Genomic DNA, 56,561 nt, shown 5'->3' with positions numbered 1-56,561 from the left:
GCCGAACTGCTGCCCGAACTCATCAGCCTCGACGAATGGGACTACCCCGTCCTCCACGACACCGCCGTCCCACCCGGCCTCCACGCCCACGCCCGGCGCGCCGTCCGCGCCTGCCCCCGACTCGCACTCCACATCGACCGGGCCCAGACCTGACCGCCGTGCCGCGTGCCGCCTCGGTCACCGCCCGAGGCTGGACAGCCGGATGCGCCCACCGGCCGGCACGCCGAGAATGACCTTGACGATCCGACGGGAGCGCCCGACTCATGACCTTCTTCGACATGCTCAACCCGCACCAGGAGAGCCACAGCGCGGGCCGGGCCGGTTGGCTGCGGGCCGCCGTGCTCGGCGCCAACGACGGGCTGGTGTCCATCGCGAGCCTGATGGTGGGCATCGCGGCGAGCGGGGCGAGCACCTCGACGGTGGTCACCGGCGGCCTCGCGGGACTGTCGGCGGGCGCGTTGTCGATGGCCGCCGGTGAGTACGTGTCCGTCAGCTCGCAGGTCGACGTCGAGACCGCCGACCGGGCCAGGGAACAGCGCGAACTCGCCGAGAACCCTGAGGCCGAGCTCGCCGAACTCACCGCCATCTACCAGGCCCGCGGCGTTCCCGGCGACCTCGCGCGACAGGTCGCGGTCGCCCTCCACGAGGCCGATCCGCTCCAGGCCCACCTGCGTGACGAACTCGGCCAGAGCGAGCACACCGCCGCCAGGCCGCTGCAGGCCGCCCTGGCCTCCGCCACGAGCTTCCTGATCGGGGGACTCCTCCCCTTCCTCGGCCTCCTCGCCGGCACCACCACCGCCCGGCTGTGGCTGATCGTCGCCGTCACTCTCCTCGGCCTCGCCATTGCAGGCATCCTGGCTGCCCGCGCCGCCGGGACCGGCGTCCTGCGTCCGACCCTGCGCGTCGTCCTCGGCGGCGGGCTGGCCATGGCCATAACCGCCGCGGTCGGGCAGATCGCCAACGTCTCCGGCGTCTGACCGGAGCGGTGGACGAGGTCTCACCGGCCGAGCGTCCGGGCGACGCGACCCAGTCGAGCCGCCGCGCCGCCTGCTCGGCACCGCCTCTGGCGCTCCTATGCGCCCGCGAGGTCGCGCCGCTCGAAGGCGGCGACGCCGACCGTCATCAGGGCGACGCCGATCCCGGTCATGACCACGGTGGAGACCGGGGCGAAGGACTCGGCCGGGACGGTGGCGAGGTGGTGGAACGGGGACGCGTCCAGGACCCAACGGGGCCAGTGCAGAGCGGGCCCGATCAGCTGGACGAGGTACGCGGTGACCGCGACCGCTACCGAGGCCGCGACGGTCAGGCGCGGCCGCGCGCCGTACAGGAGGAGCGCCACGCCGGTGAGGAGGACGGCGACGGGCAGGGTGTTCAGCACCGACCCGAGCGTGTCGGTGATACCGACGTCCGCTCCGCCGATCGCGGTGCCGGTCCACAGCGCCAGAGAGGCGGCCACAGCGATCAGCATTGTCGCGGCCATGGTCAGCAGGAGGTGGCCGACGAGCCAGCGGCGGCGGGAGACCGGTCGGGCAAGGGTGATGTCGAGGCGTCCGGCGGCCTCCTCCGTACGGGCGGCGCCGATCCGCCAGCACGCGTACAGGGCCAGGAGCAGGCCGATCAGTACGGCCATGATGCTGAGGTAGCCCTTCGTGGCCTGTGCCGCGTCCCAGCCGAGGGCCTGGAGCACCTTGCGGTAGGCCGGGTCGTCGGCGATGAGATCGGTGACGGTCCTGAGCGTCGAGCCGATCACGAACGCGTAGGCCGCGACACCGATCAGCCAGCCGACCAGCACACCCCGGGTGCTGCGCCAGGCGAACGCGGCTGGTCCGCCCAGCAGCCGGACCCGGGCCGGCCGGCGGTCCGGCTCGGCCAGCAGGGCCCCGCCGGTGTCGCGGGCCCGGCGCAGCCGGACGGCCACCGCACCCAGCAGGACGGGCACCGCCAGCAGTGCCGCCAGGGCCGGCCACCTCGGGTCCCGGTAGGGGTGCAGTTCGTCCATCCAGCCGAATGGGGTGAGCCAGCGCGCCCAGCCGCGTGAGTCGCTGCTGTTGGCGAGCATCCGCACGAGGAACATCAGCCCGAACACCGCCGCGGCGGCGCCGGTCGCCCGCCGTCGGACCTCGAACGCCTGGGCGGTGATCGCGGCGACGCCCGCGAAGGTCGCCGCGAAGCCCGCGACGGCGAGCCCGAACAGGACCGAGCCGCCCGCGCCCGTCCCTGCTGTCGCCAGGACCACGGCGACCGCAGTGCCGACCACGGCGATGGCGCAGGCGAGGACCGCAAGGTCCACGAGGACGGCTCGGCCCGCCCGCAAGGGGCTCGCAAGGACGAGTTCGGCTCGTCCGGATTCCTCCTCGCCGCGCAGCAGCCGCCCGGTGGTGAGCAGCGCCCAGATCCCCACGACGGACACCAGGACCCAGCCGCCGTCCCAGGCCACGAAGCCGCCCGGGGTGTCGATGGCGTGCGGGATGCCCTGCAGCATCCGCAACGCGGGATTGTCCTGGAGCGTGGCCAGTCTGGCCCGGGAGGCGGCGTCGGGGTAGGTGCCCAGGTAGGAGAAGACCTCGACCGCCGTGTAGGTCGCGACCGCCAGTGCCAGCAGGCCCGTGCCCCGCCGGACCAGCCGGGTCGAGAGCCGCGCGAGCGCCACCTCCGCATGCCGTCCGTGCCCGGACGGAACGCCGGCCCCGGACGCGGGGGACACGGCTGCGGTTCCGGTCATTGCTCCGCGCCTTTTCCGTCCTCGTGCACCTTTGCGGGCCTGGAGCCGTGAGCGGCGGCGACGGCTTCGCGCTGGGCGGGGGTTGCCTCGTAGTAGGTCAGGAAGATCTCCTCCAAGGTCGGCTCGCGGCTGCGCAGACGCACCAGCCCCGCGCCGGCGAGCCGCGCGAGCACGGCAGCCGGCGGACCGGTCACCGACACCCGCACGCCGCCGTCGATCGGCTCCACGGCGGTCACGCCCGCCAGAGGGGCGAGTTTGGGAACCGGGCCGTCCAGGACGGCTTCGAAGACCGTGCTGCCGAGGCGGCGCAGGTCCGCCAGGGCCGCGATCTCGACCAGCCTGCCCTCACGCAGGATCGCCACGCGATGGCAGAGGTCCTCGACCTCGTCCAGGATGTGCGACGACAGGAAGACGGTCTGTCCCCGCGCGGCGGCCTCGCGGGCCAGAGCCTGGAACTCGGCCTCCATCAACGGGTCCAGGCCGGCCGTCGGCTCGTCCAGCAGCAGGACGTCCGGCCGGGTCATGAACGCCGCGACCAGCGCGATCTTCTGCCGGTTGCCCTTGGAATACGAGCGCGCCCGCAGGCCCGGATCGAGCCGCAGCCGCTCGACGAGCTCGTCCCGGAAAGCGATGTCGACGGCACCGGACAGGTTGCCCAGGTACGTGAGGATCTCCAGACCGGTCAGCTGCGGCCACAGCGAGACATCGCCCGGGACGTAGGAGAGGTGACCGTGGGCCCGCTCCACGTCGGCCACCGGGACACCCATGATCCACGCGGAGCCGGTGGTCGGCCGGATGAGATGGAGGAGTAGGCGGATCGTGGTCGACTTCCCTGCCCCGTTGGGCCCCAGGAAACCGAAGATCTCCCCCTGCTCGACCGACAGGTCCAGGCCGTCCAGGGCGACCACCCGGCCGAAGCGCTTGCTCAGCCCCTCGGTGCGTATCGCGGCGTTCCCCATCCCGCACCTCCGTGGCTCGGCGGGTCCGTTTCCACGCTACGGCCCGACGCGGGCGCCGGGCAGCGGGCGAAGGACCCCTCGAGTGCGGCGTTCGGCTACGGCGGCCGTCGGCCATGGCTTTCGGCCACAGAGCCGGCCACCTGGTGGCCGCGTCCTGCGTCGGAGTGGACCATTGAGGGAGGCGATGTGGGCCGGTGGGCGATGAGGTGAAGGTCCGGGCCGCCGTTGCGGCTGCTGTCGGCGCTACCTGGGGAGACCGGAGGATGTCGTGCCGGATACGAAGGGCCTGACGACCGGCCGTGACCAGGCTCAGCCAGTGGCGGCGCGTGCGCGCCGATGGCTGGAGCCGGGTCTGCTCGTGGCAACCGCCGCGGCGCTTGCCGCTGGCGGGATCGCCTGGCTGGCCGGCAGTCAGACCGCCGCCGACCTGTGCTGGGCCGCCGGCACCGTGCTGGCCATCGTTCCGGCGGTGGCCTGGGTCGTGGTCGCGCTGCGCAAGGGACGGGCCGGCGTCGACCTGATCGCGGTCCTGGCCCTGGTCGGCACTCTGGCGGTGGGCGAGTTCCTGGCGGGTGCCCTGATCGCACTGATGCTCGCCACCGGACGCGCTCTGGACGCCGCCGCCGAACGCCGTGCCTCCCACGACCTGCGCGCACTCCTGGAACACGCGCCGCGCTCCGCCCGCCGCCGCAGGGGCCAGGAGGTGGCCGTCGTCCCGCCGGCCGACGTCGCGGTCGGCGACGTGGTCGTCGTCGGCCCTGGCGACGTGGTCCCGGTCGACGGCAGGGTCAGCGACGGCACGGCCGTGCTCGACGAGTCCGTGCTCACCGGCGAGTCCGAACAGGTGGAGCGCGCAGTCGAGGACCCTGTGCGCAGCGGTGTCGTCAACGCCGGCGGAGTCTTCGAGATCACGGCGACCGCCACCGCCGAGGACAGCACGTACGCGGAGATCGTTCGCCTCGCCGAGCAGGCCGGCGCGCAGCGGGCACCCACCGTGCGCCTCGCCGAGCGCTACGCCGCCTGGTTCCTGCCGCTCTCCCTCGCGCTCGCCGGCGTGGCCTGGCTGCTGAGCGGCTCCGCCACGCGGGCCGTGGCGGTCCTGGTGGTGGCGACCCCCTGCCCCCTGCTGCTGGCCGCGCCGGTCGCGATCGTCTCGGGACTGTCGCGCGCCGCACGGCGGGGCGTCATCGTCCGCGACGGCGTGGCGCTGGAGAACCTGGGCCGGGCCCGCACCCTGGTGATCGACAAGACCGGCACCCTCACCGCCGGCCGCCCCCGTGTCCTGGAAGTCGCCGCTGCCCCTGGCCGCGCCCCGACCGAGGTGCTGCGCCTGGCGGCCTCACTCGACCAGGTGTCCACCCACGTCCTGGCCCAGGCCATCGTCCACGAGGCCCGCACCCGCGACCCTCGCCCTCTCGCTCCCGCAGGACAGTACCGAGAAGCCCGGACGGGGCCCCGCCGGTACCGTTGACGGCCACCGGCTCACCGTCGGAAAGAGCGACCTAGCATCGGCCGCCCTGCCCGCGTGGGCGCGGGCCGTCGACAACCGTGCGATCCTCGACGGTGCCGCCATCGCCTGGCTCACCGTTGATGACACCCTCACCGGCGCCGTCCTGCTGCGCGACCCGCTGCGCCGCGACGCCCCGCACACCGTGCAACGGCTGCGCGAAGCCGGACTGACCCGGCTGGTCATGCTCACCGGCGACCGACCCGAGCCCGCCCGCGAGGTCGGGGCCGTCCTGGGCCTGGACGAGGTCAGATCGGGGCAGTCACCCGCCGACAAGGTCGCCGCGGTCCGCGCCGAATCCGCCAAGGCAGTCACCCTCATGGTCGGCGACGGCGTCAACGACGCGCCCGCCCTGGCCGCCGCCGACATCGGCGCGGCGATGGGCGCACGCGGCTCCAGCGCCTCCTCCGAAGCCGCCGACATCGTCCTCACCACCGACCGAGTGGACCGCCTGTCCGACGCCATGGAAATCGCCGTCCGCGCCCGCCGCATCGCCGTCCAGAGCGCCGCCGGCGGCATGGCCCTGTCGCTGCTCGCCATGGTCGCCGCCCTGTTCGGCCTGCTGCCCCCGGCCGCCGGCGCGCTCCTTCAGGAGGCCATCGACGTCCTGGTCATCCTCAATGCCCTGCGTGCCCTGCTGCCCGCGCGCGGCGCCCGCCCGCCGCTCGAACCCGATACCGAAGACCTCCTCCACCGCTTCGCCGACGAACACGACGACCTGCGCGACACCCTCGACGTCATCCGCGAGGCGGCCGGCCTGCTCACCACCGAACACGGCCCACGCGCCCTGGCCGCCGTCCGGGAGATCGACCGCCTCCTCACCGACCGCCTCCTCCCGCACGAACACGCCGAGGAACTCCAGCTCTACCCCGCCCTGACCCACCGCCTCGGCGGCCCCGAAGCCACCGAGACCATGAGCCGCGCCCACACCGAGATCGACCGCCTTGCCCGCCGCATCACCACCCACCTCCACCTCGCCGACGAGGAAGGCTACCTGAGGCCCGAGCAGATCGACGACCTCACCGCCTGCCTCTACGGACTCCACGCCGTCCTGCGCCTGCACTTCCAGCAGGAGGAGGAGAGCTATTTCTCCCTCGTCCCCTGAACAACCGGCCGCCACCGGTGGGCACCGATCGTGGCACCGCTGGCGTTCATCGGTCGCACGGCGGCGCCGCTGCGCGGACACGTGTTGGGCGCACTCTCGTTGTGTCGGCCGGTGTCGGTCCGTGAGAAGAATCGTGATGAAGAGCAGAACTGCTACGGCGCTCGGCCTGAGCGCGGTGCTCGGCGGGCTGGTGGGGTAGGAGCCCCGAGACTGCCTCGGCCGGCTGGTCGGCATCGTCAGCCGCAGCGACCTGCTGAAGGTCCATCTGCGCACCGACGAGGACATCGCCGACCAGGTGAGGTTCGAACTCAGGGGAGGCCCCGGCCGCGCCCGCCGGCCCCGGGGTCGAGGAGGGCATGGCGTCCCGGGTGTCCACGCCGGTTCACCTCACTCCGGTAGGGTCGCGCGCCGTGGACCAGGAAACAGGCAGCGTGGGCGAAGCGGCGGCCGAGGACGCAGCCGTGGCCGGTGGGCGGGTCGGGCTGGGCACGATTGCCAAGGAGTGGGGGCGGATCGGCTCCATCGGGTTCGGCGGGCCGCCCACGCACATCGCCCTGCTGCGGAAGCTGTGCGTCGAGCACCGGGGCTGGATCGGCGCGGCCGAGTTCGAGGACGGCATCGCCGCCACCAACCTGCTGCCCGGCCCGGCCTCGACCCAGCTGGCAATCTTCACCGGGCTGCCCGGCTCGATACAAGTCAGCAGCACCGACTGCCACCACTGCCACAGCCGGCGGCGCACGCTGGTTCCTGCGCAGGGACGCGGGTCGGCAGCCAGAACTCCAAAGGTGTCCGCGGTGGTCGACAGGGCGGGGTGCCGCACGGGCGCGACGGGGGGCTGCTCATGGCGTGGCGGACGTCGTAGGGGAGGTGCCGTCGGTGAGGAGTTTCAGGACGAGGGTGGGCGTGTGGTGGGGTGGGCCTCGATGTTGTCGGCCTCCGCGACCACCTCGGTGAGTGCGTACCCGGACACCTCGGACGGGCCGGCATCGAGTCGTGCGGCTGGGTGGTCAACGCCGCCCTGACCGCCAGCGGCACCCGCGACCCGCTCCTGCGCGCCCGAGCTGCCCTCGAACGCCCCCATCTGCACCGCGTGCGTGGCGAGTTGTTCACCCGCGCGTGGCTGGTGCCCTGCCATGACGAGAGCCTGCCCGGGCGCATCAACCGGTCCGGCAGGACGGCTGACGTCGCGTCCTGCGCTCCCAGGGGAATCCAGGTCCCCGCCTTGGCCGATGCGAGCGACTCGGTCCGCACGGGACGTCCAGGGGCCCGCACCGGTGCGAGTGTAGCCCGGTGCGCCAGGTCGATCGGTCAGTGGGTTTGGGCCGGTAGCAGGACGGTGATGGTCAGTCCGCCGTCGGGGCGGGCGGTGGCGGTCAGGTGTCCGTGGTGGGCGTGGGTGACGGCGCGGACGATGGACAGGCCCAGGCCCGCGCCCTCCGCGGCGGTGAGGCGGGTGTGGTCGCCGCGGTGGAAGGGTTCGAGGAGCTGGTCGACGGTGGCGGGGTCGAGGTGGGGGCCGTCGTTGGTGACGGTCAGTTCGGCCCAGGGGCCGGGGTGCGGGGCATCATCGGGGTTGCGGACGGTGCGGGTGGCCACCTGGAGCAGTCCGGCGTCGTGGTTGTACTTGACTGCGTTCTCCAGCAGGTTGGTGACCGCGATGTCGAGCAGGGCGAGGTTGCCGTGCAGGGGCGCGGGCGTCAGGTCGGTGACCATGCGCAGGTCGCGGGCCCGAGCGCGGGCGGCGGTGTGGTCGAGGGCCTCGGCGGTGATGTCGGCGAGGTCGTCGTCCTCGATGTCGGTGAGGCGCTGTTCGGAGCGGGCCAGGATGAGCAGGGCCTCGATCAGCCGCTGGGCACGGTCGGTGGCCTGGGTTACGTCGTGGGCCATGGCGCGCCACTGGGCCTGGGTGGGTTCGGGTTTGGCGAGGGTGACCTCGGTAGCGGTGCGGGTGACGGCGAGGGGGGTGCGCAGTTCGTGGCTGGCGTTGGCGACGAAGCGGCGCTGGGCGGCGAAGGCGGTGTCGAGGCGCTCAAGCATCGCGTCGAAGGTGTCGCCGAGCTCCTTGAGCTCGTCGGCCGGTCCGGTGAGGTTCAGCCGTTCGTGGAGGGTGGCCTGGCCGGCGCGGCGGGCGGCGGCGGTGATGGCGGCGATCGGCCGCAGCAGGCGGCCGGCGAACCACCAGCCGAGCAGGGCCGAGACGGCGACCACGACCAGGAGCAGCAGGAAGGCGTCGCGCAGCAGGTGTTCCGCGGCGGAGGAGCGGATCTCGTCGCTCAGGCCGACGAAGTGGTCGTGATCGGGGTCGAACCGGCTGGGGATCTGGTTGGCGGGCAGGGGGCGGAAGATCGCGCGGTAGAAGGCGAAGGTGAGGGCGAAGAGCAGGAGGGTGCCGCCGGTGGTGAACAGGGCGGCGTAGGTGAGGGTCAGTCGGGTGCGGATGGTCATGGCCGGCCAACGGAGCCAACTGGGGGGCTTGGGCAGGTGGCGGGTCATGGGGCGATCCGGTAGCCGGCGCCGACGACGGTCTCCACCAGTTCGGGCTGGCCGAGTTTGCGGCGCAGCCGGTTGACCGTGACGCGGACGGTGTTGGTGAAGGGGTCGGCGTGTTCGTCCCAGGCGCGTTCCAGGAGTTGCTCCTGGCTGAGGACGGCACCGTTGGCGGTGAGCAGGACCTGGAGGAGGGTGAACTCCTTGGCGGTCAGGGCGATCGGGTGGCCGGCGCGGTGGACGGTGCGGCGCAGGGTGTCCATGGTGAGGTCGCCGTGGGTGAGCAGGGCGGTGTGGGAGCGGCCGCGGCGGGCCAGTGCCCTGATGCGCAGGGTGAGTTCGGGGAAGGAGAAGGGCTTGCCGAGGTAGTCGTCGGCGCCCAGGCTGAGGCCGTCGATGCGGTCGCCGGGGTCGGACAGTGCGGTGAGCATGAGAATCATGGGGGCGTCGTTGCGGCCGGACAGGCGTCGGCAGATCTCGTCGCCCGAGGTGCCGGGCAGGTCGCGGTCCAGGACGAGGACGTCGTAGGAGGCGTTGACGTCGATCTTGTATAGGGCGCCGTCGCCGTCGTGGCTGACGTCCACGGCCATGCCCTGGTCGCGCAGCCCTTCGGCGATGCGCGCGGCCAGGCGTTGTTCGTCCTCGGCGATCAGGATCCGCATGGGGTCATCCTCTCGCGGACGAGGGCATGGCGGTGGCAGGTGCGGTGAGCAGGTCGGGCAGGCCGGTGGTGTGCCAGGTGGCGCCGAACGGGTCGATGGTCAGCGCCTGGTAGCCGGCGCGGGCGGCCAGGGCGGCCAGCCAGGCGTGGGTGGCGGCCCGGCCGCGAGGGTCGGTGGCCATGGCAAGGGCTGCGGTGGCGTAGCCGTCGGCGAGCGTGAGATCGGGGCCGGTGACGGTGACCTGGGCCAGCGCGGTGGCGGGGCGTGCGGTGCGCGGGTCGAAGACGTGGGCGCCGCGCTCTGCGGTGCCGGAGGTGGCCACGGCGCCGTCCCGCAGGTGCAGCACGGTCAGCACGCTGCCGGGGTGGTGCGGGTCGGTGATCCCGACCCGCCACGGGGCTGGGTCGTTGCCGCTGTGAAGGCGGATGTCGCCGCCTGCGTTGAGGATGTGTCGGGGTAGGCCGTGCGCGGCGGCCAGGGCGGAGGCGTGTTCTGTGGCCCAGCCCTTCACCGCGCCGCACGGGTCGAATCGGGGCGGGTCGCCGACTGCCCAGGCGTCGAACGCGCCGCCGCTGCCCTGCTTCAACCGCTCGCACAGGTCGAGGACTTCGCGGATCTGCGGGCCGTCGGGGTGGTGGACGAGGCCGGCCAGGGACAGGCGTCCGTCGCGGATGCGGCTGATCGGGCTGTCGGGCAGATACGGTGAGAAGACCTGGTCGACGTGGTGGAGGTGGGTGAACGCCGCGGTGGCGGCGTCCTGGAAGTGGGCGGGGTCGGTGGTGTCGGGGGCGGCGAGGGAGACGACGGTGCCCATGACGTGGTCGGTGGCGGTGCGCACGGCGGTCACCGGTGGGCCGCGTCGAGCGCGGCCTGGAGCGACTGCGCGTAGCCGTCGGACGTGTAGGTCGCGCCCGAGACGGCGTCGATGTTGGCGCTCTGCGCCTTCAGCGCCTCGGACTTGAGCTGGGGCAGGGCGTAGGAGTCGATCTGTGAGCTGTGGCCGCCCCTGGTCTGCTGCAGCACGGTGACGTCCGTGAGCCTGCCAGCGCTCAGCACGGCCTGGACCTGCACGGGACCGTAGGGGGTGTCGACCACGCTGCCGGTGAAGCGCCCGCCGGCCGTAGCCGTCGTGGGGCCGGGCGAGGGGGTGGTGGCCGGTGGGGGTGACTCGCCGGTGGCGGGAGCGGCGGAGTTCGTGGGGTTGTCACCCGCCGGTGAGGGTGCGCCCGGGAGATGGGAGGTCACGGCCAGCGCGGGCTTAGGGGCGCCGGCGGACTCGGCCTTGGCCCCGATGAGCAAGGCGAGGCCGGCGCTGGTGGAGAGCAGGGCCATCGTGGTCTTGCGCATGGTGCGTGCCCTCCTAGAACTCGAACGCTTCGCGGTGGATCCGCCGCCGGGGGACGCCCAGCCGCCGCAGCTGCTGCTCGGTGGCCTCGGCCATCCCGCCCGGCCCGCACAGGTACACGTCCCGCTGGGCGATGTCGGGAACTTCCGCGCGCAGCCGGTCGGCGGACAGCGGGTCGCCCTGGGGGCCGGTGCGCGGGCCGACCAGGGGGTAGAGGCCGAAGCCACGCCGGCGGGCGATGTCCTGCAGCTCGCGGTAGAGGACGAGGTCCTCGGGCCGGGAGGCGCGGTAGAGCAGGAGCACGTCGGAGCCGGTGCCCGGCAGGCTCTCGTAGAGCGCGCGGATCGGGGTGATACCGGCGCCGCCCGCGATCAGCAGCACCTTGCGGGCCGGGTGGCGGCGCTGCTCGGTGAAGGCGCCGTAAGGGCCCTCGAACCAGACCCGGGTGCCGGGACGCAGCCGGGTGAGGGCAGCACTCGAGTCGCCGAGGTTCTTCACGGTGATCCGCCACTGCCCCCGCTCGGGGGCGGCGGACAGTGAGTAGGGATGGGACTGCCACCACAGGCCGCGGGCCAGGAAGCGCCAGCGCAGGAACTGGCCGGCTTGGGCGCCCAACTCGTCCAGACCGCGTCCGGTGAGGTGGATCGACACAACGCCGGGCCCCTCGGCGACCACGCGGGCCACCCGCACCTGGTGGTGCAAGGAGCGGCGCGCCGGCACCACGACTCGGAAGACGAGGACTGCGGCGGCCACCGCGATGTGGGCGCCGGACCAGAGCAGGCGGTTGCGCGGCGAGGTGGAGAAGTCCGCGCCGACGGAGAACTCGTGCGCGAAGGCGAGTGCGATCGCGACGTAGACGAGCAGGTGGACGTGGTACCAGGTCTCGTACGGCAGCCTGCGGCGCACCGCGCGGGCCGATACGACGCCGACCAGCACCAGCAGGGCCAGGGCGGCGGCGGCCAGGAGCATGTCCGGGTAGTGGAACAGGACAGTGCCCGTCTCGGCGATCGGGTTCGTGCCGGACTGCCACGCGTAGCCGAGGGTGATCAGCACCGCATGGGCGACCGCCAGGGCGACCGTGTACTCGCCCAGCGTCCGGTGGTAGCGCGCCACTACGTCGGAGCCCACCCGGCTCTCCAGCCAGGGGATGCGCGCCATCAGCGCGACCAGCACCAGCAGCAGGTAGGCGGCGAGCAGGCCGGACAGGCGTCCGGCCGCCGTCACGTAGTCGCCGCCGCCGCGCAGCGAGCCCGGGATGGTGTCCTGCCACCAGAGCGCCAGGACAGCCGGTACACCGGCCCAGATGACCAGCAGCAGCGCTCGCGACCAGAGGTGGCCGGCGCCCGGCAGGCCGGACAGATGCCGCGGGGACGGACCTGCCCGGTGGCGGGCCTGCCGTGCGGAGGGTGTGCTCACGGTGGACACCGGCGGCTCCCATCACTCTGCGGGGATCTGACCGCACCACTGTCACCCCCGCCGCATAACACCCCGGTAACAGCCCCGCGCCGGTGCCGGCCAGAAGCACGGCCCGGCGCTGCTGCGCTTGTCACGGCGACCTGGTCGGTCGGGGCTTTGCGGGGGTGCTGCGGCCACGACTGCGGACGGATGAGTTCATCAAAAGCTCGCGCATGCGACTGCCATGTGAGCGCAGGGTGCACTGGGAGTCACACGTCCGGAGATCGCAGTGCGAGCGGGAAGGCCCAGCCGGGCCCGGCCTTCGATCCCGGCGACGTCGGCACGGTGGCGCCATTCAGAGGAATCTCAGAGGAAACGAACGTAGCACCACCACTGACATGTCGTCAGAATTGATGGCGCCACATCAATTCCGTGTTCCGCGGTAGCCCTCCGACGTGCACTTCCGGGGACTTCTCAGGGCTCATCAGTGTCCCCGGCGACCTGGTTGCTGCACCGCTCGGCCCCGATTTCCCGATCCCCGGAGGCACTGATGCCCACGCTTGCCCTTGCCCCTGCCCGTTTACTGCCCAGAGTGGTGGCCGCGCTGCTGTGCCTGGCGGTGTCCTGGATCCACATCCAGGACCAGGGAGGCTTCCCGGGGGACAAGACGCCGCACTATGTCGGCATTGGCTACTACCTGCTGGAGGTGGTCGGCGTGGCATGCGCACTGCTGCTCCTGGCCGGCGGCCGACTGCGCGTCGGACCGGTCGAGTGGCTTCTCGCCGCAGGGGTCGCCCTCGGCCCCCTGCTCGGCTTCGTCCTCTCCAGGGGACCCGGGCTGCCCGACTACAGCGACGACAAGGGCAACTGGACCGAACCGCTCGGCCTGGTCAGCCTCGCCGTGGAGGGCGCCCTGCTGGTCATGGCCGCCCTGGTCCTCCTCGACGCCTTCAAGAGCGCCCGGACCACTGCCGGGCAGCCCCTGCCCAGCAGTTCAAACGCCCGCTGATCCCGCGACCCGGGCCGACAGCCACCCCGGCGCGGGATGCGGCAGGTGCGGTGCCGCCGACTGGCGACGCAAGGTCTGCCACCCGGCCCACTTCGCAGTGAACAGCGCCTGCGCTTGGTGGCAGGCCTGAGGCAAACGTGGGGGCGGACCGTGGGGCTGCGCGCATGGGCTCGGCGGAGTAGAAGTGGAGAGAGGGGAGATCGACGGGACAGGCGGCAGCCGGTCCTTTCGGCCGCAGTCGAGTGCCGGTTCTCGGGAACGGGTCCGAGTCTGGCCGGGAAGGCGCCAGCGGGACATGCGTGATGCAGCCGCCAGCGGCAGACTCACGGGCCTGCCCGAGGACACAAGTCCGGCCACCGCGGTGATCGACGCGCGGGGCGTGGTCATCGGCTGGAGTGCACAGGCCGAGCGGCTGCTCGGGTACCCGTACCCCGAGGCTGTCGGCCGCCGGGCGGTGGCCTTGCTCGGTTCCGACTCCGTAGCCCTGACGCCGCAGCCGCACAGCACTGCAGTCGGCCCAAGCGCTCGGGCATGGCTACGACACCGGGACGGACACCGCTTGGAAGCTTGGCTGCTGGTGCACCCGTCACTGGATGTTGACGGCAGGCCCCAGGGGCTCGTCGTGGCCACACCGGTTGACCGCACGGACTGGCCGGCGCATGACGACGACGGCATAACGGACGCGTTCGTGCAGTGCGTCCTCCCCGTGGCGATCTGCGACAGCAACCTGCGAGCGCTGCGCGTCAGCGACGGCATGGTGGGCGAGAGCGGCCTGTCCGAGCAGCAGATCCGCGGGCGACGCCCGACGGACCTGCTGCCGGGTCCAGTCGGCGACCAGTTGGAGCAGGGCATGCTCCGGGCGCTGGAGACCGGCCAGCCGGAGCATCTGCGGGTGCACACGGCCCTGCGGGCCGGGCTCCGCGACCAGGTGTGGTCGGTCACGCTGTCCCCCCTCGAGGACCCGGCCGGCCAGGTCCGCCGTGTCCAGCTCACCGCCGTCGATGTCACCCAGCAGTACCGGGCCCATGAGCGCCTGGCCCTGATGAACAAGATCAGCGCCCAGGTCGGCACCACCCTGGACGTCACCCGGACCGCCCAGGAGATGGCCGACGCGGCAGTGGCCGCCCTCGCAGACTTCGTCTCCGTCGACCTGCTGGACTCGCTGTTGGGCGGCGTCGAGCCACAGCTGTCCGGCGGCAGCGTGGCGCTTCGCCGCGTGGCCCACCAGTCGGTCCTGCCCGGGGTACCCGAGTCCGTGATCAATATCGGCGACGTGGATGACTACCCGTCGTCATCGCCGCCCGCCCGCTGCCTGGCCACCGGCCGCTCCTCCCTGCACCGCACCCTGGACCAGGCCATCGGCGCGTGGAAGGCCGGTGACCCCGAGCGGGCCGCGGCGGTGAGCACGCACGGGATGCACTCGATCATCGTCATCCCGCTGAACGCCCGCGGCATCACCATCGGCGTGGCCGTGCTCGTCCGCCACCGGCGACCGGATCCCTTCGACGAGGACGACCTGCTGCTCGCCGAGGAGATCGGGGCACGCGCCGCCGTCGCCGTGGACAACGCCCGCCGGTACACCCGCGAGCGCACCACCGCCCTCGCACTTCAGCGCAGTCTGCTCCCGCAGCGCCTTTCCGGCCGGCAGGCCGTGCAGACCGCCTGCCGCTACCTCCCCGCCGACACCCGGGCGGGCGTCGGCGGCGACTGGTTCGACGTGATCCCGCTCTCCGGCGCCCGGGTCGCGCTGGTCGTCGGCGACGTGGTCGGCCACGGCCTACGCGCGTCGGCCACCATGGGACGCCTGCGCACCGCCGTGCGCACCCTCGCGGACGTCGACCTGCCTCCCGACGAACTACTCACCCACCTCGACGACCTGGTCACCCACCTCGCATCAGACCAGGGCGACACCACAGGTCAGGCCCTCGACATGGTCACCGACCTCGTCGCCACCTGCCTCTACCTGGTCTACGACCCCATCTCGCAGCGTTGCGCCGCTGCCTGCGCCGGCCATCCCCCACCCGCCGTCGTCACTCCCGACGGGCACGTCAGCTTCCTCGACGTACCCGTCGGCCCACCCCTTGGACTCGGCGGACTCCCCTTCGAAGCCACCGACCGGCAACTCGAACCCGGCAGCCTCCTCGCTCTCTACACCAACGGCCTCCTTCGGACCCCGGAGCGCGACCTCGGCCAGGGCCTTGCCGGGCTGCGCCGCGCACTGACCCACCCCGCCGCATCCTTGGAGGCCCTCTGCGACACCCTGCTCCAAGACCTGCTCCCCGAACTTTCCCAACGGCCGGACGATGACGTCGCCCTGCTCGTGGCCCGTACCCAGGCGCTGGACGCCGGCCAGGTCGCGACCTGGGAGCTGCCTTCCGACCCCGCCGCCGTGGCCGAGACCCGCGCCGCCGCGTCCCGCCAGGCGGTGGCCTGGGGGATGACCGATGACGTATTCACCGTCGAACTCGTCGTCAGCGAACTGGTCACCAACGCCATCCGCTACGGGGCCCCGCCCGTCCAACTGCGCCTGATCCACGACGGCGCCCTGATCTGCGAGGTCTCCGACAGCAGCAGCACCGCCCCGCACCTGCGCCGCGCTCGCACCTTCGACGAAGGCGGACGCGGGCTGCTGCTCGTCGCCCAGTTCACCCGGCGCTGGGGCACCCGGCACAGCCGCGTGGGCAAGACGATCTGGGCCGAGATCGCTCTCGAAAGCGTGTAAGACCCCCTCGACCGCCGTTGGCTGCGCGCAGCATCCCACGCGGCACGACGCCGACACCGGCGACCCGCGCCTTCAGCAGAGGGCGAAGCGGGCAGTGGCTTCGGGGGCGGTACGGGCCGGGCTCGCCTCCTACGTGAGCGATGACCCCGTCGGCGTTGTACGGGGGGACGGCGAGGAAGGCCGTCTGGTCGCTCACCTCGGCCTGTCGAAGCCCGCGACCTCTGACGCTTCCGGCAGACCGGAGAACCTCGGGCGCGTCGGTCGGCGTATGCGCCGCGCAGCGGGCAGAGCGCTTGCTGGCTCCCTGGCCGCCTTGCGGGGCCGGGGCCGTCCGGCCCTTCTCCCCGCTCAGTGACGGGCGGATCGTGGAAGCCTGCGGGACGTTCCGCGCTGGGCGGCCACCTGCGAGTGTCCGGGCCGACGGGTGGATCCGGCCGCCCCCGCGCACTCGGCCACCGAGGAGATGATCACCATGGTTGCCCCCGGAGCCTCTCCGGTCAGCGTGGAAGGCGACCTGGACCTGCCACTCTCACGCTGGCTGTGGCTGGTCAAATGGCTGCTCGCCATTCCGCACTGGATCATCCTGTTCGTCCTCTGGATCGCCTTCGTCCTGCTGACCGTGGTCGCGTTCTTCGCGATCCTGTTCACCGGCCGGTACCCACGCGGGATCTTCGACTTCAACCTGGGGGTGCTGCGCTGGTCGTGGCGGGTGTCGTACTACGCCTACGGCGGCCTGGGGACCGACCGGTATCCGCCGTTCAGCCTCGGTGAGGAGCCGGACTTTCCGGCGCGCCTGGACATCGTCTACCCCGGGCAGCTCTCGCGGGGGCTCGTCCTGGTGAAGTGGTGGCTGCTGGCCCTGCCGCACTACGTCGTGCTCGGGTTCTTCGTGGGTTCCGGCTGCCGGGACGGGGGAGTTTCGCTGATCGGCCTGCTGGCGCTGTTCGCCGGTGTGGCGCTCGCCTTCACCGCGCGCTATCCGGCCGGCATCTTCGACCTGCTTGTCGGGTTGAACCGCTGGGTGCTGCGCGTCGTCGCGTACGCGACCCTGATGACCGACTCGTACCCGCCGTTCCGACTGGACCAGGGCGGGACCGAACCGGCGGGCACGCCATGACATCACTCTTGAGGGGCCTCACGATCCAGTGTGGGACCCGTCAGAGGACGAATCCCGGGGCATTGGGGAGTGGCTCACTCCAGTGGGTGGAGCTGAGGCCCGTGGCCACTTTTTGACGTGACGATTCCATGATGGTGTCATGGCCTTATGCTCTACTCGCTGCCCGAACTCGAAGACTCCGACCTGACTGTCCTCGCGGAGATCGAGGAGGCGCGTGATCGGCTGCGCCTGCACCTGCGCACACCCCAGCGGTGGGAGGGGCAGCTGCGGCGCAACCTGACCGCGCGGGCGATCGCCGGGTCGAATACGATCGAGGGCTATGCGGCGAGCGTGTCGGATGTCGAGGACATCATGGTCGGCGAGAGCCCGATCGAGGCGAGCGACACCGTCACGGTCGAGATCGAGGGCTATCGGCAGGCCATGACCTACATCCAGCGCCTCGCGGAGGCCGGTGAGGACTTCGCCTACAGCAAGGAACTGCTCAACGCGCTGCACTTCATGATGCAGGGCCACCACCTGCTCAAGCGCCCCGGCTGGTGGCGCACCGGCGCGGTGTACGTCACCTCGGCCGAGGACCCGACCATCGCCGCCTACACCGCGCCGGCCGCCGAGCAGGTCCCGGCCCTCACCGGTGAGCTGATGGAGTGGCTCAACAGGGGCGACCTCGACGCGCCCGGACTGGTGCGGGCGTCGATGGCGCACCTGGACCTGGTGGCGATCCACCCGTGGTCGGACGGGAACGGGCGGATGTCCCGTGCGCTGCACACCCTGGTCCTGGCGCGTGAGGGGATCATGGCGCCGGAGTTCTCCAGCATCGAGGAATGGCTCGGCCGGGCCCGCAACACCTACCGCTACTACGACGTTCTCGGTGAGGTCGGCGGCCCGGTCTGGACTCCGGAGCGGGACACGCTGCCGTGGGTCCGGTTCTGTCTGCGCGCCCATCACCAGCAGGCCCAGACGGTCGAGCGCCAGGTGAACACCACCCGCGAGGTCTGGAGCGCCCTCGACGAGGCGATCGGGCAGCGGGGCTGGCCCGACCGCATGCTCTACGCCCTCTATCCGGCTGCCATGGGCAACCGCGTGCGCCGTGCCACCTATCAGGCGGATGCCGAGCTGAGCGAGCAGCAGGCCCAGCGCGACATCCGAGAGCTCGTCCGGGCCGGCTGGCTGATCGCCAAGGGTGAGGCCCAGGGACGCTACTACACCGGTGGCCCGGACCTGCCGGAGGAGATCACGCGCGGGGCGCGCGAGCCCCGGCCGCTGCGCGACCCGTACGCGTGACTCGACAGGTGTCGACGTGAGTGTGTGCTCTCACCGGCGTCTGCCGCGCGTCCTCCCGTTGCTGGGCCGGTACGCGTCTTTCACGATCTGAGCCAGATCGTCCTCGCTGAACATGCGGTGGCGGCCGATCTCCCGGTACGGCACGCGGCCGGTGGCCGACTCCGAACGAAGCCAGGCCACGCCCACGCGCAGGCGCTTCGCGGCCTCCGTGATCGAGTACAGCAGGGGTTCATCCCTCTTGGCCTTGTCGTTGGCCGAGGGAGCCACGGGCCTGCGTTTGCCCTGACGCCGTCCGCGACGGGCACACGGGCGCGGTGGCCTGCGACGACTACCACCGGTACCCCGAGGACATCGCCCTGATGAAGGGCCTCGGGCTGGACGGCTACCGCTTCTCGCTCTCGTGGTCCCGCGTCCTGCCCGCCGGTGCCGGCGCCGTCAACCCGGCCGGACTTGCCTTCTACGATCTCCTGGTAAACGCCCTGCTGGAGGCGGGCATCGTGCCCCTCCCCACCCTCTTCCACTGGGACCTCCCACAGGGTCTGGAGGACAACGGCGGCTGGCTCGACCGCGACACCGCGTACCGCTTCGCCGAGTACGCGACCGTGGTGGCCGACCGCCTCGGCGACCGGATGCCCACCTCGACGGCCTCGTCGCCGAAGGCATCGACGTCCTACACCTGGTCCCTCCTCGACAACTTCGAATGGGCTGAGGGGCTGTTCTGTCAGAGGTTCGGCCTCGTTCCCGTCGATTTCGCGACGCGGCGGCGCATCCCGAAGGCCTCGTACGCCTGGTATCGAGACCTCATCGCTGCTCACCGGGCGCGGCCTCGGGGCCAGCGGCAGGTGTGGGGGTGCGGCGGAGGAGGGTCGCACCGTCGGGGGCAGCCGGTTCGAGTTCGATGGCGCGGCGTAGTTGTTCCATGCGTTGGGGCAGGGGGTGCCAGCCGGGTTCTGCGGCCATCTCGGTGTTGAGGTCGCGGATTGCGCGGGCATAGGCGCGGGCCAGGCCGCGGAAGTGCAGGGGCAGGCCGGGGCGGGGGTGGCCGCTGGGGGCGATGCTCACCCACAGGGCGTCGGTGGTCTCGTTACCCGGGCCGACGGGTTGGGTGGTGTCGCGTACGACGAGGTGGCCGCGGATGGTGAGCCAGTGGCGCATCGCGGCCTGGGTGGGCCTGGATAGGGCGACGGTCTCGGTGGCGGGCGTGGTGTGCGGGTTGCGGTGCTGGGGGAGTCGGGTGAGGCGGATCGTGCCGTGGTGCAGGTCGACGTCGTCCGTGTGCAGGGCGCAGAGTTCGCCGGCGCGGCAGCCGGTGTCCAGCACAGTGCCGATGATCGCGAGGATCCGGCTGCGGGATTCGGACCGGCCGGGGCGGGCCAAGTGTTCCAGGTGGCCGAGGAGGATGCTGCGCGGGCGGGCGGCGACCACCGGCCGGAGCTCGGCCCGCGGCCGGTTGCGGTCCGGGGTCGTGACGGTGATGCCGGCCTGGTCGCCGAGGATGCGGAGGCAGTCCTCCCGGACGCGCATGGACGCGGGTGAGGCTTGGTCGGGTCGTGCGGCGGGCTTGCGCCGCAGTCCGCCCCGCTCGGCGGCTGTGAGGTAGGCGGCGAGGGTGTCCGGCGCGAAGAGCAGGGCGAGTGAGCCGGCGGCCGTCGGCGCGATCGCGCCCCTCTCCAGGGCGGTGCGCAGTTCGCCGGTGACCCAGCGCAGTTGCTTCGCCCGGGAGGTGCCCGTGGGCGGTTCGCAGGCGCGCCCGACGAGGGCATCCAGGGCCTCGACCAAGGGTGCCGCTGCCATTGGGACGTCCGCCATGGGGGTCACCCTAGCGCCGAGGCGGGGCGGGTCGGCAGGTGCTTGCCGGCAGAGGGGGCTCGGAAGGCCCCGCAGGGCGCGAACGTAATAACTGGCTTGAAGCAAGATCGTCGGTGGGGGACAGGCGGCATGGTGGCTGTCCTCTCCGACCCGCGCCGCTCCGGTAGTGACCGTCCTTCGGCAGCCGGCGAGGGGGCCGTGCCAGGGCATCCGCCGGTTCTCACGGCGCCACCCGACGATGACTTCCCGGGCTCCGTGAGTGCTCCGATCGATTCTGATGGACCGTCAGCAAACTCGGCATTGAGTCAGCATCGGTCCTGTCAGACGCTGTCGCGGATGGTCGAACGATGTCACGCGTCAAGTGCGGAGCCGAGTGTCGGCGGGGGCGCTTCGAGGGTGGGCGCAGGGGACTCCGGCTCGGGGGTGCGGCGGACCCGGCTGCCGCACCCCCGATCGGCGAACACCCAGGTCAGCGCACGTTTCCCCGGGGCTTGAGGGGGATCCCGGGGAGCTCCGGGGCGGGCAGCCGGTCGCCCGGGTAGCCCTGGACCTCGCCGAAGCGGTCGGGGTTCGCGGAGCTCATCCATTCTTCGCGGGCTCGGGTAATGTCTTCGTGAGACCGCCCGATGAAGTTCCACCACATGACGATCTGCTCCTCGAAGGGCGTGCCGCCGAGCAGGATCGTCCGGGCATCGGTGTCGCCGGTGTTGGTGAGGGTGATGGCAGTGGAGCCGGGGGCGAGGTAGCCGAGGTCGGCGGCGTGCAGCGGGGTGTCGGCGAGGCGGACCTCGCCGCAGTCGACCAGGAGGCCGTGCTCGAAGGCGGGGTCGACGGCGAGGGTGACGGTGGCGTGCGGGCGGAGGGTGAGTTCGGCGCCGAGCAGGGGGGTGAAGGTGGGCACGGGGGAGGTGTCGCCGGCGAGGGTGCCGAGGAAGACCCGGGCCTCGCCGCCGGCCAGGGCGACCGGGGTCGGGGCGTGGTGGTGGAAGTTGCGGCCGGTGTGCCGGTGTTCCTCCGGCAGGGCGACCCACAGCTGGACGCCGTGCAGGGTGGTGGTGGCGGGGGTGGAGACCTCGGAGTGGGCGATGCCGTGGCCGGAGGACATCAGGTTGACCTCGCCGGGTCGGACGAACGCGTGGACGCCGAGGCTGTCCCGGTGCTCGATCTCGCCGGTGAACAGCCAGCTGACGGTCTGCAGGCCGGTGTGCGGGTGCGGGGCGACGTCCATGCCGCCGGTGTGGGCGACGTCGTCGGGGCCGTAGTGGTCCACGAAGCACCAGGCGCCGATCAGGGAGCGGGAACGCTGCGGCAGCGTCCGGCGCACGGTCATCGCGCGCGGGCCGCCGAGCGGGACGTCGCGCGGGGGCAGGACCTCCACGCGGGGGGCGGCGGGCGGCTCGATGAGGTCGGTCTCGGTGGTGCTCACGGTCGGGGTCCCTCCCAGGTGCATGGTAGTTCTATATTCAACTATCATGCCATGGCAGAGTGGCGCGCGACAGTGATCAGCCTAAACAGTGATCGGCCCGAGGAGTTCAGGTGAGTGATGTGACGGTGGTCCCGACGGACCGGCGGGTGTTCATCGACAAGCAGAGCCCCCAGGCGTACAAGGCGCTCGTCGCGGCCGCCGAGGCGGCGCGCGAGGTGGCGGCCGAGGCCGGGCTGGACCGTCGACTGGTGGAGCTCGTCAACCTCCGGGTGTCGCAGATCAACGGCTGCGCCTACTGCCTGAACGTGCACACCAAGGCCGCGCTGCGCGAGGGCGAGACCACGCAGCGGCTGGGCGTGCTCCCGGCATGGCGCGACACCGAGCTGTTCGACCCGCGGGAGCGCGCCGCGCTCGCACTGGCCGAGGCGACCACCGACCCGGCCGACGCGGCCGCGCAGGAGGCCGCGTACGGGGCCGCGCGCGAGGCGATGAACGAGGCCGAGATCTCGGCGGTGGTGTGGGTGGCGATCGCCATCAACTCCTTCAACCGGGTCTCCATCATGAGCAAGCACCCGGTCCGCCCGGCCCCGGCGCGGTAGCCGCTCCGCCGGAGGGCCTCCGCCTGAAGGCGTGGGCCCTCCTTCGGCGGGTGCGCGACCGGTTCCTCCCACGAGGGGAGGGGGCGAGAGTAGAGTGCAGCCGTGACGGACGTGACCCTGAACCTCTGGCGGCAGCCGCTCGACGAGGTGCCGGCCGAGGTGTGGGACCGCACCGACCTGACGGTGCTCATCCTCGCCGACACCGGGATCTCCGAACTCCCCCCGGCCATCGGACGGTTGGCCGCTCTGCGCACCCTCGACCTCGGGCACAACAAGCTCGCCGAGGTCCCCGCCGGGCTGGGCGACCTCACCGGGCTGGGCGACTTCCTCTACCTGCACGACAACGCGCTGACCGCCCTGCCGGACGCCCTCGGGCGGCTCACCGCACTGCGCTACCTCAACGTCGGCGAGAACCGGCTCACCGAACTCCCCGCGGCCATCGGCGAGATGACCGCCCTGGTCGAGCTCCGCGCGCAGCACAACCGCCTCGGCGCGCTGCCCGAGGAGATCGGCCGGCTCCGTGCGCTACGCGAACTCTGGCTCCGTGGCAACGAGTTGACCGCACTGCCGGACTCCATGGCCGGCCTCACCGAGCTGCGCGAGCTGGAGCTCAGGGAGAACGCCCTCACCGAGGTGCCGGCCGTGCTCGCCGGGCTGCCGGTGCTGCGCCGCCTCGACCTGCGCGGCAACCGGATCACCGAACTGCCGCACTGGCTGGACGAACCGGGTGCGCTGCCCGCGCTCGAGAAGCTGGACCTGCGGTGGAACGAGGTGCGGCCGTCCGCCCGGGTGCTGGACGCGCTCGGTGCGCGCGGCTGCGTCGTCCTGTACTGAAGCCGCCCGCCTGTCGAGGCAGTTCGTCGGACCCCCTCGGAAAGATCTTTCGCGCGTCTTCCGACCTGCTACGGTTGATCGCATGAAGCGCGCTGCACTCGTCACGACGACGCCGGAGAGAGTCCCGGCGCGCTGACTGCTGACCTAGTCCGAAGCCCCGGGGCGAGTGCCCCGGGGCTTCGTCGTCTCCGGCTCCACTCGCCCGCAGCCCCAGAGTGGAGACCACTGCCATGAACGCCCACCCGTCGCACGGCCGGCCCCTGCCCGACCAGCCCCGGAGCTGCCGCCCCCAGCACGACCACCGCAAGCTCGGCCGCGAACTCGACCTCTTCGACACCGACCCGCTGATGGGCTCCGGCCTCCCGTACTGGCTGCCCGGTGGCGCCGCGATCCGGCACACCCTGGAGGAGTTCATCCGAGGCCGCGAGCGCCGGGCCGGCTACCGCCACGTCTACTCCCCGGTGCTCGGCAAACGAGAGCTGTACGAGATCTCCGGCCACTGGGCGCACTACCGTGAGGACATGTTCCCGCCCATGGAGCTGGGCTCGGAGGAAGTGGTGCTGCGGCCCAGCCTCTGTCCGCACCATGCCCTGATCTTCCGCTCCCGCCCCCACAGCTACCGGGAACTCCCGCTGCGCATGGCCGAGTTGGGCGGAATGTACCGCTCCGAGCTGTCCGGGGTGCTGGGCGGACTGACCAGGGTCCGGGCGATCCAGCTGAACGACGCGCACGTGTTCTGCACCCCCGGGCAGGCCGCCGACGAAGCCGTCGCCGCGCTGGAGTTGATCCGCGAGGCACACCGGGCGCTCGGCATCGTGCCGGTCCGCTACCGCCTCTCGCTGCCCGGCGACGGCGGCAAGTACGTGGCGGATCCCGCGCTGTGGGAGCGCGCCACCGCGCTGCTCACCGATGTGCTGAAGCGCTCCGGGGTGCCGTTCGAGGCGGCGGAGGGCGAGGCCGCGTTCTACGGGCCCAAGATCGACGTGCAGATCGCCGACGGCGCCGGGCGCGAGTTCACCCTCTCCACCGTCCAGATCGACTTTCACCAGCCCGAACGGTTCAACCTGCACTACATCGGCCCGGACGGCGCCAAGCACCGCCCGGTGATGGTCCACCGCAGCGTGATCGGCAGCGTCGAGCGGGTGGTCGCCCACCTGATCGAGCTGTACGGCGGCGCGTTCCCGGCCTGGCTCGCGCCCGCCCAGGTCGTGCTGCTGCCGATCTCCGACGCCGAACTGCCGCAGGCCGAACGGCTCCGGCAGCGCTGCCTGGACCTCGGCCTGCGCGCCGAGGTCGCCGGTCCCGAGCACGGCAGCCTCGGCGCCCGGATCCGGGAGGCCCGGCTGGTGCCGTACCAGGCGGTGATCGGCGCCAAGGAGGCCGTGGACGACCGGGTCGCGCTGCGCCTGCGGGACGGCCGCCGACTGGAGCCGCTGCCGGCCGAGGAGGTCTGGGCGCGGATCGGTGCCCTGGTGGCCGCGTGCAGCGCCGAGCTGTGGGAGGTCGGCGCGGAGGGGTGACCGGGCCGTCGCGCGGGCGAGGGGCACGGGGGTCGGACCCCGGGGCCGGTGGCATACGTACGACTAGTGCGGTGCGCGGTGTGTCGGTGACGCCGTGGGTGGCGGCCGCCCGTCGAATGGGCGCGGCGGCCGGGTCCAGGGCCGCCGCTGTCCCCCTCTGCCACCTGTACCGGAGGTATCCCGTGCGCATCCCGCGCAGACTCGTCGCCCCCGCCCTCGCCGGCTGTCTCTCCCTCGCCGGGGCGGTCGTCGCCGCTCCGGCTGGCTCGGCCCAGCTCCGCCCGCTGCCCGTGCCCGATGTCCAGTACTGCGCGGCCGTGCTCGGGCACGTCCCCGGCGCGGACGCGGCCTCGCCGGTCCTCGGCCGGGCCTGCTCGCCGGACTCCCGGGCCGACGCACTCGCCCGGGCCGACGGCCGCACCCGCACGGCGGAGCAACCGGCCGACCGCACGCTGCTGCTGGAGGAGTACAAGGACATCAACTTCGGTGGCGGCGTCATCTACACGTTCTACGGGGACGCGGGCGGCTGCGACTCCACCGGCTACCACCTGGTGAACTACATCGACGTGGCGCTCAGCGTGTCCTCGATGCAGGGCTACAACAACTGCAACACCGTGCACCTCTGGTCGCCGCTCAACGACGAGGAGGTCCTGGGCCTGCCCGCCGGCTACCTCGGGCCGAAGTTCAACGACGCCGTACGCGAGCTGCAGGTCTACCACCGCTGACGGCTCGGCCCGCCGGGTGCTCCGGCCGCCGGCCGCCGGCCGTCGGGCGCGTGCCGGGTCGCCGGCCGCGGACGTCGGAGAATCGGCTCCTGTGGTCACGCCTTGGCTCGGGGTGGGGCGGGGTGGGGCGGGCCCGGGCCGAGCGGGACGGTTCTCTCAGTACGACTGGAGCTCGATCAGGTGGCCGTCCGGGTCGCGCAGATGGGCGGTCCGGAGGTTCGGGCCCCACTCCGGGCGGTCGGTGGCCTCGACGGCCAGGGTGCCGCCGTGGCGCAGGCAGAGGTCGAGGGCGGCGTCCACGTCGTCCACTCGGAAGGCCAGCATCGCGGCGTCCTGCGCGGGTGCGGCGGGGCGGGCCGGCTGCTCGGCGGTGCCGAGCGTGGCGGCCATCGCGGCGCGGTCGTAGAGCACCAGGACGGCCTGGTCGGCGAGGTCCCAGTTGGCGTACGGGCCCCCGGGTGCGCCCTTGACCAGGGTGGCGCCGGTGAGCGGCGGGAGGATCGCGCCGTAGAAGGCGAAGCAGTCGGCGAAGCGGGTGACGAGCAGGCGGGGGTACAGGGCGTCCACGGTCGAACTCCTGGGGGCGATGGGTTGGGGCCGAAATTAGTGGGTTGCAACCCACTATAGGGAGAGACCCTAGACTTCCGCCATGGCCTCCGAGAACCCGCCCCCCGCTTCCGAGCTCCCTGCTTCCGAGCCCGAGCGCGCGCCCGAGCTCCCCCCGACGCTGCTGGACCTGAGCACCTACCTGCTCTCCCGGGTCGGGAAGACGGCCCGCGGCCGGCTCGCCGAGCGGCTGGCCGAACGCGGCCTGCGGCTCTGGGACATGGCGGTGCTCGCCTCGCTCGCCGACTTCGGTCCCCAGGCCCAGCGGGACCTGGTGCGGCGGTTGGGCCTCGACCCGAGCGACCTGGCCAAGGTGGCCGACCAACTCGCCGCCGCCGGGTACGTCGAGCGCGCCAGGGACCGGGCCGACCGGCGCCGGGTCTCGGTCTCGATCACCGACGCCGGACGGGCGCTGCTTGCCGAACTCGACGCTCAGGCGCGGGCGGTGCAGGACGAGGTGCTCGCTCCGCTGGACGCGGGGGAGCGAGAGGTGCTGCAGTCGCTGCTGCTGCGGGTCCACCGGGGGTCGGGGGAGCCGCGCAGGGGACTGTGAGCGGGGAAGCGGGCGCTCAGCCGACGGGCTGCCCGGGGCGGCGCGCGCCGGCGAACTCGCCCGCCCAGCGCGGGAGGTCGAGCACCTGCTCGACGCGGGCGATCAGCGTCCCGGTGCGCTCGGCGTGGATCATCGCGCCGTCGCCGACGTAGACCCCGACGTGGTGCAGGGGCGCGTCGGGACGGGAGAAGAACAGCAGGTCGCCGGGGGCGAGCGCGTCGCGCTCCACCGGGGCGCTGCGGTTGAACTGCGCGACGGTGTAGTGCCCGAGCTCGACGGTGCCGTGGCTGGCCCGGTACCAGCAGTAGAGCGACAGGCCGCTGCAGTCGAAGCCGACCGTCTTCTCGCCCAGGCACACGCCGTTGAGGTAGCCGTTCTCGTCGTCGCAGAAGCCGAGGCTCGCGCCGAGCCGGTCTCCGCCGCCCCAGGCGTACGGCACACCGATCTGGGCCGCGGCCACGGCGGCGACCCGCAGGCCCAGTGCGTCGCTCGGCGACGTGCTCCTCTCGGGCGGCGCGGTGGGGATCGCGTGCGCCGCCGCGGCGAGTGCCGGGACCAGGCCGGCCCCGAGCGCGAGGCCGAGCATGCGGCGCCGGCCGACGCCGGTGCCCTGGTCGCGGTCGGACGGTTGGGGTTCCATGGGCGGCTCCCGGACGGTGGTTGCGGGTGGAAGTGCGCGTAGCGGCACCAGGATTCCGTTCCGGCGGGGCCGTCCGCCATCACCCGCAACGGTGAATCGTGGGCGCACCGGCCTTGGAACGGCGGGAAGTTCCTCGCTAAATGGTTTGACGGTCGTTCAGGTAGAGCCAACGATGGGCGCGAACGTTCGGTCGGGACCGTAGGAGGACCTCATGAGCAGCGCCGTCAAGCTGATCCGCACCACGCGTCTGACGCCGGCCGTCGACTACGCCTACGGCGCGGTGGTCGAAGCCCCGGCGCGCTCGCTGTGGCTGGCCGGGGCCTGCCCGCTCGACGAGGAGGGCCGGACGGTCTCCGTCGGCGTCTACGAGGGACAGGCCCACCAGGTGATGCGCAATCTGATAACCGTGCTGGAGGACGCGGGCGCCGGGCTCACCGACATCGCCCGGACCACCGTGTACGTGGCCTCCGGGGACCGGGCGGACCTGGTGAGGGTGTGGAACGTCTACCGCGCGTACATGGGGGAGCACGACGTGCCCAGCACGCTGCTCGGCGTCTCGGTGCTCGGGTACACCGACCAGTTGGTGGAGGTCGAGGCGGTGGCCGTGCTGCCCTGAGGGATGGCCGCGCCGCCCTGACCGCGCGGAAGCCCGGCGTGCCGAGGCGGGTCAGCTCGGGGCGAGCAGGGCGTCCAGCTTCCGGTAGCCCTCGACCACTCCGTGTTCCATGCCGCTGGCCAGGATGGCGTCCCGGGCCACCAGGCTGTCGACCACCGACAGCACGGTCACGCGGGTGCGGCCCTCCCCGGCGGGTTCGAAGGTCGCGGTGTCCAGCGAGACGCCGTCCGGCACGCCCTCGTACGTGAAGGTCTGGACGAGCCGGGTGGTCGGCCGGACCTCGTGGAAGGAGCCGTAGAAGGCGGCGATCTCCTGGCCCTCGCGGTGCATCGAGTAGCGGTAGTGGCCGCCGGTCCGCACCTCCCAGGTGTCGATCTTCATCTCGAGGTCCTTCGGGCCGAGCCACTGGGCGACGAGCTCGGGCTCGGTCCAGGCCTGGAAGACCCGCTCCTGCGGGGCGTCGAACTCGCGGACGATCCGGATGGTGGGCAGCTGCGGGTCCGCCTCGATCCGGGTCTCGGGGCCGGTGGTGGAGGTCATGACGGGACTCCTTCGCTCTGCTGGGGCTTCGGTCGGTCGTTGTCTTCGGTGTCGTTGTTGCCTTCGTGGTCTTCGTTGTCTTCGTCGTTGTCGGTGCGGGGGTGGGCGGTGTGGTCGGCCATGTCCGCGAGGAGGGCGTCCAGGCGGCCGAACCGCTCCTCGGCCTGGCGCCGGTACCGTTCGATCCAGCTCGTCATCACGTCGAACACCTGCGGCTCCAGGTGGCAGGGACGGCGCTGCCCGTCCCGGCTGCGACTCACCAGCCCGGCCTCCTCCAGCACCTTCAGATGCTTGGAGACGGCCTGCATGGTGATCGCGTAGGACTCGGCCAACTCACCCACGGTCGCGTCCCGGATCGACAGCCGGGCCACGATGTCCCGCCGCGTCGGATCCGCCAGGGCCACGAACGCCCGGGACAGCTGGTCGACAGCCACCGCACACCCCTGTTCATCCTCAACCGATTGGTTGAGAACAACGCTACGCCGCTCCGCCCGCTTGTTCAACCGTTTGGTTGTGGAAGCCGCTGGTCGGCAACGGGTGTGGCGCCGTCGGCCGGGCACGGGTCCTTCTCGACCGGGGGAGGTGCCGGTCGAGGAGGGGTTGAACGGACCGAACCGGGGCTGAACGAGTACGGGCTGAACGAGGAGGCGCCGACCGAGAGGTCAGGCCACCCGGGTCTGCGCCCAGCTGTAGAGGCGGCGGGCGCTGTCGCCGAGGCGGGTGGCGTAGAGCGTCTTGCTCTGGCCACCCGCGAGTTCGTCGCTGGTGGTGGTGACGCCGACGACGGTGCCGATGCCGGTCCGGGTGTCGAACTGTGCGAGGTGGGGGCCGCCGCTCGCCCCGTGGGACATGTCGCAGGGCTCACCCCACAGCAGGGGGGCCTTGGGGCCGGGCTGGGCCGGTCCGGCGCAGTGGATCATGCGTGATCCGGTGTAGGAGGCGCTGGGGTTGTTGAGTCGGTCCTTCGGGTACCCGAAGGTGTGGATGAACTCGTCCTTGACGGGCTTGGTGAACGCGATCCGCTGGCTTCCCGTGACGTCCGCGACCCGCCGTCCCCCGGCTGAAGGGTTGGCCACGAGCATTCCCGTGTCGTAGCCGGCGACGGCGATACCGTCCGAGGTCGTCGTGCTCGGATCGGCGTCCCAGCGGGAGGACGTGGCCACGCTCCTGATGGTGAAGCCGCCGAGCGGTTTGGTTCCGTTGCGGTAGCCGGGCACGAAGTAGAGGTTGTGGTTCCACGTGGCGTCGGTGCCGGGAGCCCCGATGGCCCGCAGACAGTGCGCGGCCGAGATGACGGTGCTGCGGTTCGCGCTGGTGACGACCGTTGCGGTGCAACTGCCGTCGTAGCCGTCGGCGAAGGTGAAGAAGAGACGGCCGACGCTCGTGTTCACCGCTCCGCCGTGCGTCCAGGTCGATCCGGGATCCAGCGTGTTCGCGGGAAGCGGATGCGGATCGTCAGGCGTGTTGTCGTCCTCCGGCACGGGGGTGATCTCGGGGACCATGGCGCCCGCCAGCTTCATTCGCATCGGCGTCCAGTAGGTGTCGATCCGGCTGCGCTCCTGTTCGGTTGTGGCGCCGGAGTGCGTCGTGACGGATTCCTGCTCCGCGGCGAAGGCCGTGTCCGGCAGCAGCACCGCGGCGGTGGTCGCACTCAGCAGGAGGGCTCCCGCGGCGGCGAGCTTGCGGGGAAATGCTCGGTGGAGGGCTGACATCGTTGCCAATCTTGGGTCGGGTCGGGTTGGCCGGGTGGGGTTGGTCGGGCGCGGCTCGATTCGGGAGGCGGTCGTGACCACCGGATCGGGGCGTGCCGGCGCCGACGCCTCAGGAGCGTTCGGCGGCCTTGTACAGCGGCTTCGTGATCGCGGAGGTGAACTGCGGGCCGACCAGGTGCCGGAGGCAGGCGGCGTTGCCGTGGTCGCAGACCTGTCCCGAGGAGTCGAAGAAGGCACTCAGGGTGTCGTCACCCACCGTGCCGATCCCGGAGGACGGGTCGAAGTCGGCGATGCGGGGACCGCCGCTGGAGCCACCGCCCAGCACACAGGGAGCGCCCCACTCGCCCCGGGGCTCCGGGTGCTCCTTGTTGCGGAGCCAGGTGGCGTCGGCGACCCCGGCGCGGGCGACGAACGTGCCGTACGGTGCGAGACCGTCGTGGTAGCCCGGGACGAACAGCTCGTTCGACAGCCACTGATTGTCGTTTCCCAGGAGGTCGGGGCTGTTGACGCAGTGCCCCGCCGTGACGACGGTGCTGCGGTTGGCGCTGTTCACGACGGTCGCGGTGCAGCTTTCGTCCTCACCGTGGTTGGTGAAGAACAGCCTGCCGACCGTCCTGCTCAGGGTGTCGGCGCCGGTCCACGGAGCTCCGTCGGGGGCACTCCTGGGCGTATTGCCGGACGACGGCGTGGTCAGGGCGGCCATCCGCTCGGGGGTCCAGTAGCCGAGGACGGCCTGCTGCTGCGCGGCCGTGACCGCCTCCGGATGGACGACCACCCGGCTTGTGGCGGGCCCGCTCCCTGCGGCCCCGTTCTTCGTTGCGGCTCCTGCGGCTCCTGCGGCTCCTGCGGCTCCTGCGGCTCCTGCGGCTCCTGCGGCTCCTGCGGGCGCGGCCAGCGCCGTGCCGGCTGCCAACACGACTGCTGTCAGGACGACTTGGGCGCGTGCTCGGTTGCGGGTCCTGGTGTGGTGACCGCCGATCCGGTCATGGATAGGTGACATGTCAGGCACCGTAGGGACGCGACGTCAGAGTCCCGTCTACGGCGAGTCTCATCCCTTCATCGATGACAGCAGAATCCGGTAGAGAGCGTTTCATTCCTGTATCGGTCGCAGCTGCCCTGCTCGCCCCTGCGCTGGTCCGGGGGCGTCCGTGATCCGGCGCTGTGGGAGCATGATCGGATGCCCGAGCAGCCTGATGCCCAGCCCGATGCCCAGCCTGATGCCCGGATCGACCTGCCGGCAGACCCGCAGGCCGACCCGGTGTCCGGCCGGTGGCCGCTCGCGCCGTCCGGCGAGACCGACTGGCTGGGGGAGCTGTGCGGTGACGGCGTGCTCGGGTTCATGGCGCCCGCGATGCCCGACGCCGTCTGGGTGCTCAACGCCATGTACGAGCATGAGCGGGGGCCGAGCGAGCTCTCGTACAACGACTACCGGCAGACCCGGTTGGCGGACGGGAGCGCGCAGCCGCGTGTGTTCATGGGCGTGGACCTCGATGCCGTGGGTGTCGTCACGGGTGGTGACCTGGGCCGAGCCGAGCACCCGGGGCCGGGCTGGCGCCGGCTGCGCTGGGCGGAGCTCGCGGAGCGGACCGGCGATCCCGTGGTGCCCGAGGGGCTGCTGCCCTGCAACCGCTGCTTCCCGTCGGCGAAGAAGGACGGCAGCTGGCCGCTCGGCATCGTCCCGCCCACCGAGGGGAGCCTCGACCGGGAGACCTGGAACCGCCTGATCGCCGTCCTCACCGCGTACAGTCCGGCCGGCCCGGACACCCGGTGCCTGGCCTACTACAACCCGCTGATGCTCGGGGACTTCGACAACGTCCATGTGCGCGCGGGCCGCCTCGGCGACGCCGAAGCCCTCTACGACACCACCGACGTCGACGCCAGCCCCTCCAACCTCTGGGCCGCCGACCGTTCCTGGGTGCTGTGCACCGACTACGACCTCTGGGCCACCAAGGTCGCCGGACCCCCGGACCTCATCGAGGCCCTGCTGGGCGACGTCGAGCTCGAAACCATGCGGCTGCCCTGGGCGACCTGACACCGGGCCGGACCCGCGAACCCACGCGGACCGCCACCGCACCTGCGCGCGAGGCTTGCGTGGTGACTCCGAACCTGACTCCCCGCAACCTGAGCCGGGACGACGTGAGCCCCGCCCGTCCCGATGGACCCGGCCGCCGTCGAGGAGCAGCGCATCCTGTCGGAGCGCGCCGCCCGGCGCCTCATCCTGCACGTGGCGGAGTCGTAGGGCCTGGCACCAGAAGTCGGCCTGGCCGACTTCTCACGCGCAGACGCGTTCGCCGGAGACGTGTGCGGACTCGCTCCCGTCCGGGAACCGCGCCAGGTCGGGGGCGATGGTGCCGTCCGCGCGGCGGACCCGGGCGTGCAGGAGGCCCAGCGCGGCCCACGGCGTGCTGACGGCGTAGAGGGTGCGCGGTCCGTGGGTGCCGGGGAAGCGGGCGATGCGCCGGGCGGTGAAGTGCAGGTCGCCGCAGGCGATGTCCTGGACGTCCTCCTGGTCCGCGTAGAGGAAACTCACCCACCGGCCGCCGGTCACACTGGCCGGGCCCAGGAGGGCGTTCACGGCCGGCGTGCCGTCGTCCGGGAGGGGGTTGCTCGTGCAGCCGACCTCCTGGATGTCCTGGTCCCCGAGCTCGAACTCCTTTCCGTGACAGAACCGTCCGTCGGGGAGGGGCCAGAAGTACCAGATCCTGCCGCCCTCGTCCTGGTAGTGGCCCCACTGTTCTCCGGGCGGATTGTGCTGGGCGGTGGCGCGGATCCGTTCCAGGCCGGCCGCGACCCTGTCCGCGAGCGGCAGCCTGACGGCGGTCGCCGGGATGGTGACGGAGGCGGCAGGGCCCGTCTTCGTGGACGTGGTGCAGGAGGCCAGGGCGGCGAGTGCCAGCCCGGTGGCCGTCGCCATGGCGGCATGGCGACGCAGCGGGTCGAGCTTCATGGTTCCCCCCGGGTACGGCCGTTTCGGCCGTTTCGGCCGCTGCGACCGTACGGTCGACTGATCCGTACGACGCCGCGCTCGAGGGCGGCGGTTGCGGAGCGGCACCGGGTGCGGAGATCGGCCGTAGGCTTGCGGCGAGCTTCGGAATTACCGTCAAAGAAACCAATCGTTCGGTTTTTACGGGCGGAAGAAACCTGGGAAGAGGCCTCACCGCCGCGGTGGGCGAGGCCTGTGGTGACGGACCTTCAGGTGGGGGCTCGGCGGGTGGTGGGGAAGGGGGAGGGGTTGGGTGATTAACCGACATCGTCTTGCCGGTTGCGGGTTGGGCGCAGCTAAGATACGGGGTGTTTGGTTTTGTTTTCCGGCATCTCAGGGCGGGGTGGTTGCGGTGGTACGGCAGGAGCGGGCGCTCCGGACGCGTCGGCTGATCCTGGAGGCGGCGGCGTCGGTCTTCGACGAGTTCGGGTACGAGGGCGCGACCATCGGCGAGGTGGTCTCCCGGGCCGGTGTGACGCGTGGTGCGGTGTATTTCCATTTTGCGTCGAAGCGGGATCTCGCGCAGGGCGTGGTCGAGGAACAGTTCTCCCAGGACGGAGTTCCCGAACGGAGCTGCAAGCTCCAGGAGTTCGTGGACACCGGGATGGTGGTCGCGCATCTGATGCCGCGTGACCCGCTGCTGAGCGCGGGTGCCCGGCTCTCGCTCGGGCAGGACGTGTTCGACGACCTCGGCGGCGGTGCCATCCCGGGGTGGATCGGCCGGATGGAGGCGCTGCTGCTGGCGGCCGGCGAGCGCGGCGAGCTGCTGCCGCACGTCGTTCCGGCGGACACCGCATGGCTGATCATCGCGGCGTGGACGGGAGTTCAGATCCAGTCCCAGAAGCTTTCCGGGCGGGCTGACCTGGAGCTTCGGGTGTCGGGGCTGTTCCAGCACCTGATGCCGAGCATCGCGGTGCCCGGCGTGCTCGGATCGCTGCGGATGGGGCCGGACCGGGGTGCCCAGGTGGTCGCCGAGATCGCGGCGGCCCGTGCGGACGCGGGCGGCGGGGACGAGGGCGACGACGTGCCGGTCGAGGCGCAGGCGGGCATCGGCGTGGGCTGACGGGAGCTCAACCTGCCTCCTGTGCAGGGGGGCTGAGGGCGGATCGGGCGCGCGGGCGGCGGCGGGACCACGGGGTCACGCCGCCTTTGGTTTGCCCTGCGAACACTACCGAGGGTGGTCGTGTGGCTTCTTGCAGTGCCCAGGCGGCCCGCCTTCAAAAACAAACAGCACGTTCGGTTTTGTATTGACAAACCGCGCGTCCTGTTTTTCACTGGTGGCAGTTGCCCCCAGGGGTGTCGACCCGGGTGCCGGCCGCAGCGACGAGCTTGCGGCGTTCCGTGTGATTGGGGTGGTCATCGTGGAAATTCGGGTGCTCGGGGCGTTGGACGTCCGGGTGTGCGGGGTGTCGGTGGTGCCGTCGGCGCCGAAGCCGCGTCAGGTGCTGGGGCTGCTGGCCCTCCGCGCGGACCAGGTGGTTCCGGCGGGGGTGCTGGCCGACGAGCTGTGGTCCGGCCGTCCGCCGCGCAGTGCGCGCACCACCGTGCAGACGTACGTCCTCCAGCTGCGCGACCTGATCGACCGGGCGCTCGCCCGGGCCGGCGAGGAGGCGGGGGTGTCCTGCGCCAAGGACGTCCTGGTGACCTCGCCCGGCGGCTACATGCTGAACAGCGGCGGCGGACTGACGGACATCCGGGAGTTCGAGCGGCTGGCCGGCATGGGCTACCGGGCGATCGACGGCGAGGACCACCCGCTGGCCGCCCGGATGCTCGGCGAGGCGCTCGCGCTGTGGCGCGGACCGGCCTTCGCGGACGTCCCGGTCGGCGGCCAACTCGCCGTCGAAGCCAAGCGGTTGGAGGAGACCCGGCTCTGCGCGCTGGACCAGCGGATCGACGCCGACCTACGGCTGGGCCGCCACCGCGTCCTGCTCGCCGAACTCACCGTCCTGGTCGACCGCTACCGCACCCACGAGAGCCTGCACGGCCAGTACATGATCGCCCTGCACCGCTCCGGGCGCCGCGGCGAGGCCCTCGAGGCCTACCAGCGGCTGCGGAACACCCTGGTACGGGAGTTGGGCATGGAGCCCTCGGTCGGTCTGCGCCGGCTGCAGCGCTCCATCCTGCTCATGGGGCCGGAACGGCCCGCCGCCGCCGAGCGACCCGTCGGTCCGGAGCGGACGGAGCGGACGGCGCAGACGGAGCGCGAACCCGCTGTGGGCGCGGCCGCGTTGGCGGACACCGCGGCGGCCCGGCTCAGCCGGGTCGGCTGAGGGCGACGGTCGGAGGACTCGGCGCCCGCCCGGGTGCCACCGGGGCTTGGTCGGAACGTGCTTGTCGTCGTGAGGGGTTGTGGGACGGGTGGTCCAGCAGAGGTCGGAACGGACGCGCGGGCGGCTGGTGGAGGCGGGGGCGGGGCTGTTCGACCGCCATGGCTATGCGGGTGCCACCCTCGGCGAGATCGCCGCGGCCGCAGGGGTGACGAAGGGGGCGCTGTACTTCCACTTCGCCTCCAAGGAGGAGCTGGCCAGAGCGGTGTTCGAGCAGGCCGAGCGTTCGCTGCGCGCGGCCTGCGGCGACCAGCGCGCCGCCTCCTCCCCGCTCCAGGGGCTGATCGACGCCGGGTACTGGCTGGTCGACGCCCTCGGGGCGGACCCGGTGGTCCGGGCGGCGTTCCGCCTCGGCCGCGAGGACGGCGGCTGGCAGGCGGAACCCCCACCGGGCGGGGCCGAGCGGAGTGGGGTCGAGCCGGGCGGGGCCGAGCGGAGTGACGTCAAACCGGGCGGGCCGAAGGCCGGCGAAGCCAGGCCGGGCGGTCCGAATCCGGGTGAAACCGGAGCGGTGGACGCCCGGCAGACCCTCGCGGGCATGCGCGGCTTCCACCGCGTCTGGGCCGCCGTCGTCCGGGACCTGTTGGCCGGGGCCCGCCGCGCGGGCGAGCTGCGCGACCGCGCGGGCGGGCTCGGCCCGGAGATCCTGGTGGTGACCGCCGCCTGCGGCCTGGAAGTGGTGTTCGCCGACGGCTGCCCCGCGGAGGAGCACGCCCGCCGGGTCGGCGCTCTCTGGGACTGGCTGCTGCCCTGCCTGGTCCCCCCGGGCACGGCCGGCTCCTACCGCACCAGGCCGCCGGTACCGCAGCCCGCCTGACCGGCGCGCGAACCGCCTGCCCGGCGTGCAGCCGGCCTGCCCGGCGCGGAGCCCGCCTGACCGGCGCGCGAACTCCCTTGCCGGCACAGGCCCCCGCGCGACCGGCACGTGCCGCCGACCGGCGTTGCGGTAGGGTGGCTGATGCCGAGTATGACCGTGATTCAGGGAGGTGAGACCCATTACCGGAATGTCCGAGCGGGTGCTCCCGGAGCGCGGCCGTGCGGGCGCCTCGCGCGTCTAGCGCGGGTGACGCACCGGCGCGGTGTCGGCCCTTGCGGGAGCCCTGACGGAGTCGTTTCTTCCTCCGTTCGCTTTCCTCCCGTCTTCCCCAAGGGGTTCTCTTGCCGGTTTTCTCCTCCGTCGCTCTCCGTTCCTCGGTGGTCTCCCGGCTGCGTGCAGCCGGTTGCGTGTTCGCCGAGGACGAGGCGCGGATCCTGCTCCGCGCAGCAGCCGCGCCCGCCGACCTGGCCGCCATGGTCCGCGCCCGTGCCGAGGGGCGGCCGCTCGAACGCGTTGTCGGCTGGGCCGAGTTCGCCGGTCTGCGGATCGCCGTCGACCCGGGCGTCTTCGTGCCGCGCCGGCGCAGCGAGTTCCTGGCCGCCGCCGCCACCGCGCTGACCGGCCCGCCCCGCGGCCCGGGCGCGGTGGTGCTCGACCTGTGCTGCGGCAGTGGTGCGCTGGGCGCCGCCGTGGCGGCCGGGGCCGGGCACCCGGTCGAGCTGTACGCGGCGGACATCGACCCGGAGGCGGTCCGCTGCGCCCGCCGCAACCTGGCCGGCACCGGGGCGCGGATCCACCAGGGCGACCTGTTCGCCGCCCTGCCGGCCGCGCTGCGCGGCCGGGTGGACGTGCTGATCGCCAACGTCCCGTACGTCCCGACCGGGGACCTCGCGCTGCTGCCGCCCGAGGCGCGGCTGCACGAGGCCCGGCCGGCGCTCGACGGCGGCGCGGACGGCCTGGACGTGCTGCGCAGGGTGGTCGCGGAGACGCCCCGGTGGCTGGCTGCGGGCGGGTCGTTGCTGTTCGAGACCAGTGAGCGGCAGGTGGCGGCAGCCCTCGGGGTGGCGCGGGCGGCCGGGCTGACGGCGGTGGCGAGCCGGCAGGAGGACCTGGACGCCACGGTGGTCACCGCGACGCTGCGCTGAGCCGCGGGCGGGCGCGGCCACCGTACCCCCGTGACGGTGGCCGCGCCCACCCGGGCGGTTCACCCGGGCGGTTCACCCGGGCCGTTCAGAGGTGGGTGCCGTACACGTGGTCGACCGGGACGGTGAGCAGCACCCGGCGGTCGGAGACCATCGCCTCGCGGTACTCCGCCCAGTCGGGGTGCTCGCCGGCGGCGCTGCGGTAGTAGTCGACCAGCGCCTCGACCTCGGGGCCGTCGGGGTCGGTGCCCGGACCGGTGAGGGTGGCGATGCCCTCGGCGGTGACCCAGGAGCGCCCGTCCGGCCCGGTCACCTCCAGGCTGACCCGGGGGTCCCGGCGCAGGTTGGCGGTCTTGGCCAGCCCGTCCCGGGTGGAGATCAGGATGACGTTCGTCTCCGGGTCGTAGAACGGCATGACGGGGGAGAGCTGGGGCCGGCCGTCCGCCTTGATGGTGGCGAGGATGCCGAGGCGGCTCTGTGCGAGGAGCGCGTACGGGTCGTACGGTGTGGCGGTCATGGGAGGATCATCGGGCTTCACACGGTGTGAAGGTCAAGGCGCGGCAGGCGTGTTGCGTGGGCGGCGCTCAGGATGACACGCACGGCGGAACGGCCGGCCGCGGTCGGAACAGCGGGCCGCCGTCGGGGAGCCGGGGTCGGAACAGCGGGCCGCCGTCGGGGAGCCGCGGTCGGGGAGCCGGGTTGCCGGCAGTGGCTGGTACGGTCCGGGCACACCGGACACCTGGACATCCTGCGGGAGTTGATCGACGGCGGGAGCGGGGACCACCACCGGAGCTGAGCCATCGGCCCGGTGCTCGGGCCGGTGCTCAGGCCCGGTGCTCAGGCCCGGTGCCGTCCCCATCGTCATCGTCGTGGGGCCGGCACCGGGCCGCGCCGTCAGGCCTCGAGGCGCCGGTCGGCGGTCAGTTTCCGGACGACCTGCCCGAGTGCCTCCGCCGTCCGCCGGACGTCGGCCTCCGTGGTGCGCCAGTTGCTGAACGCCGCGCGCAGGGCGGGCCGGTCGGCGTAGCGGGTCGGGGTGACGAAGGCGTCGTCGGCCAGCTCGGCGGCGAGGGCGGCGAGGCGCTCGGGGGTGGGATCCGTCGCCAGGGTGAAGCAGACGACGTTCAGCCGCACCGGGGCGAGCAGGCGCAGGCCGTCGATCCGCTCGACCGCCTCGCCGAGCGCCCGCGCGCCCGCGACGTTGCGTTCCACGATCTCCCGGTGGCCGGCGCGGCCGTACGCGCGCAGGGTGAACCAGGCGGCGAGGGCGCGCAGCCGGTGCGAGTTCTCCGGGGTGAGGTGGACCAGGTCGGGGTGCTCGCCGACCGGGCCGAGGTAGGCGGCGGCGTTCCGGAAGACCTGGGCCTGCAGGTCGGGGCGGCGGGTGAACTGCACGGCGCTGTCGTAGGGCACGTTGAGCCACTTGTGCAGGTCGACGCAGACCGAGTCGGCGAGGTCCAGGCCGGCCACCAGCTCCGCGTGCTCCGGCGACAGCGCGGCGAAGGCGCCGAACGCGGCGTCCACGTGCAGCCAGAACCCGTACCGCTCGCGGAGGTCGGCGATCGCCCGCAGGTCGTCGAAGTCGACGGTGTTGACGGTGCCCGCGTTGGCCACCACGATGCACGGCCCGTCGGCCTCGGCCAGCGCCCGCTCCAGCGCGGCCACGTCCACCGCCTCCCGGCCGGGCAGTAGGGGCACGGACCGCAGCGCCGTGCGGCCCAGGCCCAGCACCGACAGCGCCTTGGAGACGGAGGAGTGCGCGCCGCCCGACAGCACCCGGACCCGGCCCAGCGCGCCGACCCCGTCCTCGGCGACGTCCACGCCGAGCCGCTCGCCCAGCCACTCGCGGGCGATCGCCAGTCCGACCGTGTTCGACATGGTCGCGCCGCTCACGAAGGTGCCGTGGTGCGCCGCCGAGAGCCCGAACAGCTCGCGCAGCCAGCCGACCGTCTCCCGCTCCAGGTGCTGACCGGCCGGGTCCAGCGAGGAGTTGGAGTTCTGGTCGACGGTGGAGGTCAGCCAGTCGCCCGCCAGTGCGGCCGGGGTCGCACCACCGGTCACGAACCCGAAGTACCGCGGCCCGGGACTGCCCGACAGGCGCGGCTCCCACCGCTCGGCGAACTCCGCCAGCGCCGCCGGCAACCCGCCGCCCGCCTCGGCGAGCTTCGCCGGACCGACGGATCCGGCGCCGGGCGGGGCCGCCTGCGGGACGACGGGCCGGTCGGCGAGGCCGTCGAGGAAGGCGAGGGCCTGCTGCCGGGTCTCCTCCAGGAGTTCGGGCAACCGCGCGAGATCGGCGGCGAGTTCGGGGTGCATGCGGGTTCTCCGTTGATCGACTGTGCGCCCGAGCGTAGGGGGCGGCGGGCGCGCTGTCCCGGGCCAATCCGGCGCGGGTGGCCTGGCCCGGGCGGAGGAGCCGGGGGAGTTGTCGGTGGGGCGGGCCAGCGTGGCGGGCCGTGGACACTCGGCAGGCGGTACGGGATCTCGGCTCCCCGGATGCGACGGTTCGGCGGGCGGCGGCATGGGCCTTGCGCGAGCGCGGCGATGCGCAGCCGGCGGCGGTTGCGCAGAGCGCGGTGCCGCTGCTGGGTGATCCGGATGCCGAGGTGCGGCAGGCGGCGGTGCGGGTGTTCTGCTCGTGGGGCGAGGACGTCGTGCCCCTGCTGCAGGCGGTGCGTCGCAACGGGCCCGGGGCCGCGCGGGCGGGTGCGCTGGAGGCGCTCGCGGAGATCGGCGGGGAGGCGCTGATCGGCGCCCGGGACCTGGCGGCGCTGGAGCGGCTGGTGCGGGTGAAGGCGCCCGAGGACGCGCCGGAGCCGCTCGCCTGCTGCTTTCTGTCGTGGATCGCGGTCGCCACCGGCGACCAGGCCGGGGTGATGGACCTGCTCGGCCTGTCCGCGCCGCGCCCGGTGCCGTTCGCGGCCGGTGTGTACGCGGCCGACATCGACGGTCACGGGGGTTTCGACGACGATCGGCACGACGCCTTCCGCCGGGTGTTCGTCACCCCTGAGCCGGCCGGATGGACGCTGGTCGTCGGCGCCTGGTGCGATCCGAGCGATGCCGAGCGTGCCGCCGAGGTCCTGGCGGCCTGCGAGCGGCTGAGCGCCCGCTACGGGCGTGCCCAGGCGTACTGGTGGAGCGCGCAGAACGACGGCTCGGCGGTGCTGGTCGCCGAACACGGCGCGGCCGTACGGCGGTTCGCGTACATCCCGGGCGAGGACACGCGGCACCTGGAACTCGGCGCGCCGCTCGGGTACGAGCAGCGGCGGCGAGCCGAGCTCGGGCTGCCCGCGCTGGTGGAGGGGTGGGTGGAGCCGGACGGCGACGACGAGGACGAGTGGGTCCGGGAGCTGTTGGAGCTGGCGCCGCGCCTGGCAGGTGAGTTGAGCCTCGATCCGCTGTCGCTCGGGCCGGGGACGCCGGTGCGCGGGGCCGGTGTCCTCGCGCTCACCGCGTACGGGCGTCGGATGCGGGCGCCGGCGGGGGCGCTGCTGCTGTGACCCCGCACGGCTCCGCGACGGTGGCCCGGACGGTCTCGCCGTCCGCGCGGGCAGCCCGCCCGGCCCGCCCGGTCGATGCTGTCCGGTCCGTGCCGCACGGGCCGGGACGCTGTCGGGCCGGCGGGCCGCCGCGGGTTCAGTGGTCTGCCGCGGGTTCAGTGGTCCGTCTGCCGCCGGGGCAGTTCGGCGCGCCGGACCGTGCCGGAGGCCAGGGCGACGGCCGCGCCCAGGCAGGAGACGGCGCCGCAGCCGACGAAGACCGGGGCCGCGCCCCAGGCGCCGATGGCGGCGCCGACCAGCGGGTAGCTGAGCGGGGCGAGGCCGAGCATGGTGAGCATCACGACGGAGGTGACCCGGCCGAGGTAGGCGGGGTCCGTCGCGGTCTGGACGAGGGCGCTGTCCAGGCCGCCGGCGAGGCCCGCGCACAGGCCGACGAGCGCGGCCAGCGCGGCGGCGGTCCCCAGGCTCGGGACGAGGCCCATCGCGGCCACGCCCGTACTGGCCACGAGCAGGGTGCCCGCCATGGTCAGGCCCGCCCGGGGCAGTCGGCCGACGACGGTGAGCAGCGCGGCGCCGGCGGTGGCCCCGGCGCCGAAGCAGGCGACGATCCAGCCGTAGCCGGACGGGCCCCAGCCGCGCTCGGCGTTGAGGAGCACCATGCCGACGTTGAGGGTGCCGGTGAGGCCGAGTTCGCAGACGCCGCCGACGGCGACCAGCGGACCGATCAGGCGGTGGCGGCGGAGGTAGCGCAGCCCGTCGAGGAGGTCCGTGCGTGCGGTGCCGCGGCGGGGCGCCGCCTCGTCCGGGGGCGTCTCCAGGGCACGGACCCGGATGGTCAGCAGGAGCGGCAGGGAGAGCGCGAAGAGCAGGCCCGCCGTGGCGAAGGCGGCCGCCGGGCCGCCCAGGCCCATGGCCAGGCCGCCGAGCGGCGGGCCCGCGATCTGGCCGAGGCGCATCGACAGCGAGCGCATCCCGGTGACCCGGGCCAGCTGGTCGGGGCCGGTGATCCGGGGCGGGAGGGCGCCGACGGCGGGGACGAACAGCGCGTCCACGGCGCCGAACACGAGCGCCACCGCGACCAGCAGCCAGAGCGCGGGCGTGGTCAGGGCGATGGCTGCGGCCACCGAGAGGATGAGCAGGCAGCGCAGGGCGTCGCTGCCGAGGATCACCCGCCGGGGGTCCAGCCGGTCGGCCAGCACGCCGCCGCCGAGCATGAGCACCGCGCGCGGGAGCGCCCCGGCGGCCATGACCAGGCCGACCTCGGTGGGGCCGGCGGCCCGCTGCGCGGCCCAGCCGAGCGCGACGAAATAGACGCTGTCGCCGATCAGGGAGGCAGTGTAGGCGGCGAGCCAGCGCAGCACGTTGCCGTCGCGGTGGGCGGGCGGCGTGGCGGTGCGCAGGGGGCGGGTCGTCTCCGCGAGGGCCATCACGGTCTCCGGTTCGTCTGTGCGGGGGTGCGGGGGCGGTCTGAGTGAGGTCAGGGGCGGAAAGGGAACCCGTACAGGTGGACGGACACGTGCTCGCGCCCCTCGGTGTCGCCGGCCGCCCTGGCGGCCTTGCCGCGCTCCCGCCAGCGCCGGGACAGGTCTTGCAACTCCTCGCCCAGTTCGGCGAGTTCGGCCGGCTTGAGGTCGAGCAGCCACTCGAGGCTGAAGGCCGCGTCGGTCCACTCCGTGCCCCAGGCGGCGCCCTGGTCCAGGTAGGCGCGGTACTGGGTGGCCCGGGAGTCGACGAGCCCGCGGGCCACCGCGCCGACGGCGGCGGCACCTTCGGGCGTGTCGGAGAGGTCGGACTCCCGGAAGCCCCAGCCCTCCTCGGAGGCGACCTGCCACCACCGCTCCCGGCCGTCGGTGCTCCGGCCGCTCGCCTCGGCGACGAAGCCGTGCTCGGCGAGCTTGCGCAGGTGGTAGCTGACCAGGGACGGCGCCTGGTCGACCTGCTCGGCGAGCTGCGAGGCGGTGGCACTGCCCGCCGCGTAGAGCAGTCGGTAGAGCTGCATCCGCAGCGGGTTGGTGAACGCCTTCAGACGGGACAGGTCGGTGATCCGGTTGGGCTCCGGCTTCTGGGTCATGGGTCCACGGTAGATCCGAAAGAAAAGTTGCGCAATATAAATTGTGAACCCTGGGATCCGGCGGTCGGCACGGTTTCCCGAGAAGGTGTGACAGCGAGCCGGCCGTCGGCGCTGAACAGGTACGACCACCTCACCGCCCGGTCCGCCGTGATCGGGGTGCTGCCGTGGTAGCCCTGTGAACCGACAACACCTGGACTCGACATCGTGCCCGTCACGTCGTACGGCCCATGGCCGACCGCCGAGGAGCAGCCTTACCCTCCGCTGGTCCCGAGGTACTTTCACGGCCCGGCGGCCGGCGGACCGGTCGTCGGAACCCCGACCGACCACTACGCCCCCGCGGCCGGTCCCGCCGACCACTACGCCCCCGCGGCCGGTCCCGCCGACCACCTCGCGTGGCCCGACGAGGCGGGCGAGTCGGACACCGCCGAGCTGTCCGCCGTCACCGACACCGCGGACGAGCAGCCCGCGCCCCCGCCCGTGTTCGTCGACGCCTCCGGCCGCCGTCAGCGCCGGATCCGCAGGCTCGGGGCGGTGCTGGCCGTTCCGGCCGGTGGGTACCTCGCGCTGCTGGGCAGCACCCTGCTCGGCGGCCCCACCGTGAACGCGCCGTTTCTTCCGCTGCCCCAGCCGCCCGCGCCGAGCGCGCCCGCCCAGGCATCCACACCGTCCACGGCGCCGTTCGCCGCCCCGGAGGCCGCGGCCCCGCCCGGCGCGCCGCCCACCGTGGCCGCCCGCCAGGCCGGCACCGGCCCGGTCGGGGACCGGCACCCGCAGACGGCCGGCGCGCCGACCGGGCCTGCCGCCGGCCTCCCGAGTGCCCCCGCAGGTGTCGGCTCGCCCGCTCCGGTCACCAGCCCCGCGGCGCCGCCGAACAGCCCGCCCGCCGCCACGCCCCCACCCGGGCACGGCCGCCCCACGAGCCCGCCGGGCAACTCCGGCAACAAGCCCGGCAAACCCTGATGCCCGACCAGCCCACCCTTGCGGCCCGCACCCCGGAAAGCAGCGCCATGAGCACAACCCGCCGCCGTCGAGCCCCCGCCCCCGACCGCCCCCGCAGAGGCAGGCGCGGAGTGGTGAGGCAGGGCCCGCTGCGCACCCACTGGCTGCTGCTCACCGCACTGCTGCTCACTCTCTCCGGCGCCCTACTGCTCCAGGGGTACACCCAGCACAGCTTCGACGACCGCCCGGACCAGACGGCCGCGCACGCGGGCACGAGCACCGTGCCGACGGCGATCCGCGAAGGCGGACCGGTGATCGACGCCGCCGGCCCCCAGCCGCGCAGCGCCGCTCCCAAGCCCGGCACCATCGTCCTCACCTTCGACGACGGCCCCGACCCGACCTGGACCCCGCAGATCCTCGACGTCCTGCGTCGCGAACGGGTGCACGCCACGTTCTTCGTGGTCGGCACCCAAGCCGCCGCCCACCCGGACCTGATCCGCCGGATCGTCTCCGAGGGCCATCAGATCGGCGTGCACACGTTCACCCACACCGACCTCGGCCCCGCGCCCGACTGGCGCCGCTCGCTGGAACTGCGCGAGACCCAGCTCGCACTGGCCGGTTCGGCGGGAGTGACCAGCTCCCTCCTGCGGCCGCCGTACTCCTCCAGCCCGGACGCCCTGGACGACGGCGAGTGGGATGCCGTGCAGCAGGCCGGGCACGCGGGGTACCTGACCGTGCTCACCACCCAGGACAGCGAGGACTGGCGCCGACCCGGGACCGCGCAGATCCTGAAGACCCTCGACGACGCTGCGGGCGGCCCGGGCCGGATCGTGCTCATGCACGACTCGGGCGGCGACCGCTCCCAGACCGTGGCGGCGCTGACCGCCCTGCTGCCCCGGCTGAAGGACCGCGGCCTGCACTTCGCCACGGTCAGCGAGGCGGTCGGCCTGTCCGACCCCGTCCACCGGGCCGGGACCGCCGACCGGCTCCAGGGGACCGCGTTCATGTGGCTCCTCCGGGGCGGCGACCGGACGCTCGCGGCGCTGGGCTGGCTGTTGTGGGCGGCGGGCGCGATCAGCGTGCTGCGGGCCGTCGCCGTGCTGGCGGCAGCCCGCCGGCACAAGCGGCTGCGGCGCCGGCCATGGGGGCCGCCGGTCACCGAGCCGGTCAGTGTGATCGTGCCCGCCTACAACGAGTCCGCCGGGATCGAGGCCGCACTGCGGTCGCTGCTCGCCTCCGACCACCCGGTGGAGGTGATCGTGGTCGACGACGGCTCGACCGACGGCACGGCCGACCTGGTCGAGTCGCTCGACCTGCCGTACACCCGGGTGATCCGGCAGGAGAACGCGGGCAAGCCAGCCGCCCTCAACACCGGTATCGCCGCCGCCCGCGCGGAGCTGCTGGTCATGGTGGACGGTGACACCGTGTTCGAGCCGGACGCCGTCCGGCACCTCGTGCAGCCGTTCGCCGACCCCTCGGTCGGAGCGGTCTCCGGCAACGCCAAGGTGATCAACCGCGGTGGTCTGCTGGGCCGTTGGCAGCACATCGAGTACGTGGTCGGCTTCAACCTGGACCGCCGGCTCTTCGACCTCGCCGAGTGCATGCCCACCGTGCCGGGCGCGGTCGGCGCCTTCCGCCGCTCCGCGCTGCTCGCGGTCGGCGGCGTGGGCGAGGAGACGCTCGCCGAGGACACCGACCTCACCATGGCGTTGTGCCGGGCCGGTTGGCGAGTGGTCTACGAGGAGCGGGCCAAGGCCTGGACCGAGGCCCCCGCCTCGCTGAGCGCCCTGTGGCGCCAGCGCTACCGCTGGTGCTACGGCACCCTGCAGGCGATGTGGAAGCACCGCGGCGCGCTCGTCCAGGGCGGGCAGGCCGGCAAGCTGGGCCGGCGAGGGCTGCTCTACCTGCTGATGTTCCAGGTCCTCCTGCCCCTGCTCGCCCCGGTGGTCGACGTCTTCGCGCTGTACGGACTGGCCTTCCTCGACCCGGTGCGGATCGTCGGGCTGTGGGCGGCGTTCCTGCTGGTCCAGATGCTGATGGGTGCCTACGCGTTCCGGCTGGACAAGGAACGGTACGGACCGCTGTGGAGCCTGCCGCTGCAGCAGTTCGTCTACCGGCAGCTGATGTACCTGGTGGTGATCCAGTCGGTCTTCACCGCGCTGGCGGGATCCCGCCTGCGCTGGCAGCGGATGCAGCGCTACGGCACGCTCCGGGTCCCGACGGGTGGCTGACCCGGGCCGGCTCGACCGGCCTGACGGACAGCCCGGCATCGTGGTCCGAACGTCCCGTGCCGACGGCCCGGGTTTCCTGGACCGCGGCCCGGCGGGCCGTCCGTGGGGTTGTCGAGATGGTGTGCAGGCCGTGTCCGGGGCCTTGTGCCGCCCTCCGGCTCTGCTCATACTTCCCGTCAGCGCCTGTCAGGGGCAGATCATCCGCGGTGGCACCCCCATGGACACCGTCGGTTGTCCGCGCACTCCCTGACCGCGCCTCACGGCCCCCACACCCTCAGGGGGCCTCTCACTCCCAGGAGGAGACCAGTGAGGACCACGCGCACCATCCCCCACACCGGCACCGCGAGGACCACCCGACTGCTCGCTGCCGTCGTCGGCCTGCTGTCCGCCACCGCGGTGGCCGCGCCGAGTGCGGTCGCCGCCCCCACCGCACCCGCCGGCCCGGCCCGACTCGCCGCGGTGAGCGACGCCCTGCAGCGGACCGACGTCAACGGCATCGCCTGGTACGTCGACCCGACGGCCGACCGTGTAGTCGTCACGGTGGACGGCACCGTCCCACCGGCCGCGATCGCCAGGATCAAGCAGGCCGCCGGCCCCGACGCCGCCACGCTGCGGATCCAGCACTCCCCGGGCACCTTCCGCCCGCTGCTCGCCGCGGGCAGCGCCATCTACGGCGGCCAGTACCGCTGCTCGCTCGGCTTCAACGTGGTGAGCGGCAGCACCTACTACTTCCTCACCGCGGGGCACTGCGGAAACGTCGCGAGCACCTGGTACACCAACTCCGGCCACACCACGCTGATCGGGGCGACCGTCAACTCCAGCTTCCCCGGCAACGACTACGCGCTCGTCCGCTACGACAACAGTGCGGTGAGCCACACCGGCGGCTTCACCTCCGCCCCGAACGCCTACGTCGGGGAAGCGGTCAAGCGCACCGGATCCACCAGCGGCACCCACGGAGGCACGGTCACCGGCCTCAACGCCACCGTGCGCTACTCCGACGGCGGCACCGTACGCGGCATGATCCAGACCAACGTCTGCGCCGAGCCCGGCGATTCGGGCGGCCCGCTGTACGACGCCACCAAGGCCCTCGGCATCACCTCCGGCGGCAGTGGTGACTGCAGCACCGGCGGCACCACCTTCTTCCAGCCGGTCAACGAGGCGCTCGCCGCGTACGGCGTCAACGTCTACTGACCCCGACCGTCCTCCTCCATCCGTCCACCCCGGAACCGGCCCCCGGGCGGGGGTCCAACCTGCCCGGGGCCCGGTTCCTCGGCGCGCGTCGTCCTGCCGGTCGACTACGTCGTGGACGCCCGGACGATCGCCTACCGAACGGACCCCGGGGCTGGAGCGTCCTCATCCTCGGTGAGGCCCACTGCAACCGACACCCCGGACGAGGAACAGCGCCTCTCGGCCCTCCCGGGCTCCATCCCTGGTCCGGCCGGCTCGTACGGGGCCTGGCGACATGTGCCAGGGTCCGCTCCGGATTCTTGTCGATGCCGTCCTCGTCCGTGCCCGGGGGTGAGGTTCAGCTGGTGAGGGTGGGGACCGCGCCGCCCTCGACGTGCTGGAGGCGGACGCCGGGGAGGTGGCGGCACCAGGCGGTGGCGGTCGTGGCGAGTCGGTCCGCGGTGAGCGGGGTGGGGCCGAGGCCGATGGGGAAGTGGGTGAGGCCGTCGGGGGTCCGGTAGGGGTGCGGCCAGGCGTGGAGGTGGGTGGCGCCGGCTACCTCCAGGGCGGCCAGGAGGGTGCGGAGGCGGCCGCGGACCAGCCCGACGGACTCCTCCCTGGCGGTGACCACGGCCCAGGCGGCGTGGCGGCGGTGCAGCGGGGGCGGGGCGAGCAGGGCGGGCCAGGGGTCGGTGCTCTCCGTGGTGAGCTCCCAGGCGCGGTAGAGCTCCTCGGTGAGCAGGTCGCGGGTGTCGGCGCTGACCTGGGTGGTACAACTGCGGACGGGGGAGGAAGGGGTGACGATGGAGATCGGTTCGGACTGATGGCACATCAGGTACCTGGACAGGCAGACAGGTTGGCGCCAGTCCCAGCCGGCCCAGGTCTCGGTGAACTGCCGGAACAGGTCGCCGTCGGCGTCAGTTCCGTTCGTGTCACTTCCGTCCGCGTCATCGTCGTCCGAGTCGTGAGCGTCATCGGCGTCCAGGACGACCCGTGCGGCGAGCACCGACCAGGCGAGCGAAGGCAGTTGGCCGAAGGGGGCGGAATCCAGGCCGCGCGCCCGGGACCAGGCCTTGACCTGACGGGCCAGCCGGACGAAGCGGTCGTGCCGGTCGCCGAGGGCTGCCAGGATCGCCTCGGCGTCTGTGACCGCGCTCAGCGCGACGGCCTCCGCCTCGCCCAACTCCGCACGGCGGGCCACGGCTTGGGCCGGGTCGAGTGAGCCGGTGAACACGACGACGAGGTCGACGGACAGGCCGTCCGCCTCCAGTCGCAACCCCGGCACCCGGGCGCCGCGCACCTCGCGCAGCCGTCGGGCGTCCGGCAGCGCGGCCGCGATCCGGGTGCGGACGCCGGGCAGGTCGGCCGGGCCGGGCAGCGCCGCCACCAGGTCCAGGTCGGCGCCGTCCAGCTGGCAGCCCAGCCGCCGCGAGCCGACGACGTGGACCGCGCCGTCCGGTAGCGCCTCGGTGATGCGTCGAGCCAACGCCCAGGCGAAGGAGGTCCGTTCGGGCGACTCCGGCTCCGGCTGCCGCGAGACGGTCGGCTCCTCGGGCACCGGGCGCACCTCGCCCGTCCCCAGCGCGATCACCGCGCGGGGCCGCATCGGCTCGGAGCCCCGGCGCGAGAGCACCACCAGCTCGCCCACCCGGGCCGAGACCTCGGTGAGCCGGGCCGCGCAGTCGGCGGCCACCCGCTGCGGGTCGGTGCTGCGCCCGAGGGTCAGGTGCGGCGTGAAGCCCTCCGCGCGGCCGCGGCAGCGGGGGAAGCGGCGTTCCAGCGCGTGCCGCAGCGCCGCCCAAGGCTCGGCGGAGGCGGCGGCCGGGTCGAGCCAGATGGTGGCGTCCTCGCGGTGGCCGAAGGTGTGCACCCCTGCCAGGCGCGCGGTGAACGGCGCCGTCTCAGCGGCGGCCGCGCCCAGCAGCGGCAGGGCGCGGTCGAACTCGGCCTCCGGGACGAAGCCGAACAGCAGGTTGACGTGCGGCGGCCAGCGGCGCAGCTGCGGGTCGTACGCGGCGCGCAGCCGCTGGATCGGGGGCCACAGCTCCTCGGGCGGCAGCCAGGCGACGGCGGTCCGGGGGGTGGGCGCGGCGTCGAGGACGTCCGGCGTCCCGCCCGCTCCGTCGAGGGTGAGGTCCACGGCTACGCCGTAGTGGTCGGAGGGGTGCAGTCCGTCGGCGGTCGGGCGCTCGCCCAGCAGGGCGGCGGCGGTGATGCGGGTGCTGTCGGCGCGGTGCAGGACGCGGTCGAGGCGGCCCGGGCGGCCGGTGAGCGAGGAGACGGCGGCGAGCGGGTTGGCGGTCGGGTCGAAGGTGGGGGTGTCGTCGGACGGGCCGTGCACCTGCGTCCAGGCGTCGCGCAGGCCGAGTGCGGCGGCCGGGCCGGTGGCGCCGGAGCGGGCGTCGTTGAAGTCCCCGAGCAGTAGCAGTTCACCCTCGAGGCCGCCCAACCCTTCGGCCAGCTGGGCGAGTTCGGCTTCGCGGCGGGCCGCGCCGTCCGGCGAGTGGTCGCTGCTCAGGTGGACGGCGGCGACCGTCAGCGGTTCGCCGGCGGTCCGTACGGTGATCGCGGTGACGGCCTTGTGCGGGCCCAGCGCGTGCCGGCCGGCCTCCAGGACCGGCAGCCGGCTGAGCAGCAGCAGGCCGTGCTCGTCGACGTCCCGGCCGAGCGGGTCCGCGTTGAGGGTGTAGCCGGCGCGGACCCAGGGCGCCGCCAGCAGCAGGGCGACCAGCGCCGGCTCGACCTCCTGCAGGGCGATCACGTCGGCGTCGGCGGCCTCCAGTGCGGCGAGCAGCGGTGGGCGGCGGCGGGCGGTGGCGATCCGGTCGGCGTCGTAGCGGTCCCACAGGGTGTTCCAGGTGACGACGCGCAGGTCGCCGACGGTCGGGGCCGAGGGCTGGGCGTGCTCCGAGACGACAGCCTGCCAGCCGTCGCCCGGCCCCCGGGAGGAGCCCGCCCGCGGGGAGCTGTCCGCTCGCGGGGGGCCGTCCGGCTGCCGGTCGCGGTCCGGCTGCCAGGCGTACGGGGTCGTCGCCACGAAGAAGGGCGAGCGCAGCCGGCGCGGGTCGGTGCGGCGCCCGGCCTCGGTGCTGTCGAGCACGTCCACGCCGGACGCGCGGTCCCAGACCACCACGCCGTCGGCCTCGACCCGGTGCACCCGGTGCCAGGGGATGTCGCCCGCGGCGGCGAAAGCCTCCAGCGGGACGCGCTCGGTGCGGTCGTCGCGCTGGCGCACACCCAGGGTGAACCGGGCCGGGTCGAAGCGGGCGTCCCAGCGGATGCGCTGGCAGATCTGTTCGATGGGACGCATCAGTCCTCCTCGGCGTCGAGCGTGCCCGCCGTGTCTTCCACGGTGCCACCGGCGCCGACGTACCAGGTGCGGTGCGCCTGGCCGGGGTAGGGCGGGCTGAAGCGGTACAGCTGTGCGGTGAGCACGTCGGCCGGCACCGGGTGCGGCCGTACGGCGTTGCGGCGCTGCAGTTCGTCCTCGCCGACCACCAGCACGACCTGGGTGACCAGGGCGTCGCGGCGCTGCGCGATGGCGTGGACCTGGGAGCGCTGCCGGCGGTTGAGCGAGGTGGCGTCCCAGACGACGGTGTCCGTGCGGTCGGCCCCTGGGGTGGCGAGGGCGGCGTCCAGCCGGGCCAGGCCCTCGCGCAGCACCACGGCGTTGTCGCGCTGGTCGGCGCGCGAGCCCCGGGCGGCGCGCAGGTCGTCCAGGCTGATCCGGGCGGCGACACCGGTCAGCCCGGCGGCGAAGCTGCTCTTGCCGCTGCCGGACGGGCCGCACAGGTGCACCAGTCGGGGGAAGCGGCCGTCCCGCCGGCGCCAGGTGGCCGCGACGGCCTCCTCGACGGTGGAGATCCGGCCGAGCGCGTACGCCTCGCGGGCCTGTGCCCAGCAGCGGTCGGCGGCGTCCCGGTCGAGGTCGGCGAGCGCCTCGCGCAGACCGGTGCGCAGCCGGGCGAGCGGCGCCCCGTCGAGCAGCCCGGCGTCCTCGGCGTGCAGCGCGGACCAGGCGACCTGCTCGCGCTCCGCCGCCCCGGGAGCGGCGGCCGCGGCGACGGCGTGCAGCACCCCGAGGTCGGCGGCGCAGGAGAGCCGGACCAGCCCGGCGCGGCGGTCCTCGTCCGGGTACGGCTGGTGCAGCCCCGGGTGCAGCCCGACCAGGTCGGCGACCCGGCGGGCCAGCGGCAGCCCGAGCGGCCCGGCCAGGCGCGGCGCCAGCGACGGCCGGCGCTCGGCGCGCAGCGCGGTCGCGAGCACCCCGGCCAGCCGGGCGTCCCCGCCGCGGCCGAGCTCGTCCAGCCGGGCCGACACCTCCGCCAACTCCTCGGGCTGGCACAACAGTTCGGTTAGTCCCAATGCGGCGGCCAGGGCGGGCGGTTCGGGCAGCGCGCCGGACCGTACGGACCACAGTGCGGCACTCGGGCCGAGCCCGTTTTCCACCACGGCGGCGTGCATCCAGTGCGTGTCGGTGCGCACGTGGTGCGGGCGCACCCACTTGGCGACCCGCTCGCCGAACTCCGCCCGGGAGAAGCCCCGGACGGTCCGCACGACGTAGCCCTCCTGCCGGTTCAGGTCCAACGGCAGGGCGCGTAGGGCCCGTTCGTCGAAGCGGCCGCGCCACAGCACCGGGGGCGACGGGACGCCGAGGCGGCGCAGGAAGCGGACGGTGTCGTCCCAGTCCAGGCAGTGGTCGCGGTCCGTCCAGACCGAGAAGCCGTAGAACCAGCTCTCCAGGTCGGTGTACGGGATCGAGTGTCGGGCGAACAGGTTCTCGCCGCAGATTCGCCAGCCGTCCGGGATCCGCCCGCCGATCCGGCCCTGCAGGCCCTTCACCCAGGCGCGGGAGGGGTGGTGGGCCGAGTCCAGTGAGCGGGCGTGCAGGCCGTCGGGGTAGAGGGTGGTGTTCTCGCCGTCGAGCTTCTCGGTGACGACGACCTCCGCGCCGGCCAGCGCGGTGAGGTCCCCGGTCCGCACGTCGTCCGCCGCCGCCCCCGGTGACCAGGGAAGATGCGGAGTCCGGGGGTAGTGCACGCGCATGTCCGGGCTCCCGTGAACGTCAGTGATCAGGCGGACACTGTAGAAGCGGTGGCTCCGCGCGGGCCACCGAATAACCGCCGGGGCGCCGCAGTCCCACCCTCGCCATCGTGCGACACGCGGGCAGGAACGTCCCTGCGCGCGGGCGGCCGGACACGGGGGTGCAATGAGCGCGCCCCAACACGTCGTCAGAGGGAGGCCGCAGGGTGGAGACCAAGACGAGGGACGCGGACCCGGTCCGTGTCCTGGACGTGGCGAGCGCCGACTACCGCCGGGCGTTCGAGCTGTTCCTCGCCGGGACGGACGAGAAGCCGATCACCCACGCCCGGCTGAGCGAGCTCGCCGCCGCCCTGCCGCACCGCCGGGTCCTGCTGGACCTCGGCGCGGGCGACGGCCGCACCACCGCCCACCTGGCCCGGTCCTTCGACCGTACGGTCGCCGTCGAGCGCAGTGCCGCGATGCGCGAGAAGCTCCGCACCACCTGCCCGGACGCCCTCGTCCTCCCGGAGCGGCTCGACCGGGCCCAGCCGCCCGAGCCGGCCGACCTCGTCCACCTCTCCCACGTGCTCTACTACGTGCCCGAGCCGGACTGGCTCGCCACCGTCACCCGCGCCCTGAACTGGACGGCGCCCGGCGGCGCCCTCCTGGTCGTCCTGCAGAACCCCGAGAGCCCCTGCATGCGGATGGCCGCCCACTTCACCGGCGTCCGCTACGACCTGAGCACCCTCGCCGACCGCCTGCGCGAGCGCCACCCGGCGGACGACATCACCCTCGAGACCCTCGACCTCCACTACCGCACGGCCCACCTCGCCGAGGCCGTGGACGTCGCCGAGTTCATGGTCAACGTCGCCGACCTCGCCACCCTCGACCCCCGCCCCTCCCGCGCCGCCCTGACCGCCTACGTCCAGGACCACTTCACCCGGCCCGACGGCACCTACGCCATCGGCCACACCCAGGACATGCTGATCGTCCGCCGCTCCCCGTCCGCTTGACCGGGGCCCGCCTGACCGGGGCCCGCGGTCGGGCCCCGACCTTCAGGCGACCGGCCCAGCCCCGTGTGCGGCCGCGGGGCGGGGCTGGTGAGCTGTCCGGGGAGCCCGTCACCCGAGCGGCCTCCCGGACACCCCGACGGAGGACCCTGTGCCGGACCCGACGACGTCGTACGCCGACCTGCGCGCCCTGGTGATCAACTGCACGCTGAAGCGCTCCCCGGAACGCAGCCACACCCAGGGCCTGATCGACGTCTCGACCGGCATCCTGGAACGCCAGGGCGTCCAGGTGGAGGTCCTGCGCGCGGTGGACATCGACATCGCGACGGGCGTCTGGCCGGACATGACGGAGCACGGCTCCATCGAGGCTCCGTCCACGAGCCTCGGAGTCGCAGATGTCCGGATGCCTCCCACATTCCTCGCCTTCGCGTAGCACAGTCGGCCGCCTGTCACCGGACATCGGGGGCGAGGTCGGAGGCGCGCTCCGCATGACCTGTCCGGGCAACGCTTCGGTCGTTCCTGCGGAGACGTGGCACCTCAGGGCTTCGGACGCCGAAGCGGCCGCGCGCCTGGCGGCCCTGTTCGGGGATCCCCTGGACCGTGGCGCCGGCGGGTGTGAGCGTGAATACTGCGTCGACACCAGGCTGACCGCATTGCCCGTCGTGATCGCCTCCACGCAAGGCGATCACGGTCCGGATGTCCCGACGTGGCAACCGTTCGGTGGAGCACCTCTGCGAGGCCGGACTCCGGCTCGCCCCGGCAGCCGCGGCAGGTACCCCCTGCGGGTGTCCACCAGCGATGGCAGAGCGAAGGACGGCGGCGCGATCAGGTCTCGCTACGAAGCCTGACATCACCGTGGTCCTTCGTCTTGCAGACGCCCCTGAAGTCGGGCGCTTCGTACTCCGGACGTCATCGTGGGAGTTCGCGGACGAACTCGAACGAGCGCTGCCGGTTTCGAACCTCCCCGGTCGCTTTCGCTTGGTTCTGGCCACGGGGGAGTGCGAAGGCAGGGCGGGAACCCGGGTCCGGTACGCGCACCCCGGGTTGGAACCCGAGCAGATGGACTTGGCCGGTCGACCGAACGGCGCACCGTCAGGCAAGCGGCCCAGTTCCGCGAGCGCCCACCGGGTGGGGCTGGTGAGCTGTGCGGGGAGTCCGCGACCCGACCGGCTTCCGACCGAGCCTGAAGGAGGAATCCGTGCCGGACCCGACGACGTCGTACGCCGACCTGCGCGCCCTGGTGATCAACTGCACGCTGAAGCGCTCCCCGGAACGCAGCAACACTCAGGGCCTGATCGACGTCAGCACCGGCATCCTGGAGCGCCAGGGCGTCGCGGTCGACGTCCTGCGCGCGGTCGACCTTGACATCGCCACGGGCGTCTGGCCCGACATGACCGAGCACGGCTGGGAAACCGATGAGTGGCCGGTGATCTACTCCCAGGTCATGGCCGCCGACATCCTGACGTTAGCTGGACCTGTGTGGTTGGGAGACAACTCGTCGGTGATGAAGAAGGTGATCGAGCGGCTGTACGCCTGCTCGTCGATCCTCAACTCCGAGGGCCAGTACGCGTATTACGGACGGGTCGGCGGCTGTCTGATCACCGGGAACGAGGACGGCGCGAAGCACTGCGCGATGAACGTGCTGTACAGCCTGCAGCACCTCGGGTACACCATCCCGCCGCAGGCCGACGCAGGGTGGGTGGGGGAGGCGGGTCCCGGGCCGTCCTACCTCGACCCGGGGTCGGGCGGGCCGGAGAACGACTTCACCAACCGCAACACCACCTTCATGACCTGGAACCAGCTCCACCTGGCCCGGATGCTCAAGGACGCCGGCGGGCTCCCGGCCCACGGCAACCAGCGCTCAGAGTGGGACGCGGGGTGCCGCTTCGACTTCGAGAACCCCGAGCACCGCTGAGTCACCGGCTGTGTGACGAGGCCGGAAACCCGGCTGGGTGTGGTTGATTTTTATGTGGTGGAACTTCATCGGCCGATCCGGTGATGAGATCGTACAGGCACGAAACGACTGGGAGAAGGGTTCCCGGTTCGGTGAAGTTCATGGCTACGACGGCGCTCGACTGCCCACCCCGGAGCTGCCCGCGATCCCGCTGAAGTCGCGAGGGTGGGTGCGCTGACCTGGGAAAACGTGTGGCGGATCTGTTCGTGCTCCGCCTGGCGGCTGCCAGGCAGAGACGGCTGGTCCGTCGTCTGCCCTGCGCCCGGAGGTCTGGGCTCGCTGGGCCCGGGAGGGGTCTGTCGAGTCTCGTGTTCGGGCATGTGTGCCAGGGTTTCGGATCGATGCTGACCTTTGCTGACTTTCTGACTGGTCATCAGGCCGGGAGTGCTGGCCGTTCGGCTGTCGGCATCGAGACCGGAGGCCCATGCCGATGAGCGGATTGCAGTGCGCCGGGCCGCCCCGAGTCGCATCGGTCTCGGCCTGCCGTAGTCGGGCGCCAACCCCGCGACGAGGGGGCTCGCTGTCGTCCAGAGCGGCCAAGGCGGGGTGGGGAGCCCCGTGCTGGGTAGGTTTAGCCGGTCAAATGAAGATCCGCATCGGCGACCGTCTTCCTGCGTCTCCGATGGAAGAAAGCAGTCAGAAATTGATCATTGGACGTGCGTACTTTGTCGCCTGATGGTGGCTCCGATGATCTGTGGGTGCTGACTATCGACCGGGCGATGCCGACGACACCGCCAGTACCTGCTCATCCCTGCTCGCACTCTCCGGAACGGGACGACGACAACCAGCGTGACGCGTCGAGAAGCTCATCGGCGGGGGAACGCCACCGGGCGGCTGCGCCAGGTCCTGAGATTTTCTATCGCGACCTTGTCGCTCGTGTCGGGCCGGCCGAGGCGCACGGTTCTGATCGCCGCGGCCAGCGCCTCGCGCAGGGCGGTGTCCTCCGCCAATGCGGCAAGGGCCTGCAGTTCCCGCAGTCGCCGCACCGCCTCGGGCGCAAGGCGGTCCACTGCTTCTGCTGCCTGCTGGGAAGCCCACCTGCGAAGCGCCGGCCCCGGGAAGTACTGGTCGCCGTCGTAGGACCACAGCAACTGGGCGCGAATCATCCCCGTCACGTAGGCCTCGCTGTCGGCCGGAAGGCTGGTGAACGCACGCCACGGTTCGAGCGGTCCTGCGGCCGTGTGAGCACCGTCGGCGTATCTGCCGGTCAGTGAAAGCGTGGTCGCACTTTGAGGTAGCAACGGCAGCAGCGCCGTGACGAGGAGGCTCAGCGTGCGGGTGTCGTCCGTCATGCGTCCGTCGAGACGCCAGTGGGGCCCGTCGGCCTCGACTTGCAGATCGCTGCAGCCGATGTTTTCCACCAGGATCTTGACCACTCGCCGTGGTGTCATGCCGCAGTCCCGGTAGATGTCAGAGGACGTTAAGTCCCTTTACTCATGGTTGGGGATCGCTCGTTCGTGTGATCGTTCGATGAACTGACGCGCTGGCCGAGGTGTAGGTGATGTTG

At 72.9% G+C, this 56,561-nt stretch carries 48 protein-coding genes and 5 pseudogenes (1 of these 53 running past the window's edge); 29 read left to right on the top strand and 24 right to left on the bottom strand.

The features are described from left to right. Positions 1–153 carry the 3' portion of a ferredoxin gene (locus ACIBEC_RS40585; RefSeq protein ID WP_360505044.1) on the top strand. The gene continues 63 nt to the left of window position 1, outside the view, so 153 of the gene's 216 nt are visible here — the last part of the coding sequence; the start codon falls outside the window, past its left edge; its stop codon occupies positions 151–153. A gap of 110 nt (positions 154–263) precedes the next feature. After that, a complete protein-coding gene (locus ACIBEC_RS40580) occupies positions 264–977 on the top strand; it encodes a VIT family protein (RefSeq protein ID WP_360505046.1) in 714 nt (237 codons plus the stop codon). A 95-nt stretch (positions 978–1,072) separates the two neighbouring features. On the opposite strand, the gene ACIBEC_RS40575 is transcribed toward ACIBEC_RS40580, so the two are convergent. Then, entirely contained in the window at positions 1,073–2,722 is a 1,650-nt protein-coding gene (locus ACIBEC_RS40575) for a hypothetical protein (protein ID WP_360505048.1), read from the bottom strand. Next, positions 2,719–3,681 carry an ABC transporter ATP-binding protein gene (locus ACIBEC_RS40570; RefSeq protein ID WP_360505050.1) on the bottom strand — a complete coding sequence of 321 codons (963 nt, stop codon included), beginning with the start codon at positions 3,679–3,681 and terminating at the stop codon, positions 2,719–2,721. The genes ACIBEC_RS40575 and ACIBEC_RS40570 overlap by 4 nt, the downstream gene beginning before the upstream one ends. 316 nt (positions 3,682–3,997) lie before the next feature. On the opposite strand from ACIBEC_RS40570, the pseudogene ACIBEC_RS40565 reads away from it, so the two are divergent. Further along, positions 3,998–6,293: pseudogene (locus ACIBEC_RS40565) on the top strand (heavy metal translocating P-type ATPase). Between the two features lie 410 nt (positions 6,294–6,703). After that, positions 6,704–7,315, top strand: coding sequence for a chromate transporter (locus ACIBEC_RS40560; RefSeq protein WP_360505052.1), 612 nt, complete (start codon positions 6,704–6,706; stop codon positions 7,313–7,315). Positions 7,316–7,601: 286 nt separating this feature from the next. Here ACIBEC_RS40560 and ACIBEC_RS40555 read toward each other — a convergent pair whose 3' ends face one another. The 5 genes from ACIBEC_RS40555 to ACIBEC_RS40535 are packed head-to-tail and all read right to left on the bottom strand — an operon-like array spanning position 7,602 to position 12,212. After that, the gene (locus ACIBEC_RS40555) at positions 7,602–8,738 is read right to left on the bottom strand and encodes a HAMP domain-containing sensor histidine kinase (protein ID WP_360505054.1); all 1,137 of its coding nucleotides are present in this window, start codon (positions 8,736–8,738) and stop codon (positions 7,602–7,604) included. A 44-nt stretch (positions 8,739–8,782) separates the two neighbouring features. Beyond that, positions 8,783–9,442, bottom strand: coding sequence for a response regulator transcription factor (locus tag ACIBEC_RS40550; RefSeq protein ID WP_360505056.1), 660 nt, complete (start codon positions 9,440–9,442; stop codon positions 8,783–8,785). A 4-nt stretch (positions 9,443–9,446) separates the two neighbouring features. Then, on the bottom strand, positions 9,447–10,280 hold the full coding sequence (locus ACIBEC_RS40545) for an FAD:protein FMN transferase (RefSeq protein WP_360505058.1): 834 nt from the start codon (positions 10,278–10,280) through the stop codon (positions 9,447–9,449). 5 nt (positions 10,281–10,285) lie between these two features. After that, on the bottom strand, positions 10,286–10,789 hold the full coding sequence (locus ACIBEC_RS40540; RefSeq protein WP_360505060.1) for an FMN-binding protein: 504 nt from the start codon (positions 10,787–10,789) through the stop codon (positions 10,286–10,288). A gap of 13 nt (positions 10,790–10,802) precedes the next feature. Next, positions 10,803–12,212: a ferric reductase-like transmembrane domain-containing protein gene (locus ACIBEC_RS40535; protein ID WP_396290198.1), complete on the bottom strand. Its 1,410-nt coding sequence runs from the start codon at positions 12,210–12,212 to the stop codon at positions 10,803–10,805. A 520-nt stretch (positions 12,213–12,732) separates the two neighbouring features. On the opposite strand from ACIBEC_RS40535, the gene ACIBEC_RS40530 reads away from it, so the two are divergent. The 4 genes from ACIBEC_RS40530 (at position 12,733) to ACIBEC_RS40515 (ending at position 18,311) form a co-directional block, all read left to right on the top strand. Beyond that, complete coding sequence (locus ACIBEC_RS40530) at positions 12,733–13,191, top strand: hypothetical protein (protein WP_360505063.1); 459 nt, start codon at positions 12,733–12,735, stop codon at positions 13,189–13,191. 295 nt (positions 13,192–13,486) lie between these two features. Further along, positions 13,487–15,913, top strand: coding sequence for a SpoIIE family protein phosphatase (locus ACIBEC_RS40525; protein ID WP_360505065.1), 2,427 nt, complete (start codon positions 13,487–13,489; stop codon positions 15,911–15,913). Positions 15,914–16,385: 472 nt separating this feature from the next. Continuing rightward, positions 16,386–17,030, top strand: coding sequence for a DUF4389 domain-containing protein (locus ACIBEC_RS40520; RefSeq protein ID WP_360505067.1), 645 nt, complete (start codon positions 16,386–16,388; stop codon positions 17,028–17,030). Between the two features lie 147 nt (positions 17,031–17,177). After that, on the top strand, positions 17,178–18,311 hold the full coding sequence (locus ACIBEC_RS40515) for a Fic family protein (protein ID WP_360505069.1): 1,134 nt from the start codon (positions 17,178–17,180) through the stop codon (positions 18,309–18,311). A gap of 30 nt (positions 18,312–18,341) precedes the next feature. Here the strand turns inward: ACIBEC_RS40515 and ACIBEC_RS40510 are convergent, their stop codons facing one another. Then, entirely contained in the window at positions 18,342–18,578 is a 237-nt protein-coding gene (locus ACIBEC_RS40510) for a helix-turn-helix domain-containing protein (RefSeq protein WP_360505071.1), read from the bottom strand. A 14-nt stretch (positions 18,579–18,592) separates the two neighbouring features. Here ACIBEC_RS40510 and ACIBEC_RS40505 point away from each other — a divergent pair. Together ACIBEC_RS40505 and ACIBEC_RS40500 are read left to right on the top strand one after the other, a co-directional pair. Then, a pseudogene (locus ACIBEC_RS40505) lies at positions 18,593–18,946 on the top strand (family 1 glycosylhydrolase); the annotation flags it as partial. Continuing rightward, a pseudogene (locus ACIBEC_RS40500) lies at positions 18,941–19,066 on the top strand (family 1 glycosylhydrolase); the annotation flags it as partial. The pseudogenes ACIBEC_RS40505 and ACIBEC_RS40500, both read left to right, overlap by 6 nt. Before the next feature lie 46 nt (positions 19,067–19,112). On the opposite strand, the gene ACIBEC_RS40495 reads toward ACIBEC_RS40500, so the two are convergent. Together ACIBEC_RS40495 and ACIBEC_RS40490 are read right to left on the bottom strand one after the other, a co-directional pair. Beyond that, a complete protein-coding gene (locus ACIBEC_RS40495; RefSeq protein WP_360505073.1) occupies positions 19,113–20,120 on the bottom strand; it encodes a site-specific integrase in 1,008 nt (335 codons plus the stop codon). Between the two features lie 469 nt (positions 20,121–20,589). Further along, positions 20,590–21,570, bottom strand: coding sequence for a pirin family protein (locus ACIBEC_RS40490; RefSeq protein ID WP_396290194.1), 981 nt, complete (start codon positions 21,568–21,570; stop codon positions 20,590–20,592). Between the two features lie 86 nt (positions 21,571–21,656). Between ACIBEC_RS40490 and ACIBEC_RS40485 the strand changes: the two genes are divergently transcribed. The 4 genes from ACIBEC_RS40485 (at position 21,657) to ACIBEC_RS40470 (ending at position 25,224) form a co-directional block, all read left to right on the top strand. Beyond that, complete coding sequence (locus ACIBEC_RS40485; RefSeq protein WP_360505076.1) at positions 21,657–22,145, top strand: carboxymuconolactone decarboxylase family protein; 489 nt, start codon at positions 21,657–21,659, stop codon at positions 22,143–22,145. A 102-nt stretch (positions 22,146–22,247) separates the two neighbouring features. After that, the gene (locus tag ACIBEC_RS40480; protein ID WP_360505078.1) at positions 22,248–22,979 is read left to right on the top strand and encodes a leucine-rich repeat domain-containing protein; all 732 of its coding nucleotides are present in this window, start codon (positions 22,248–22,250) and stop codon (positions 22,977–22,979) included. Positions 22,980–23,209: 230 nt separating this feature from the next. After that, complete coding sequence (gene thrS, locus ACIBEC_RS40475; RefSeq protein ID WP_360505079.1) at positions 23,210–24,499, top strand: threonine--tRNA ligase; 1,290 nt, start codon at positions 23,210–23,212, stop codon at positions 24,497–24,499. 182 nt (positions 24,500–24,681) lie between these two features. Then, positions 24,682–25,224 (top strand): hypothetical protein, encoded by a 543-nt coding sequence (locus ACIBEC_RS40470; RefSeq protein WP_360505081.1) that lies wholly within the window; start codon positions 24,682–24,684, stop codon positions 25,222–25,224. A gap of 156 nt (positions 25,225–25,380) precedes the next feature. On the opposite strand, the gene ACIBEC_RS40465 is transcribed toward ACIBEC_RS40470, so the two are convergent. Then, the gene (locus ACIBEC_RS40465) at positions 25,381–25,791 is read right to left on the bottom strand and encodes a VOC family protein (RefSeq protein WP_360505083.1); all 411 of its coding nucleotides are present in this window, start codon (positions 25,789–25,791) and stop codon (positions 25,381–25,383) included. 82 nt (positions 25,792–25,873) lie between these two features. Here ACIBEC_RS40465 and ACIBEC_RS40460 point away from each other — a divergent pair, with 82 nt between their 5' ends. After that, the gene (locus ACIBEC_RS40460; RefSeq protein WP_360505085.1) at positions 25,874–26,383 is read left to right on the top strand and encodes a MarR family winged helix-turn-helix transcriptional regulator; all 510 of its coding nucleotides are present in this window, start codon (positions 25,874–25,876) and stop codon (positions 26,381–26,383) included. 16 nt (positions 26,384–26,399) lie between these two features. On the opposite strand, the gene ACIBEC_RS40455 is transcribed toward ACIBEC_RS40460, so the two are convergent. Beyond that, entirely contained in the window at positions 26,400–27,023 is a 624-nt protein-coding gene (locus tag ACIBEC_RS40455) for a C40 family peptidase (RefSeq protein WP_360505087.1), read from the bottom strand. Between the two features lie 211 nt (positions 27,024–27,234). Here ACIBEC_RS40455 and ACIBEC_RS40450 point away from each other — a divergent pair, with 211 nt between their 5' ends. Next, entirely contained in the window at positions 27,235–27,639 is a 405-nt protein-coding gene (locus ACIBEC_RS40450; RefSeq protein ID WP_360505089.1) for a RidA family protein, read from the top strand. Positions 27,640–27,690: 51 nt separating this feature from the next. On the opposite strand, the gene ACIBEC_RS40445 is transcribed toward ACIBEC_RS40450, so the two are convergent. The 4 genes from ACIBEC_RS40445 to ACIBEC_RS40430 form a co-directional block, all read right to left on the bottom strand. Then, positions 27,691–28,179: an SRPBCC family protein gene (locus ACIBEC_RS40445; protein WP_360505091.1), complete on the bottom strand. Its 489-nt coding sequence runs from the start codon at positions 28,177–28,179 to the stop codon at positions 27,691–27,693. Next, on the bottom strand, positions 28,176–28,613 hold the full coding sequence (locus tag ACIBEC_RS40440; protein WP_360505093.1) for a metalloregulator ArsR/SmtB family transcription factor: 438 nt from the start codon (positions 28,611–28,613) through the stop codon (positions 28,176–28,178). The genes ACIBEC_RS40445 and ACIBEC_RS40440 overlap by 4 nt, the downstream gene beginning before the upstream one ends. Before the next feature lie 228 nt (positions 28,614–28,841). Then, positions 28,842–29,891 (bottom strand): hypothetical protein, encoded by a 1,050-nt coding sequence (locus ACIBEC_RS40435; RefSeq protein WP_360505095.1) that lies wholly within the window; start codon positions 29,889–29,891, stop codon positions 28,842–28,844. Between the two features lie 109 nt (positions 29,892–30,000). Further along, entirely contained in the window at positions 30,001–30,666 is a 666-nt protein-coding gene (locus ACIBEC_RS40430) for a hypothetical protein (protein WP_360505097.1), read from the bottom strand. Positions 30,667–31,068: 402 nt separating this feature from the next. On the opposite strand from ACIBEC_RS40430, the gene ACIBEC_RS40425 reads away from it, so the two are divergent. After that, entirely contained in the window at positions 31,069–31,923 is an 855-nt protein-coding gene (locus tag ACIBEC_RS40425; RefSeq protein WP_360505099.1) for a hypothetical protein, read from the top strand. A gap of 240 nt (positions 31,924–32,163) precedes the next feature. Here the strand turns inward: ACIBEC_RS40425 and ACIBEC_RS40420 are convergent, their stop codons facing one another. Continuing rightward, positions 32,164–32,838, bottom strand: a complete 675-nt coding sequence (locus ACIBEC_RS40420) for a hypothetical protein (protein ID WP_360505101.1) — start codon at positions 32,836–32,838, stop codon at positions 32,164–32,166. A gap of 388 nt (positions 32,839–33,226) precedes the next feature. Here ACIBEC_RS40420 and ACIBEC_RS40415 point away from each other — a divergent pair, with 388 nt between their 5' ends. From ACIBEC_RS40415 to ACIBEC_RS40400, 4 genes are all read left to right on the top strand, one after another. Next, positions 33,227–33,937, top strand: a complete 711-nt coding sequence (locus ACIBEC_RS40415; RefSeq protein ID WP_360505103.1) for a ScbR family autoregulator-binding transcription factor — start codon at positions 33,227–33,229, stop codon at positions 33,935–33,937. A 298-nt stretch (positions 33,938–34,235) separates the two neighbouring features. Further along, positions 34,236–35,144 carry an AfsR/SARP family transcriptional regulator gene (locus ACIBEC_RS40410; protein ID WP_360505105.1) on the top strand — a complete coding sequence of 303 codons (909 nt, stop codon included), beginning with the start codon at positions 34,236–34,238 and terminating at the stop codon, positions 35,142–35,144. Between the two features lie 88 nt (positions 35,145–35,232). Beyond that, positions 35,233–36,018 (top strand): TetR/AcrR family transcriptional regulator, encoded by a 786-nt coding sequence (locus ACIBEC_RS40405; protein WP_360505107.1) that lies wholly within the window; start codon positions 35,233–35,235, stop codon positions 36,016–36,018. A gap of 341 nt (positions 36,019–36,359) precedes the next feature. Continuing rightward, on the top strand, positions 36,360–37,163 hold the full coding sequence (locus ACIBEC_RS40400) for a putative protein N(5)-glutamine methyltransferase (RefSeq protein WP_360505109.1): 804 nt from the start codon (positions 36,360–36,362) through the stop codon (positions 37,161–37,163). Positions 37,164–37,248: 85 nt separating this feature from the next. On the opposite strand, the gene ACIBEC_RS40395 is transcribed toward ACIBEC_RS40400, so the two are convergent. Next, positions 37,249–37,677 (bottom strand): PPOX class F420-dependent oxidoreductase, encoded by a 429-nt coding sequence (locus ACIBEC_RS40395; RefSeq protein ID WP_360505111.1) that lies wholly within the window; start codon positions 37,675–37,677, stop codon positions 37,249–37,251. 377 nt (positions 37,678–38,054) lie between these two features. Next, positions 38,055–39,476, bottom strand: coding sequence for a pyridoxal-dependent decarboxylase (locus ACIBEC_RS40390; RefSeq protein ID WP_360505113.1), 1,422 nt, complete (start codon positions 39,474–39,476; stop codon positions 38,055–38,057). A gap of 140 nt (positions 39,477–39,616) precedes the next feature. Here ACIBEC_RS40390 and ACIBEC_RS40385 point away from each other — a divergent pair, with 140 nt between their 5' ends. Further along, entirely contained in the window at positions 39,617–40,660 is a 1,044-nt protein-coding gene (locus tag ACIBEC_RS40385; protein ID WP_360505115.1) for a HEAT repeat domain-containing protein, read from the top strand. A gap of 155 nt (positions 40,661–40,815) precedes the next feature. On the opposite strand, the gene ACIBEC_RS40380 is transcribed toward ACIBEC_RS40385, so the two are convergent. Together ACIBEC_RS40380 and ACIBEC_RS40375 are read right to left on the bottom strand one after the other, a co-directional pair. After that, the gene (locus ACIBEC_RS40380; RefSeq protein ID WP_360505117.1) at positions 40,816–42,087 is read right to left on the bottom strand and encodes an MFS transporter; all 1,272 of its coding nucleotides are present in this window, start codon (positions 42,085–42,087) and stop codon (positions 40,816–40,818) included. 50 nt (positions 42,088–42,137) lie between these two features. Further along, positions 42,138–42,731: a helix-turn-helix domain-containing protein gene (locus ACIBEC_RS40375; protein WP_360505119.1), complete on the bottom strand. Its 594-nt coding sequence runs from the start codon at positions 42,729–42,731 to the stop codon at positions 42,138–42,140. 204 nt (positions 42,732–42,935) lie between these two features. Between ACIBEC_RS40375 and ACIBEC_RS40370 the strand changes: the two genes are divergently transcribed. The 3 genes from ACIBEC_RS40370 to ACIBEC_RS40360 all read left to right on the top strand — a co-directional run bounded on the left by ACIBEC_RS40370 (position 42,936) and on the right by ACIBEC_RS40360 (position 47,092). After that, positions 42,936–43,691: a hypothetical protein gene (locus tag ACIBEC_RS40370; RefSeq protein WP_360505121.1), complete on the top strand. Its 756-nt coding sequence runs from the start codon at positions 42,936–42,938 to the stop codon at positions 43,689–43,691. Between the two features lie 47 nt (positions 43,692–43,738). Beyond that, a complete protein-coding gene (locus tag ACIBEC_RS40365) occupies positions 43,739–45,901 on the top strand; it encodes a bifunctional polysaccharide deacetylase/glycosyltransferase family 2 protein (protein WP_396290184.1) in 2,163 nt (720 codons plus the stop codon). A 306-nt stretch (positions 45,902–46,207) separates the two neighbouring features. After that, positions 46,208–47,092, top strand: coding sequence for a S1 family peptidase (locus ACIBEC_RS40360; RefSeq protein WP_360505125.1), 885 nt, complete (start codon positions 46,208–46,210; stop codon positions 47,090–47,092). A 334-nt stretch (positions 47,093–47,426) separates the two neighbouring features. Here the strand turns inward: ACIBEC_RS40360 and ACIBEC_RS40355 are convergent, their stop codons facing one another. Then, positions 47,427–50,378 carry an RNA repair domain-containing protein gene (locus ACIBEC_RS40355; RefSeq protein ID WP_360505127.1) on the bottom strand — a complete coding sequence of 984 codons (2,952 nt, stop codon included), beginning with the start codon at positions 50,376–50,378 and terminating at the stop codon, positions 47,427–47,429. Beyond that, a complete protein-coding gene (locus tag ACIBEC_RS40350; RefSeq protein ID WP_360505129.1) occupies positions 50,378–52,114 on the bottom strand; it encodes an RNA ligase family protein in 1,737 nt (578 codons plus the stop codon). Before ACIBEC_RS40350 ends, ACIBEC_RS40355 begins: the two co-directional genes overlap by 1 nt. 203 nt (positions 52,115–52,317) lie before the next feature. Here ACIBEC_RS40350 and ACIBEC_RS40345 point away from each other — a divergent pair, with 203 nt between their 5' ends. The 4 genes and pseudogenes from ACIBEC_RS40345 to ACIBEC_RS40330 all read left to right on the top strand — a co-directional run. Beyond that, on the top strand, positions 52,318–53,103 hold the full coding sequence (locus tag ACIBEC_RS40345; protein ID WP_360505131.1) for a class I SAM-dependent methyltransferase: 786 nt from the start codon (positions 52,318–52,320) through the stop codon (positions 53,101–53,103). Between the two features lie 148 nt (positions 53,104–53,251). After that, positions 53,252–53,458: pseudogene (locus tag ACIBEC_RS40340) on the top strand (flavodoxin family protein); the annotation flags it as partial. 840 nt (positions 53,459–54,298) lie between these two features. Continuing rightward, positions 54,299–55,015: a flavodoxin family protein gene (locus ACIBEC_RS40335; RefSeq protein ID WP_360505133.1), complete on the top strand. Its 717-nt coding sequence runs from the start codon at positions 54,299–54,301 to the stop codon at positions 55,013–55,015. 46 nt (positions 55,016–55,061) lie between these two features. Continuing rightward, positions 55,062–55,232 (top strand): annotated as a pseudogene (locus ACIBEC_RS40330) (pirin family protein); the annotation flags it as partial. A 628-nt stretch (positions 55,233–55,860) separates the two neighbouring features. On the opposite strand, the gene ACIBEC_RS40325 reads toward ACIBEC_RS40330, so the two are convergent. Then, entirely contained in the window at positions 55,861–56,430 is a 570-nt protein-coding gene (locus tag ACIBEC_RS40325; RefSeq protein ID WP_360505135.1) for a hypothetical protein, read from the bottom strand. Positions 56,431–56,561: the final 131 nt, after the last annotated feature.

Source organism: Kitasatospora sp. NPDC051164 (assembly GCF_044455625.1).
Lineage (GTDB): Bacteria > Actinomycetota > Actinomycetes > Streptomycetales > Streptomycetaceae > Kitasatospora.
The sequence above is the reverse complement of the archived record's forward strand: the minus strand, read 5'-3'. Positions and strand labels throughout refer to the sequence as shown.

Bases quoted from the DNA above. Each gene is read 5' to 3' on its own strand.
- ACIBEC_RS40580 (WP_360505046.1), top strand. From the start codon at position 264: ATGACCTTCTTCGACATGCTCAACCCGCACCAGGAGAGCCACAGCGCG.
- ACIBEC_RS40575 (WP_360505048.1), bottom strand. From the start codon at position 2,722: ATGACCGGAACCGCAGCCGTGTCCCCCGCGTCCGGGGCCGGCGTTCCG.
- ACIBEC_RS40570 (WP_360505050.1), bottom strand. From the start codon at position 3,681: ATGGGGAACGCCGCGATACGCACCGAGGGGCTGAGCAAGCGCTTCGGC.
- ACIBEC_RS40555 (WP_360505054.1), bottom strand. From the start codon at position 8,738: ATGACCATCCGCACCCGACTGACCCTCACCTACGCCGCCCTGTTCACC.
- ACIBEC_RS40550 (WP_360505056.1), bottom strand. From the start codon at position 9,442: ATGCGGATCCTGATCGCCGAGGACGAACAACGCCTGGCCGCGCGCATC.
- ACIBEC_RS40540 (WP_360505060.1), bottom strand. From the start codon at position 10,789: ATGCGCAAGACCACGATGGCCCTGCTCTCCACCAGCGCCGGCCTCGCC.
- ACIBEC_RS40530 (WP_360505063.1), top strand. From the start codon at position 12,733: ATGCCCACGCTTGCCCTTGCCCCTGCCCGTTTACTGCCCAGAGTGGTG.
- ACIBEC_RS40525 (WP_360505065.1), top strand. From the start codon at position 13,487: ATGCGTGATGCAGCCGCCAGCGGCAGACTCACGGGCCTGCCCGAGGAC.
- ACIBEC_RS40520 (WP_360505067.1), top strand. From the start codon at position 16,386: ATGGTTGCCCCCGGAGCCTCTCCGGTCAGCGTGGAAGGCGACCTGGAC.
- ACIBEC_RS40515 (WP_360505069.1), top strand. From the start codon at position 17,178: ATGCTCTACTCGCTGCCCGAACTCGAAGACTCCGACCTGACTGTCCTC.
- ACIBEC_RS40495 (WP_360505073.1), bottom strand. From the start codon at position 20,120: ATGGCGGACGTCCCAATGGCAGCGGCACCCTTGGTCGAGGCCCTGGAT.
- ACIBEC_RS40490 (WP_396290194.1), bottom strand. From the start codon at position 21,570: ATGCACCTGGGAGGGACCCCGACCGTGAGCACCACCGAGACCGACCTC.
- thrS (WP_360505079.1), top strand. From the start codon at position 23,210: ATGAACGCCCACCCGTCGCACGGCCGGCCCCTGCCCGACCAGCCCCGG.
- ACIBEC_RS40460 (WP_360505085.1), top strand. From the start codon at position 25,874: ATGGCCTCCGAGAACCCGCCCCCCGCTTCCGAGCTCCCTGCTTCCGAG.
- ACIBEC_RS40455 (WP_360505087.1), bottom strand. From the start codon at position 27,023: ATGGAACCCCAACCGTCCGACCGCGACCAGGGCACCGGCGTCGGCCGG.
- ACIBEC_RS40450 (WP_360505089.1), top strand. From the start codon at position 27,235: ATGAGCAGCGCCGTCAAGCTGATCCGCACCACGCGTCTGACGCCGGCC.
- ACIBEC_RS40445 (WP_360505091.1), bottom strand. From the start codon at position 28,179: ATGACCTCCACCACCGGCCCCGAGACCCGGATCGAGGCGGACCCGCAG.
- ACIBEC_RS40435 (WP_360505095.1), bottom strand. From the start codon at position 29,891: ATGTCAGCCCTCCACCGAGCATTTCCCCGCAAGCTCGCCGCCGCGGGA.
- ACIBEC_RS40425 (WP_360505099.1), top strand. From the start codon at position 31,069: ATGCCCGAGCAGCCTGATGCCCAGCCCGATGCCCAGCCTGATGCCCGG.
- ACIBEC_RS40420 (WP_360505101.1), bottom strand. From the start codon at position 32,838: ATGAAGCTCGACCCGCTGCGTCGCCATGCCGCCATGGCGACGGCCACC.
- ACIBEC_RS40395 (WP_360505111.1), bottom strand. From the start codon at position 37,677: ATGACCGCCACACCGTACGACCCGTACGCGCTCCTCGCACAGAGCCGC.
- ACIBEC_RS40390 (WP_360505113.1), bottom strand. From the start codon at position 39,476: ATGCACCCCGAACTCGCCGCCGATCTCGCGCGGTTGCCCGAACTCCTG.
- ACIBEC_RS40380 (WP_360505117.1), bottom strand. From the start codon at position 42,087: ATGGCCCTCGCGGAGACGACCCGCCCCCTGCGCACCGCCACGCCGCCC.
- ACIBEC_RS40375 (WP_360505119.1), bottom strand. From the start codon at position 42,731: ATGACCCAGAAGCCGGAGCCCAACCGGATCACCGACCTGTCCCGTCTG.
- ACIBEC_RS40365 (WP_396290184.1), top strand. From the start codon at position 43,739: ATGAGCACAACCCGCCGCCGTCGAGCCCCCGCCCCCGACCGCCCCCGC.
- ACIBEC_RS40355 (WP_360505127.1), bottom strand. From the start codon at position 50,378: ATGCGTCCCATCGAACAGATCTGCCAGCGCATCCGCTGGGACGCCCGC.
- ACIBEC_RS40350 (WP_360505129.1), bottom strand. From the start codon at position 52,114: ATGCGCGTGCACTACCCCCGGACTCCGCATCTTCCCTGGTCACCGGGG.